Annotated in this window: 56 protein-coding genes, 1 tRNA gene, 1 other RNA gene and 2 pseudogenes (1 of these 60 cut by a window edge); 32 read left to right on the top strand and 28 right to left on the bottom strand. The window is 34.4% G+C overall.

Going from position 1 to position 57671, the window contains the following annotated elements:
- Positions 1-82 precede the first annotated feature (82 nt).
- Together J3U27_RS02825 and ssrA are read left to right on the top strand one after the other, a co-directional pair.
- Positions 83-1471 carry an MFS transporter gene (locus J3U27_RS02825; RefSeq protein WP_081303387.1) on the top strand — a complete coding sequence of 463 codons (1389 nt, stop codon included), beginning with the start codon at positions 83-85 and terminating at the stop codon, positions 1469-1471.
- Between the two features lie 274 nt (positions 1472-1745).
- Positions 1746-2110: a transfer-messenger RNA gene (ssrA, locus tag J3U27_RS02820) on the top strand.
- A gap of 476 nt (positions 2111-2586) precedes the next feature.
- On the opposite strand, the gene J3U27_RS02815 is transcribed toward ssrA, so the two are convergent.
- The 3 genes from J3U27_RS02815 to J3U27_RS02805 all read right to left on the bottom strand — a co-directional run bounded on the left by J3U27_RS02815 (position 2587) and on the right by J3U27_RS02805 (position 7011).
- Positions 2587-5280: an AAA domain-containing protein gene (locus J3U27_RS02815; RefSeq protein WP_267376792.1), complete on the bottom strand. Its 2694-nt coding sequence runs from the start codon at positions 5278-5280 to the stop codon at positions 2587-2589.
- A 49-nt stretch (positions 5281-5329) separates the two neighbouring features.
- On the bottom strand, positions 5330-6154 hold the full coding sequence (locus J3U27_RS02810; RefSeq protein WP_416380530.1) for a haloacid dehalogenase-like hydrolase: 825 nt from the start codon (positions 6152-6154) through the stop codon (positions 5330-5332).
- A gap of 119 nt (positions 6155-6273) precedes the next feature.
- On the bottom strand, positions 6274-7011 hold the full coding sequence (locus tag J3U27_RS02805; RefSeq protein WP_267376789.1) for a carbonic anhydrase: 738 nt from the start codon (positions 7009-7011) through the stop codon (positions 6274-6276).
- 323 nt (positions 7012-7334) lie between these two features.
- On the opposite strand from J3U27_RS02805, the gene J3U27_RS02800 reads away from it, so the two are divergent.
- The 3 genes from J3U27_RS02800 to J3U27_RS02790 are packed head-to-tail and all read left to right on the top strand — an operon-like array spanning position 7335 to position 8806.
- Entirely contained in the window at positions 7335-7613 is a 279-nt protein-coding gene (locus J3U27_RS02800) for a hypothetical protein (RefSeq protein WP_065735141.1), read from the top strand.
- A 6-nt stretch (positions 7614-7619) separates the two neighbouring features.
- The gene (locus tag J3U27_RS02795; protein ID WP_267330414.1) at positions 7620-8156 is read left to right on the top strand and encodes a hypothetical protein; all 537 of its coding nucleotides are present in this window, start codon (positions 7620-7622) and stop codon (positions 8154-8156) included.
- Positions 8157-8179: 23 nt separating this feature from the next.
- On the top strand, positions 8180-8806 hold the full coding sequence (locus J3U27_RS02790; RefSeq protein ID WP_267376787.1) for a hypothetical protein: 627 nt from the start codon (positions 8180-8182) through the stop codon (positions 8804-8806).
- Positions 8807-8956: 150 nt separating this feature from the next.
- Here the strand turns inward: J3U27_RS02790 and J3U27_RS02785 are convergent, their stop codons facing one another.
- From J3U27_RS02785 to J3U27_RS02760, 6 genes are all read right to left on the bottom strand, one after another.
- The gene (locus tag J3U27_RS02785; RefSeq protein WP_267337119.1) at positions 8957-9130 is read right to left on the bottom strand and encodes a hypothetical protein; all 174 of its coding nucleotides are present in this window, start codon (positions 9128-9130) and stop codon (positions 8957-8959) included.
- Between the two features lie 31 nt (positions 9131-9161).
- A complete protein-coding gene (locus J3U27_RS02780; protein WP_267330411.1) occupies positions 9162-9446 on the bottom strand; it encodes a hypothetical protein in 285 nt (94 codons plus the stop codon).
- Positions 9447-9610: 164 nt separating this feature from the next.
- A complete protein-coding gene (locus J3U27_RS02775) occupies positions 9611-9895 on the bottom strand; it encodes a hypothetical protein (protein ID WP_267338804.1) in 285 nt (94 codons plus the stop codon).
- A 226-nt stretch (positions 9896-10121) separates the two neighbouring features.
- Positions 10122-10559 carry a hypothetical protein gene (locus J3U27_RS02770; RefSeq protein ID WP_267330409.1) on the bottom strand — a complete coding sequence of 146 codons (438 nt, stop codon included), beginning with the start codon at positions 10557-10559 and terminating at the stop codon, positions 10122-10124.
- A gap of 15 nt (positions 10560-10574) precedes the next feature.
- Entirely contained in the window at positions 10575-10754 is a 180-nt protein-coding gene (locus tag J3U27_RS02765) for a hypothetical protein (protein WP_416379934.1), read from the bottom strand.
- 88 nt (positions 10755-10842) lie between these two features.
- Positions 10843-11136, bottom strand: coding sequence for a polymorphic toxin-type HINT domain-containing protein (locus J3U27_RS02760; protein ID WP_267330408.1), 294 nt, complete (start codon positions 11134-11136; stop codon positions 10843-10845).
- Between the two features lie 150 nt (positions 11137-11286).
- On the opposite strand from J3U27_RS02760, the gene J3U27_RS02755 reads away from it, so the two are divergent.
- The 9 genes from J3U27_RS02755 (at position 11287) to J3U27_RS02715 (ending at position 20397) form a co-directional block, all read left to right on the top strand.
- Positions 11287-12009 (top strand): hypothetical protein, encoded by a 723-nt coding sequence (locus tag J3U27_RS02755; protein ID WP_267357114.1) that lies wholly within the window; start codon positions 11287-11289, stop codon positions 12007-12009.
- A gap of 109 nt (positions 12010-12118) precedes the next feature.
- Positions 12119-13096 (top strand): hypothetical protein, encoded by a 978-nt coding sequence (locus J3U27_RS02750; protein ID WP_267337124.1) that lies wholly within the window; start codon positions 12119-12121, stop codon positions 13094-13096.
- A 278-nt stretch (positions 13097-13374) separates the two neighbouring features.
- Complete coding sequence (locus tag J3U27_RS02745; RefSeq protein ID WP_267376785.1) at positions 13375-14376, top strand: hypothetical protein; 1002 nt, start codon at positions 13375-13377, stop codon at positions 14374-14376.
- Positions 14377-14459: 83 nt separating this feature from the next.
- Entirely contained in the window at positions 14460-14990 is a 531-nt protein-coding gene (locus J3U27_RS02740; protein WP_267343160.1) for a hypothetical protein, read from the top strand.
- Between the two features lie 78 nt (positions 14991-15068).
- Positions 15069-15779 (top strand): hypothetical protein, encoded by a 711-nt coding sequence (locus J3U27_RS02735; protein WP_267343158.1) that lies wholly within the window; start codon positions 15069-15071, stop codon positions 15777-15779.
- 339 nt (positions 15780-16118) lie between these two features.
- Entirely contained in the window at positions 16119-17111 is a 993-nt protein-coding gene (locus tag J3U27_RS02730; RefSeq protein ID WP_267376783.1) for a hypothetical protein, read from the top strand.
- A gap of 166 nt (positions 17112-17277) precedes the next feature.
- The gene (locus tag J3U27_RS02725) at positions 17278-17835 is read left to right on the top strand and encodes a hypothetical protein (RefSeq protein ID WP_267338797.1); all 558 of its coding nucleotides are present in this window, start codon (positions 17278-17280) and stop codon (positions 17833-17835) included.
- Positions 17836-18193: 358 nt separating this feature from the next.
- Positions 18194-18604 (top strand): N-acetylmuramoyl-L-alanine amidase, encoded by a 411-nt coding sequence (locus tag J3U27_RS02720; protein WP_267362376.1) that lies wholly within the window; start codon positions 18194-18196, stop codon positions 18602-18604.
- A gap of 122 nt (positions 18605-18726) precedes the next feature.
- Positions 18727-20397, top strand: a complete 1671-nt coding sequence (locus J3U27_RS02715) for a toxin-antitoxin system YwqK family antitoxin (protein WP_267376781.1) — start codon at positions 18727-18729, stop codon at positions 20395-20397.
- A 289-nt stretch (positions 20398-20686) separates the two neighbouring features.
- Here J3U27_RS02715 and J3U27_RS02710 read toward each other — a convergent pair.
- Positions 20687-20762, bottom strand: a tRNA-Asn gene (locus J3U27_RS02710).
- Between the two features lie 142 nt (positions 20763-20904).
- On the opposite strand from J3U27_RS02710, the gene J3U27_RS02705 reads away from it, so the two are divergent.
- Positions 20905-21477, top strand: coding sequence for a TIGR00730 family Rossman fold protein (locus J3U27_RS02705; RefSeq protein ID WP_267338795.1), 573 nt, complete (start codon positions 20905-20907; stop codon positions 21475-21477).
- Between the two features lie 52 nt (positions 21478-21529).
- Here J3U27_RS02705 and fruA read toward each other — a convergent pair whose 3' ends face one another.
- The 12 genes from fruA to J3U27_RS02645 form a co-directional block, all read right to left on the bottom strand.
- Positions 21530-23272 (bottom strand): PTS fructose transporter subunit IIBC, encoded by a 1743-nt coding sequence (gene fruA / locus J3U27_RS02700; protein WP_267337132.1) that lies wholly within the window; start codon positions 23270-23272, stop codon positions 21530-21532.
- A gap of 8 nt (positions 23273-23280) precedes the next feature.
- Positions 23281-24216, bottom strand: coding sequence for a 1-phosphofructokinase (fruK, locus tag J3U27_RS02695; protein ID WP_065563702.1), 936 nt, complete (start codon positions 24214-24216; stop codon positions 23281-23283).
- A gap of 2 nt (positions 24217-24218) precedes the next feature.
- Entirely contained in the window at positions 24219-25409 is a 1191-nt protein-coding gene (gene fruB, locus J3U27_RS02690) for a fused PTS fructose transporter subunit IIA/HPr protein (protein WP_267376779.1), read from the bottom strand.
- Between the two features lie 189 nt (positions 25410-25598).
- On the bottom strand, positions 25599-26636 hold the full coding sequence (gene cra, locus J3U27_RS02685; RefSeq protein ID WP_220225632.1) for a catabolite repressor/activator: 1038 nt from the start codon (positions 26634-26636) through the stop codon (positions 25599-25601).
- A gap of 145 nt (positions 26637-26781) precedes the next feature.
- Positions 26782-27537, bottom strand: coding sequence for an ABC transporter ATP-binding protein (locus J3U27_RS02680; protein WP_267330397.1), 756 nt, complete (start codon positions 27535-27537; stop codon positions 26782-26784).
- The gene (locus J3U27_RS02675; RefSeq protein WP_267376777.1) at positions 27534-28505 is read right to left on the bottom strand and encodes an iron chelate uptake ABC transporter family permease subunit; all 972 of its coding nucleotides are present in this window, start codon (positions 28503-28505) and stop codon (positions 27534-27536) included. Before J3U27_RS02675 ends, J3U27_RS02680 begins: the two co-directional genes overlap by 4 nt.
- Positions 28495-29454, bottom strand: coding sequence for an ABC transporter permease (locus tag J3U27_RS02670; protein ID WP_267376775.1), 960 nt, complete (start codon positions 29452-29454; stop codon positions 28495-28497). Before J3U27_RS02670 ends, J3U27_RS02675 begins: the two co-directional genes overlap by 11 nt.
- A gap of 8 nt (positions 29455-29462) precedes the next feature.
- Positions 29463-30419 (bottom strand): siderophore ABC transporter substrate-binding protein, encoded by a 957-nt coding sequence (locus J3U27_RS02665; RefSeq protein ID WP_267342928.1) that lies wholly within the window; start codon positions 30417-30419, stop codon positions 29463-29465.
- Positions 30420-30619: 200 nt separating this feature from the next.
- Positions 30620-32053, bottom strand: coding sequence for a nitrogen regulation protein NR(I) (glnG, locus tag J3U27_RS02660; protein WP_267376774.1), 1434 nt, complete (start codon positions 32051-32053; stop codon positions 30620-30622).
- An 11-nt stretch (positions 32054-32064) separates the two neighbouring features.
- Complete coding sequence (gene glnL, locus J3U27_RS02655) at positions 32065-33114, bottom strand: nitrogen regulation protein NR(II) (RefSeq protein WP_267332421.1); 1050 nt, start codon at positions 33112-33114, stop codon at positions 32065-32067.
- Positions 33115-33188: 74 nt separating this feature from the next.
- On the bottom strand, positions 33189-34598 hold the full coding sequence (gene glnA / locus J3U27_RS02650; protein WP_065563711.1) for a glutamate--ammonia ligase: 1410 nt from the start codon (positions 34596-34598) through the stop codon (positions 33189-33191).
- Positions 34599-34867: 269 nt separating this feature from the next.
- Entirely contained in the window at positions 34868-35371 is a 504-nt protein-coding gene (locus J3U27_RS02645) for a DUF4952 domain-containing protein (RefSeq protein WP_065563712.1), read from the bottom strand.
- 130 nt (positions 35372-35501) lie between these two features.
- Between J3U27_RS02645 and J3U27_RS02640 the strand changes: the two genes are divergently transcribed.
- The 3 genes from J3U27_RS02640 to gpsA are packed head-to-tail and all read left to right on the top strand — an operon-like array spanning position 35502 to position 37483.
- Positions 35502-35942, top strand: coding sequence for a rhodanese-like domain-containing protein (locus J3U27_RS02640; RefSeq protein ID WP_065735119.1), 441 nt, complete (start codon positions 35502-35504; stop codon positions 35940-35942).
- Between the two features lie 25 nt (positions 35943-35967).
- Positions 35968-36438, top strand: a complete 471-nt coding sequence (secB, locus tag J3U27_RS02635) for a protein-export chaperone SecB (RefSeq protein WP_065563714.1) — start codon at positions 35968-35970, stop codon at positions 36436-36438.
- A 25-nt stretch (positions 36439-36463) separates the two neighbouring features.
- On the top strand, positions 36464-37483 hold the full coding sequence (gene gpsA, locus J3U27_RS02630) for an NAD(P)H-dependent glycerol-3-phosphate dehydrogenase (protein ID WP_065735117.1): 1020 nt from the start codon (positions 36464-36466) through the stop codon (positions 37481-37483).
- A gap of 310 nt (positions 37484-37793) precedes the next feature.
- Here gpsA and J3U27_RS02625 read toward each other — a convergent pair whose 3' ends face one another.
- The gene (locus J3U27_RS02625) at positions 37794-38768 is read right to left on the bottom strand and encodes a hypothetical protein (protein WP_267376771.1); all 975 of its coding nucleotides are present in this window, start codon (positions 38766-38768) and stop codon (positions 37794-37796) included.
- Between the two features lie 183 nt (positions 38769-38951).
- Here J3U27_RS02625 and aas point away from each other — a divergent pair, with 183 nt between their 5' ends.
- The 13 genes and pseudogenes from aas to J3U27_RS02565 all read left to right on the top strand — a co-directional run bounded on the left by aas (position 38952) and on the right by J3U27_RS02565 (position 49592).
- Positions 38952-41099 (top strand): bifunctional acyl-ACP--phospholipid O-acyltransferase/long-chain-fatty-acid--ACP ligase, encoded by a 2148-nt coding sequence (gene aas / locus J3U27_RS02620; protein WP_267376768.1) that lies wholly within the window; start codon positions 38952-38954, stop codon positions 41097-41099.
- 15 nt (positions 41100-41114) lie between these two features.
- A complete protein-coding gene (gene lplT / locus J3U27_RS02615) occupies positions 41115-42302 on the top strand; it encodes a lysophospholipid transporter LplT (RefSeq protein WP_220225625.1) in 1188 nt (395 codons plus the stop codon).
- A complete protein-coding gene (gene murQ / locus J3U27_RS02610; RefSeq protein ID WP_267330392.1) occupies positions 42289-43200 on the top strand; it encodes an N-acetylmuramic acid 6-phosphate etherase in 912 nt (303 codons plus the stop codon). The genes lplT and murQ overlap by 14 nt, the downstream gene beginning before the upstream one ends.
- 186 nt (positions 43201-43386) lie before the next feature.
- Positions 43387-43759: pseudogene (locus tag J3U27_RS11595) on the top strand (PTS sugar transporter subunit IIA); the annotation flags it as partial.
- A gap of 59 nt (positions 43760-43818) precedes the next feature.
- Positions 43819-44361: pseudogene (locus J3U27_RS11590) on the top strand (PTS system mannose/fructose/N-acetylgalactosamine-transporter subunit IIB); the annotation flags it as partial.
- Between the two features lie 21 nt (positions 44362-44382).
- Positions 44383-45183 (top strand): PTS mannose/fructose/sorbose transporter subunit IIC, encoded by an 801-nt coding sequence (locus tag J3U27_RS02600; RefSeq protein ID WP_065735105.1) that lies wholly within the window; start codon positions 44383-44385, stop codon positions 45181-45183.
- A gap of 16 nt (positions 45184-45199) precedes the next feature.
- Positions 45200-46111, top strand: a complete 912-nt coding sequence (locus J3U27_RS02595) for a PTS system mannose/fructose/sorbose family transporter subunit IID (RefSeq protein WP_267376767.1) — start codon at positions 45200-45202, stop codon at positions 46109-46111.
- Between the two features lie 150 nt (positions 46112-46261).
- A complete protein-coding gene (locus J3U27_RS02590; RefSeq protein WP_267376765.1) occupies positions 46262-46630 on the top strand; it encodes a DUF956 family protein in 369 nt (122 codons plus the stop codon).
- A gap of 262 nt (positions 46631-46892) precedes the next feature.
- Positions 46893-47141, top strand: a complete 249-nt coding sequence (rpsP, locus tag J3U27_RS02585; protein ID WP_065563724.1) for a 30S ribosomal protein S16 — start codon at positions 46893-46895, stop codon at positions 47139-47141.
- An 18-nt stretch (positions 47142-47159) separates the two neighbouring features.
- Positions 47160-47687, top strand: coding sequence for a ribosome maturation factor RimM (gene rimM / locus J3U27_RS02580; protein ID WP_267376763.1), 528 nt, complete (start codon positions 47160-47162; stop codon positions 47685-47687).
- Positions 47688-47703: 16 nt separating this feature from the next.
- On the top strand, positions 47704-48456 hold the full coding sequence (gene trmD, locus J3U27_RS02575; RefSeq protein ID WP_065563726.1) for a tRNA (guanosine(37)-N1)-methyltransferase TrmD: 753 nt from the start codon (positions 47704-47706) through the stop codon (positions 48454-48456).
- Positions 48457-48487: 31 nt separating this feature from the next.
- Positions 48488-48838, top strand: coding sequence for a 50S ribosomal protein L19 (rplS, locus tag J3U27_RS02570; protein WP_065563727.1), 351 nt, complete (start codon positions 48488-48490; stop codon positions 48836-48838).
- A 151-nt stretch (positions 48839-48989) separates the two neighbouring features.
- Entirely contained in the window at positions 48990-49592 is a 603-nt protein-coding gene (locus J3U27_RS02565; RefSeq protein ID WP_065735090.1) for a MarC family protein, read from the top strand.
- A 93-nt stretch (positions 49593-49685) separates the two neighbouring features.
- Here J3U27_RS02565 and J3U27_RS02560 read toward each other — a convergent pair whose 3' ends face one another.
- The 4 genes from J3U27_RS02560 to lysA are packed head-to-tail and all read right to left on the bottom strand — an operon-like array spanning position 49686 to position 55109.
- The gene (locus J3U27_RS02560; RefSeq protein WP_267376761.1) at positions 49686-51071 is read right to left on the bottom strand and encodes an amino acid permease; all 1386 of its coding nucleotides are present in this window, start codon (positions 51069-51071) and stop codon (positions 49686-49688) included.
- Positions 51072-51125: 54 nt separating this feature from the next.
- Positions 51126-52232, bottom strand: a complete 1107-nt coding sequence (locus tag J3U27_RS02555) for an alanine/ornithine racemase family PLP-dependent enzyme (RefSeq protein WP_065735086.1) — start codon at positions 52230-52232, stop codon at positions 51126-51128.
- Between the two features lie 19 nt (positions 52233-52251).
- A complete protein-coding gene (locus J3U27_RS02550) occupies positions 52252-53658 on the bottom strand; it encodes an APC family permease (RefSeq protein WP_065563731.1) in 1407 nt (468 codons plus the stop codon).
- 53 nt (positions 53659-53711) lie between these two features.
- The gene (lysA, locus tag J3U27_RS02545; protein ID WP_065563732.1) at positions 53712-55109 is read right to left on the bottom strand and encodes a diaminopimelate decarboxylase; all 1398 of its coding nucleotides are present in this window, start codon (positions 55107-55109) and stop codon (positions 53712-53714) included.
- 254 nt (positions 55110-55363) lie between these two features.
- Here lysA and J3U27_RS02540 point away from each other — a divergent pair, with 254 nt between their 5' ends.
- A complete protein-coding gene (locus J3U27_RS02540) occupies positions 55364-56788 on the top strand; it encodes a sigma-54 interaction domain-containing protein (RefSeq protein WP_416380529.1) in 1425 nt (474 codons plus the stop codon).
- On the opposite strand, the gene J3U27_RS02535 is transcribed toward J3U27_RS02540, so the two are convergent.
- A protein-coding gene (locus tag J3U27_RS02535; protein WP_267376757.1) for an NAD(P)/FAD-dependent oxidoreductase crosses the window boundary here: on the bottom strand, positions 56785-57671 show its 3' portion. Its footprint extends 295 nt past the window's final position; 887 of the gene's 1182 nt are visible here — the last part of the coding sequence; its start codon lies beyond the right edge, outside the window; it ends in the stop codon at positions 56785-56787. The genes J3U27_RS02540 and J3U27_RS02535 overlap by 4 nt on opposite strands.

Genomic DNA, 57671 nt, shown 5'->3' with positions numbered 1-57671 from the left:
ACTATTTATGATCAAAGCCTTAATTTAGATAGGCGATTATCTTCAGTAATTTAAATATGGAAAATTCATTGGAGATATCATAATGAATACAACAGTAATTGATAACAATGGTCATATGGCTGACCATGACATCTCATTTAAAGAAAAACTCGCTTATGGACTAGGTGATTTTGCAACAGGCTTTTCGGGTGTTACCGTTGGAACCTTTGCGCTTTACTATTATACCGATATTGTGGGAGTTTCAGCTACTTTACTAGGAGCTGTACTACTATTTTCACGTGTTTTTGATGCTGTGATTAATGTCGTTATGGGTTTTATTGTTGATAGAACAAAAAGCAAACATGGCAAAGCTAGAGCATGGATTTTATGGTCGACAATTCCATTTGGTTTATCTTTGATAATGGTATTTAGTGCACCAGAAAATTGGAGTGAATTTGCATTATTAATTTTTGCTGCCATTACGCTCAATATACATTGGATTATTTACACTTCAAGCAATATCCCTTATGGCACGCTAGCAGCATTAATGACCCAAAACTCTTACCAACGCAGTCGATTAAATACTTATCGTATGCTTTGCTATTTTGCAAGCATGTTAATCATTCCGTATATTACACTACCTTTAGTCGAATTTTTTGGTGGAGGTGAACGCGGTTGGCAGTTTACCATGATAATTTATGCCGCAATTTTAATTTTTACCTTTTTCTATACTTTTTTTAATACTAAAGAGCGGATTAAACCAATTAACCAATTTAAGTACAATGCACCATCACTTGGTGTTTCATTAAAAACTCTTTTAGCAAATAAGTATTGGGTCACAATGTTCTTCACCATGTTAGTAAGTTTTAGTATTTTAGGACTAATCAATGGTGTAGGTGTTTACTATGCAAAATATCTTTTGGCCGATAGCCAACTTATCGGTTTAATCAATATGGCTTTTGCACTACCGTTAGTTGTAGTATTAATGTGCTCAGCTTATATTTTAAAAATAATGAGCCGTTTAACATTTATAATTGTTGGTATGGCAACCATTATATTAGGTAGTATTATCATGGCAATTGCACCTCATGATACCTATATTGCAATAATTGGAACTATCTTACGAGGAGCAGGTTTTGCACCTATTATGGGAAATGCATATTCTATGCTAGCCAATACCATCGATTATGGCGAATGGAAATTTGGCATTAGAAATGATGGCCTAGTCTATAGTGGAGGAAGCTTTAGCGCGATATTAGGCAGTGGTATTGCTTCCGGAGGAATTGGTTGGATATTAGGAATGGCAGGATATATTGCGACAGATATTGCTAATCAACCTGAAAGTGTATTAACTACTTTACAAGTATTATTTATTTATGCACCCTTAGTATTAAGCGCAATCACCATTATATTATTACGGTTTTATACCTTAGAAAAAATTTATCCTGATATCATCAAAGAACTAGCTCAAAGAACACATAATGTCTATTAACCAGCTAAACGGAGGGATTGATAAATCTGTTATTATTCCCTCTACTTCATCGATTGGCTAAATATTTAAAAACAATCCTAAATCAAAATAATATACAGTTTTCACTATTTGATATTAACTATTCAATTCAGAGAAAACAAAAAAAGCATACCATTAATATCGCTATTTTAAAACCTGCAAGACCAATGGAAAGATAGATAAATCCAGAAATAGGTTAACTTGTATTACTACTTGAATTCACCTATAATGCCCTAATATTACTTATACCACAATTGGGGCTGATTCTGGATTCGACGGGATTTGCGAAACCCAAGGTGCATGCCGAGGTGCGGTAGGCCTCGTAAATAAACCGCAAAAAAATAGTCGCAAACGACGAAAACTACGCACTAGCAGCTTAATAACCTGCATAGAGCCTTCTCTCCCTAGCCTCCGCTCGTAGGACGGGGATAAAGAGGAGTCAAACCCAAACGAGATCGTGTGGAAGCCTTGCTTGGGGCGGAAGCATTAAACTTAATCAAGCTAGTCTATCGGTAGCGTGTTTGTCCGCAGCAGGTAGGCGAAATTTAAAGACAAACTACGCATGTAGTACCAAGGATGTAGAGATTTCGGACGCGGGTTCAACTCCCGCCAGCTCCACCACTTATTGTTATATAACATTTCATTAACCTAACTTAATCAATTTAAAATAATAATTATTTTCATGCCCCTTCCAGACTAATCCAAGAGAATCTAACTTAAATTGGCATACATAATAGTGATTATACTTTATCAACGTTCCGACCCTAGAAAAGGAATAATTCTTTAATTAGGAATTTATCCTCAAATATTACCCATCGATGTATGTAATATTTTTCATGAATTTCTGTCTTTATTAGCAAAACGCATTGAGCCATAAAACTAAATAGCTCAATAAATATGGCATACATTCTTAGAAGTTGAAAAAATAATCGAAATGAATTTTAGAAAAATAACATTATTATTGTAGTTAATTTATGGATACTTTGAAATAAAACTTCATACACAAATTCTGATTTAATTTTCAAATACATCGAGTTTTGAATGTGCGGGCTTATATATTTATCTAAAATCGATTAATTATTGAGTTCTGTAATACTTTAAATCTGCTCTCTTTCTGCAATAATACTTTCACTCAAAAACCGCTTTATTTTTTCTTCTATATGACTTTCAATTGTTTTAAGTCTTAATAAAAAAACACCAGCTTTGTCAAGAATGGCATTCTTTAGAAGATCTCGTTCCCTCTGCCCCGGCTTATTATGATCATCTCCATCAACTTCAATCACAGCTATAGGGTATTTACTAGTTTTAAAGTATAAAACAAAATCACAACTGGCTTTATTATACATATATTCAAGTTCACGCTCTGTAAAGTTATTGTTAGTTCTTGAAACGAGCTGCTCTAAAAGAACTTGTTGATGAAATATCATGGATTGATAATCGTTTTCTTTCAGTATTTCACGAAGTAATTGTGCAATAATTTGTTCTGATTTATGTTCTGAGTCACTTGCTTTTAAGCGTGAGTTAAGTGCCTCTAACGATTTATCATAATCTTGATAAAGCAAATCAAAAGCCGAGATAACCGGGCTTTGGTAAATATGATTGTTATCCGCATAGTATTTAATATAACGAATTAATGCGGCAATACTTTGGTTATTTTTAGTGAACACTTCATTACCAGTGACAAGAATAAACTTATTTTTAGCGCGGGAAACAGCTACGTTAATTAAATGTGGGTCATCAACAAAATCGAGATTTTCTTGGCTGCTTGCTTTTTTATCCAATACAGTAGAAAAGATGATGTTATCGCATTCTCTACCTTGAAACTTATGCGTTGTAGCTTTAATAATATCTGTTGGTAGATGCTCTTGCGATAAATCAATTTGGTTATTGTATGGCGCAATAAACCCCGTGTTTTCCTCAGTAAAATCTTGCCAACCTATTTCGTTGATTGAGTCTAATTCTCTCAAATTGGTTAAATTTCTTGTGTGATTCCCAGATGCGGTAATCACTAACGTTAGCGCTTGTTCTCCATTATCTTGTGTCATGGGAATAAGCTGATTATCGTAAAATTGTTTATTACAAAACTGGATGATCTTGGGGTGACAACGATAGTGTTCTTTCAGTAAGGTAATAGGAATTTTGTCTTTAAATAATCCAATAAAAGAGTCAAGTAGACTGTATTTTTCACAATCATAATATTCATGAGGAGGTGTTATATCAAGTTTGACAGATACATGAGGTAGCTGCTTACGATCACCAACAATAATCACATTCTTTGAACAACCTAAACCAAGAATGCCGGGAATAATATCTTGTTGTGAAGCTTCATCAATAATTAAGTAGTCAATTAAGGCACCCTTACCTAAAGAGTTAATAATGGAATGAGTACTGCTGCCTATAATCGGAAAACGTTTAGTAAATTCAACAAAACGTTGTTGGTAGTCTTTGTCGGTAAAAATCGTTTTACGATCGATGGTTTGTGAAAGATGTGTCTTCAAATATTGCATTGAACAATGTGTTAAATCAGCCAATAAGGACTTAAATTGGTTCTCCTTAAGCCATTGTTGATAGCGTTTAAGTAAGCTGTTTTTTTCATCTAATTGTTGTTCGTAATAAGCTAACTGCAATACATAAAAAAGATCTTTGCGTTTTTGCCAGTTGCTTATAAACATTGTGCGTATTATCTTAAAATTAAGGAAAAGTTGAATTCGGTCTTTGAATGAAATACGTCGTTGACCTAAGAGGTGTAAATAAGCTAATAAATCAGTGATTTTTTTCTTTGATAACTTATATTTATCAAGTGTTTGTAAGTCATTTGTTGAGTTTTCTCTTTGCCACTGCAGTAAATAACGCTTTTCAATTGTCAACTCATCAATTTGCGCTTGCAAGGACGCAACTCGGTTCTGGGCCTGTAGATGTTCAATTAAGGTATCAGTAAGGTGGCTAATAGTTTGCAAGGTTATTGTTTGCTCTTGTTTTTCGTAATTAACCACCCGATCTGCGGCAAAGAATTCTTTTCTATTATCACTACTGCCTAACTTGGCAACCAAATAATCAAGTTGATCTTTAGCAAGTTTTTCATACACGTTTTCTACTGCAGAATTGTTATTGGATACAATAGCGACAGTGTGATTATTTAAAAGAATATTAGCTATAATATTTAAAATAGTTTGGGTTTTACCCGTACCAGGAGGTCCTTCAATAATACTGATTTGTGAAGAGAAAGCTTGTTTTACTGCTGTCAACTGACTTTCATTAATACCAAAAGGATAAATAAAATACTGTGGAAGCTGTCGCTTTTGGTTTTTTACACAGCAATAAGCATCAAGTACAGTATCAGGATGTGATGTGATTTTATCAAGTTGTCGTAAAACATTCTCAGCAATATTTTTGTCGTTTTCATTGGATTTTTCAATACGGGCTTGAGCAACTTGTTTAAAATATTGAAAAATTTTTTCATTTTTGAGATTGGTTTCAGATACTATTTGAATACTAGCATTTAGCATAACGTAAGGTTTGGTATTATCAGGAAAATAGACGACAGTATATTTTCGCCCATAGCTCTCAGCCCTTTCAATCACTTCTATTTTGGGTTTATCCTTAACAATGAGAAGATTTCCCTTTATTTGTTCTACGGGAATCACTTTGCATTGTGATAGGGGCTGAGTGTATTTTTTCCCAGAACGAAAATGACTAGTGAGTTTGAGTTCTTGATTTTTATTATCATAGTAAAGAGACCAATCAACAATTTGCTTTGTTTTATTCTCACCATTCATATAGATATAAATCATTACCCAAAATCCTTTTAATTTCCAATATATTCCATGTTAAATAAATTGTTTAACCTTTTTGCTGACGTTTAAACAGTTGCAACAAACCTCTAACTGTAACTTCTAGCTGGCTGTCTTTCTCATAATTAGCAGGAACAACATAATTTGCTCTTTCCTCAGCAATTAGTTTTTCAACTTTTTGTTGAGTAGATTGGCTCTTCCATTTTTTTTCATCAAATACCGCTAAGGAAAACCCGCCTTGATATCTAACCATTTTCATTGCTGGAATATCGGTATCACCATCACCAAAATATATCATCCGTTGAAAAGGAATATCTCGCTCTTCTGGTTCAATGAATTGATTAACGGCAGCATTATTCCATGAATTTTTAATCCCTTTGTTTATACGGAATAAAAATTGCGTTTTGGTTGTATAGTTTATTGCTTGGGCCGGCCAAATAGCTTGCTTTCCATTTGGAGAGTAATGGTATTTACAGGCATAAATTTGAGTAAATTGATTGCCGATTTCAGTACCACGTATCATGGCATCTAAACCACTTGAAATGATGTAATGGTGTAGTTCTATCTCATTAGCCTCTGCATATTTATTAATACGCTCAAACCAAGTACTAACACCAGAAAAGAGAGGAATAGAGCGTCCATGTTTTATCAAATTATCTTCACTTAATTCATCCGAACCAAGTTGGTTAGCTTTTTCTGCCAAGAGTCCAAGATAAGATAATATTTCATCACCATCATCTTGTTGGGCACGTTGTTTTACTTCATTCCAAAAGCTTTGTTTGTCTGTAATACCTAAGGCTGGCATTAGCCCATGTTGGGCGCAATCACCTTCAGCTAATGTTCCATCAAAATCATAAATTAATGCACACTTGATCATTTACATATCCTTATAAAATACTTTAAATTCAATAAGCACACTATATTATTCCTATAATGTAACTTTTTATCATTATCAATGATTAACCCAAAAACTCCACACACCAATATTCTTATTTAATCAACAATAACCCTCCCATGTAATGGCTGAATTGGGCGATTATTATCATGGTGCATGATCGAGTGGAATTTTTCGATTTGTTCTGCTGAAGCTTGGGATTGTTGTTGTAACACGATCCATCTTACCCCTTCTGTACATGGAGGTGTTGTTAACGATCCGCTAAAACGGTAATAATTCAATTCCTTTGGGAATAACGCCTTAATATCAACGGCGTTTGCTAAAATGGCGCTTTTTCCTGATTCTGTCGGCATTTGTTGCCATGCTTTTGCTAATTCTAAATTAGCCTCACCTTTATTAAACATTAATGCGATTACGGCCAATTCATTATCTTTGTTTTTATAAACAAAGTGTGCTGCCATTGGGAAATATTTGCCTTTAATGGTGTTTTCACGCGGTGTATGGAAATGAAATTGTTGTAATGTGAATATTTCATCGTCTATTTCTAATTGGTTATTTCCGGAAACATCGATCTCAATAGTATGGCCGTTGTTAATAATATTTTGCTGACCGGCTTCAAAAGTAAGTTTAAGCTTGCTATGTTCTGTTTTTAATACATGATCAATATTGATTGGCGATTGATTTTTACCATTTTCACAAGTTGAATATTCCGGTGAAAGTTTTCCCCAGTTTTCTGGTTTTTCCTGTCCTTCATACCCCCAATGTGGGTGATGTTCTGCTGCGGCGCAAGATAAGCTTGCTAGCATAAACATTGCGATAATTGCGTTACGTTTCATGTTTGCCTTCAATGAGAATTAAATTTCAGTGTATAAATTTTATACCTCATTTATAAAGATGTCTCAATAAAATATATTTTTTTGCCTCGAAATCTAAATAAAAAGCCTTGAACATACTTCTTGTATTATTCCCGCTAATTTTCAATAAATTAAGTGTGATTGATAGTGCAGATATTCTTATTTTATTTCATCAAAATGAGCAAGTCTTATCAAAATATCAAAATTGTAGATGAAAATAATACTGGAAAAATGTATGGCTAAACCCAAAAGGTAAATAGTTTTAGCTTGATGCATGTATTTATGAAGTAAAGATTCAATTAAAAATGAAATACCGAGTTAATAATCACCCTAGCTCTCCTATTAAGGATGAAACCACCGATCATTTTATTGTAATAGTGAGAATGAGGAATGATTCAGCTAGAAAATATTTATTATTTTATGATAATGCTATTGGAAATAAAAACGTAGGTGCCTTCAATGAAAATAAATTGTATTTTATATGCAAAAAATATAAAGTTGAAGGTGTAGCTAATAAAAGAAATACTTATTTTTCACCAACCGGATATAAAAAAATATATAGTATCCCAAATAAGAAAATCTAAAAGAAAATGAAAATAATAGCTCTCTGTTTACTTGTTCCCTTTATCGCTAATTGCAGCAAAGGAAATGTGTCTAACGCCATTAAAAAAAATATAGAATCAGAAGAAGTAAACTTCATTCTTAGTAATTCCCTCACCCTAATAAATGGTGAAAAAATCTCATTATCAAATATATATGCTATACCTAACAATATAGATTCTATACAAGTGGATAATGTGCAATTTGAAGCAACATTATCTGATTATTGTGGGAAAGGAAACTATATATATGATGAAGAAAAAATGGATGGTTTTTTACCTAAAAAACTCAAATTTATCCTTTATTATCAATATAAAAAAAATAATACAGAACCCACTGCATTTAACTTTAAACAAGATAATGCAAATCTTTACTTAACCGTTACTAACCATGAAATAATTACAAAATATTGTAGTAAAACAAATATACGAACACGAAATAACGCATTTTTATTAAAGGTTTATTCAAACGGAGCTAGATATAATTTACTGGCGATTAATGATATAAAAAGTATCGATGAAATATGATACTTAATAAGATGGATAACGTGATGAAAAATAAAATAAGTTACTTTTTTATTATAGTATTACTATGTAGTTGTAGTAATAAACAATCAAGTAACGAAAATTCGGAAGTTGGTTTCATTAATGAAAAAAAGAATATAAATGAAACAGCTAATACAAAGTCACCCATTATTAAAGATAATTTCGGAAATACTTATATTTTAGATATTTTCAATGTTTTTTCACAGAAATTAATTTTGCAATCCGAAGTTTTTTTTATAGATTATCTAAATACCTATGATCAAGTATTTGAAATTTCTTTGATAAATAAATTGGATTATGTCATTGTCGAAATACAAAACAGAATTGGTGTTAGCGCCTATGAGCTATTTATTCGAGAAAGAAATAATAAGTTGGAAATTTTCAAACAAACTGGTTGGGATCGTATATCTTATAAATTTGAAATAGCAAAAGATGATTATGATAATACAAATGCAAATTTGATCTGCTTAAGTCAAGAGATAAAACCAATAAATGGCATCATAAAAATCCCTGATGATTTAAATTTTACCATTGAAAATACAAAAGACTGCTTTGCCTGCCCACAACAATATACTACTGAAGAGTGTTTACAAAAAAAACAGTCGGGTGAAAAATTTAATTGGAAAGAATAAGAGGAAAGAGATATCACATATTTCTAATCCATGTAATGAATTAAATGAGAAACACATCATCAAAACAACCACAAAAATGTTTACTGGATAATGTTGTTCTTATTCATTGCTATGCTTTTAAGTCTGAAAATATTTTACTTAAAAGCTGAACTAGCAAAAAATAATAGTCACGTTTTTCTTTTTGGCATAGTCTAATACTTTTTGGAAAACTCCTTTCATATTTTGAACTTGAAGGAAAATTTCTTCTGAAAGTTCTGCTCCGTTTAGTTTTGCGTTGGAATATTTTGCAGTATTATCAATATAATTTTTCACGGTTTTCTCCATTACTTTCCCTAACGGTGGAATTTTCGGTTTATTACTTCTTTATTGGGTAATAATCTAGTCCTTTTATATTATTATTTTTTAAAAGTTGATATAGCTTTTGCGATACAAAGACTTCTTTATAATTTGCATGACCGGAACCAAAATTTTCTTGAGATACAAAAAAATCAAAATTTCCAGGATGATTTTCAAAAGACGGAAAAAATCCTTTATTGTTTAAATGAAACCTAGTAATTTCCCACTCTGGGATATGTGTTTTCTCATCTATATTATTATCATTTATATTTAATTTAGATGAGGATATTCCTTGTGGTAACAATTGAACTACTGTAACTAGAGGTTTTTGATTACCATACCCAATTACACTTTTGCTTTGTATATTTAGTGGTTTAAATATATTTTCATAAATTGAAGGTGTAGTAAAAAATGTATCTTCAAGCCAATATATTGTTCCTATACCTTTTTTATTCCATTTAGGTTCGCTTAATAATGAGATACTTCCAATTTGCTTTCCTCTAATAATTCCAAAATTTTCACTTTTTTTGTTATTTCAAATACGTTATTTAAATAAGGAAAAACATTAAAAGGAAATTTTTCCAATTCATCATTTCCATCTAAGTCTTCTGGTTGAGGATATCCCAATATTTTACTAGATTTAATTGATAAATAATCGGCATTAATTCTTTCGTTTTCTGAAAATTCTGTTTTGGCAACAGTAACATAGTTTTTATAATTGCTTCCGAATATGGATTGAAGTTGCTCGTTCATTTCGTCATTTTCATAGAATGTAAAAGCATCACATCCCACATCGACATAAATATTTATATTTTTTAATTTACGAACTTCTTTTAAGGAAAAATTTTAAAAAAATCGATATTTTATTTTCATATTGATTAAATCCATGTATCAATTTCATCCTGTAATTTTTTGTCTAATACTGCCATAATTTTTATCTCTTTTTTATTTTAGCGGAGGTTTGTAGGTATATTTGTTACTACTTCTTGTATTCTAAATAAAACTCTTGATAAATTTTATCTTCTTGTCCAAAACAATGACCTTCTGATTTTGTAAAAGCAATAGAAAAAGATTCAAAAGCTTCATCATATTTTTTTTCCTCATATTCAATTTTACCTTTCATTAAAAAAAATTCACCTGGATGTTGTTTTTGGATATCATCTAGTTTTTTTAACGTCATTAACCATTTTTTAGCTTCTGAAAAATTAATATTATATTTTATGAAAAATGTAATCATTGTTTTTGCTATTCTATAACTTTCTTCCCATTGACTTTTAGGTTCAGGTAATAGATCCCACTTTTCATATTGAAATTTGATAAATTCTGAATAGTGTTTCTTTTGTATGCTATCTCTTGCTTTTAAAACTAATGTATTAATTTTACTTTGTAGTTCTTCCGGTAATTCTATACTTGCCATATTTTATCTCTGTTTTTATTTTAGCGGAGGTTTATACGTTTCGTTTAGCTTTCCACCCCTGCTGCGGTTAATTTTATAATATTCTAATTCATAATTATTACTATCAAGCATCCATTCGCGTACTTCTTTGCTTTTGGGGCCAAATTTTCGTCCTTCTCTGTTCCACCAACTTACGGCATCTTCTATATGAGACATATCCGCATCTTTTATATTTCTCCACTTATTAGAATGTTTATCCCAAAATTCTTTAATTCGCTGATTTCCTGCCTTTCTAATCCTTGCATCATCCTTTCAAATACCTCCCTGCCGATTTTGCTGTTTTTACCGGGTAAGCGAGTTTGCCGACAAAGTAGGTATGCCAATCTTCAACTTCAAAATTATAGACTTTTTTCTTAGTATAAAGAAAATTTTGTCCTTTTACACAATACCATTTTTTATTTTTGGTTTGTATGTGGTATTGTTTGGTAAGGTCGGCGGCGTCTTTCCAGCCTTCTTTGGTGTAAAAAGGGGGGGCGGCGGTGGTTTCAATGGTTTCGTGCTGCGACCAAACCAGATCGCCCTCGCGAATTTGTTCCATTTTTCTAATGCCTTACTGCGTGTGAATAGGCGTTCCGACAACTTTGGCAGAGTTTTCCGGTTTAAACTCTGGTGTTCAAAATCATTATGATCATGAACATTGGGGATTTAATATAGATTTTATACATACTACTATTTAATTAGGAAAATAATGAAGACGATAGCTATACTTTTACTCATTAGCTTTTTGACTTCTTGTGCTTATACGCATAAAGAGGAAAAAACAAGCATAAACTCTAGCAAAGTCATTGTGTTAGACCATGATCCTGTTTTAATTCAGTTAGGCAGTAAAAAATTAGCATTAAAAGGATTAAACCCTGAAGACTTTTCACTGGTACAAAAAGGTAAGACGCTTTTTATCATTAAAAAGCTGTATCTGGGTATAGATGATCTCCAAATAGAATTTATAGATAACAAGGATCAAGATTTCCTATTAACTGGTGAAATAGAATATGCGGTTTCTCAAAACTTAATTGATGATATTGATAGGGGAAATGTATTTTTACCATTTTCTTTTAAAGAAGATATACTGCTACATAACAATAAAGGTAAATTTATTTTATCAACAGCGATTAAAACTACACCACAGCTAGAAGCCATTTGCCATGAAAGATATTTTGATGAGATCCGAAAAGAGTCTTATTTGGTTCAAAAACAGTTCTATCAGAATGAAATAATCGATAACCCAGAAAAATATAAGGATTGTTGCCCTGAGTATATTGAATATGCAAAAAAGTTTTTATCTAAAAAAGAGCGTGATTTTCACTCATTACAAAGCCTGTTTGTTGAATTTACCTATAAAAAAATAAAGTTAAACATGGGTGATGGTTATCATATCGTCTTTAATAATATTAGTGATTTTGTTCCTGAATAAAAATGAGTGATTATGCGGATTGTATTAGTTTAACTAAATAGAAATAAAATACATACCGTATATAATATTCATTTATCTATTTATAACTTTCGAGAAATCCCTAATATCTATGCATAAAATAATTATTTTACTTACATTGACTCTATGGTTGGGTTGTTCGTATGGGCAACCGATAATAACTTATACACCTGCCACTCCCGACACAGCAAAAGATTTGTCAGGTGCACTTATATCACCACCATTAGGGCAGCGGGCAATACTCCATAAAGCAAAAAACGAAGATTCAATTGCAGAGTTGTACAATAATTTTGTTCATAGATATGGAAGTAGGGATAGCTTTTGTTCCTTACTTGGTTGTGAGGAAACCGTAAATTATAATCCTAAACTTTTTAAAATAGAATATTCAGATTCTGATGAGGTTTTTAGCAGATATAATTTATATAAAGAAGAAGCGATACCTTTTATTATTTCATTCAAATACCTCAAAAAAGGCGATAAAATCTTAAAATTAGCAATACAAAAATCAGAATCTAACAGTTATCTAAATCTATCTATATATCTGTTATCCTTAAAAAATGGAGTACAGGTTGATTCTAGAAGAATTTATTATAATCGCTCAGGAGAAATGGGTTTTACAGATGGTAAAATTTTTTATATAGATGAAAACCTGATCATTTCCACCCGAGACTATTCCTTTACTGAGGACGGAATAACACAAACACCGTTTTATCAATATCAACTAAATGACGAAGGCAAATTTATTCGTTACTATCCTAAAAATGGTAACTATAAAGATAATCAAGAGCAAGGTTTAGTTAAAAACCATACTCGCGAAGGTTTATGGATTGAGAAGAAAGTAAACCATTTAATTGGTACTTCATATTTTGAAGCCGAATATAAAAATGGGTTAATACAGGGTGAAGGCAAGTTTTATAAATTAGAATATAAGTTAAAAGACGGCTCTATTCCCTATTATGTTCCCTATTCTTCTGCTAAAAAAGGCAAACTTTTGTACACAGAAACCTATAAAGACGGTGAGCTTGTCGAACGCAAATTTGTGGATAAACAAATTGATGAATTGAATTAAAGGTTGTGTAGTAAACAAACGATTATTATGCTTATCACTCTCATAATTATGAACGGTGGTAAGTAAACCGATATAAATGAGTAAATTAAAAAGAATAATCATTCAAAACTAATCATTATAATGGCGTTAGTTTTTTTGAAATTTAATAACAAGAGTCCGATAACAAAAGATATGTAACTAGAGTGTTTTTTATGATGATATCCCTAAATAATAAATTGATTATCACTACTCTATTAAGCCTTTTTTTATTCAGCTGTAATCCCGATAAACAAGGAAATATGAAATGGATAGCCAAATACGATTTTAATCAATTATACCAATTAACCGACCAAGCAACTGTCTTAGATCCGATGTCTGCTTTTCGTTTTGAAGATTTTATAGCCCCCAATGAAAACACCATTATTTTGATTGGAAATAAAGATCTTAATGCCTTTGATTCAAGCCAAAGAGGGTATCAAGCAGTAATACATGTATCGAAAGATCGGGGCAAAAGTTATCAAGAGTTATCGCTTCCCGAACAAGAGATGAGATGGATTTATCCCAGCAATGATTATTCATTAATAAAAGCTCAAAGTAGATTACCAGACAACAGTAAAAAAAATTCCATGTATCTTTTAGATAACAACAGTTTAAAAATCGTTAAAATAGATGAATATGATTCTGAAGCTGATATCTCTTATTATAATTTTAATGGAAAATATGCCGTGTATTCCCATAACAAGGCATTAAAACTGGTTAATTTATTGAATCGAGAGGAACAGTATCCTTTACCCTACGAATTAAACAACCGTTCTTTTTGGGTTACTGCTGATGATACATTACTTATTCTAGATGCCAAACAAGTCATTCGCTACGACCCGAAAAATAATACAAAAACCGTCATACAGCAATTACATAATAATTATGATGTGCTGACTTATAAGGATGGTGAATATTTTTTTACTAAATTCAATGAAAATAAGTCTAAAGGTGGAGGTTCTTATTATAATAATAAAGAAGAGCTTTTATATACTTTCGAAAAAGGGGATAGAAGCCGATATTATCGCTATAAAAATTTTGTATGCGACTATAAACTTATTTCATCCCTTTATCCTATTTTCCGATATTCTTATGACTATGGACAAACTTGGTTTGAACAAAAGTTTACAGGCTTTTTTTCAGCCTCTTATCCAATTGGATTTTATAAAGATAAATTCATCATTTTTCATGCATCATTCCATGATAAACCAGATCCTGAAGATCGAGGGGGACGAATTTTAATCGGTGAGTTTGAAAAATAAAAAAATCTTATGGGAACAAGTAAAAGAGATTTACCTTTTTATCCGAAAAATATATCTAAATACATGCAGAAATCGAAAATAAAATGAAAATAATAGCTCTCTGTTTACTTGTTCCTTTTATCGCTAATTGCAGCAAAGGAAATGTGTCTAACGCCATTAAAACAAATATAGAATCAAAAGATGAAAACTTCATTCTTAGTCATTCCCTTACCTTAATAGATGGTGAAAAAATCTCATTATCAAATATATATACCATACCTAACAATATAGATTCTATACAAGTGGATAATGTGCAATTTGAAGCAACATTGTCTGATTATTGTGGGAAAGGAAACTATATATATGATGAAGAAAAAATGGATGGTTTTTTATCTAAAAAAATCGAATTTATCCTTTATTATCAATATAAAAAGACTAATACAGAACCCACTGCATTTAACTTTAAACAAGATAATACAAATCTTTACTTAACCGTTACTAACCATGAAATAATTACAAAATATTGTAGTAAAACAAATATACGAACACGAAATACCGCATTTTTATTAAAGGTTTATTCAAACGGAGCTAGATATAATTTACTGGCTATTAATGATGTAAAACCTATTGAATAAATATTAAAACAAAAGAATAATGAGGTGAAAAATTTATTTGGCAAGTATAACCGATAATTGAAAAAGAAGACTAAACCAATGAAATATATTTTAACAATATTAAGCTTTTTAGTTATAGGATGTGTAAATAGTAACATTCAAGGTATTTATTCATTATCTAATAACAGAGTTTGTCACGAACCATTGAAAATAGAATTAACAAATAGTGAAACTAATAATCTAAAAAAGTTTTCAATAAACTTTATAGAAAAAAAAAGCAACGCACAAGAATTCAGTCATATGAAAAAAATTTATGACCCAATGATTGAAAAAAATGATAAAAGATTTATAAAGACAGAAACATACTTAAAAGTGAACAATAAAACCTATATAAATAATTTGAACGATAACGAATCCATGAAAATTTATGACTATTATGGTTATTGGAAACCCTTGAATAAGGATATTATTAAAGTTTCATATTATGAAGATAGTGAGGTTAAAATTCAGGATAACAAAAATAATACAATTACTTTACAAGGAATACCCTATATAAATAAGGCCCAAACGCATTTTACTACCTTTTACATAGATTATGAACAATCAAAATCCATTATAGATTTATATGAGATTGAAAATAATCATATCAAGCATATTTCTTGTTTCGAAACAGAAAAATGGATTATTTGGGATTTGGCTTGGAATGACAATATTTTATACATAAAAGTAACTGATACTATTTGGAACGAAAAAGGTTTTTATAGCACTGATTATAAATATAAAAAATTAATTATTGAAAAAATCAACTAACTTCTTGATAAAAATTAGAACGCAAATTTGTGGATAAACAAATTGATGAATTGAATTAAAGGTTGTGTAGTAAACAAACGATTATTATGCTTATCACTCTCATAATTATGAACAGTGGTAAGTAAACCGATATAAATGAGTAAATTAAAAAGAATAATCATTCAAAACTAATCTTTATAATGGCTGTTGGTTTTATTTGAAATTTAATAACAAGAGTCCGATAACAAAAGATATGTAACTAGAGTGTTTTTTATGATGATATCCCTAAATAATAAATTGATTATCACTACTCTATTAAGCCTTTTTTTATTCAGCTGTAACCCCGATAAACAAGGAAATATGAAATGGATAGCCAAATACGATTTTAATCAATTATACCAATTAACCGACCAAGCAACTGTCTTAGACCCGATGTCTGCTTTTCGTTTTGAAGATTTTATAGCCCCCAATGAAAACACCATTATTTTGATTGGAAATAAAGATCTTAATGCCTTTGATTCAAGCCAAAGAGGGTATCAAGCAGTAATACATGTATCGAAAGATCGGGGCAAAAGTTATCAAGAATTATTGCTACCCGAACAAGAGATGAAATGGATTGATACCAGTAATGATTATTCATTAGTAGAAGCTCAAAATAGATTACCCGATAACAGTAAAAAAATTTCCCAATATCTTTTAGATCATAAGAGTCTAAAAGTGGTTAAAATAGATGAGTATTTATCTGCCGATGATATCGATTATAAAAAATTCAACGGTAAATATGTCATATATTCCAATCGAGGCAATTTAAAACTGATTAATTTATTGAATCGAGAAGAAGAATACCCCTTGCCTGACGACTTAAACAATCAGCCATTTTATTTAACCGCACATGGTAACATTCTAACTTTACAAAAAAATCAGATCATTAGTTATGACCCTAAAACCCAAAACCAGCAAATCATCAAAAGTTTCAAAAATAACTATGATGTCTTACTATATCAAGATGACACTTTTATTTTGGGTAAAGCTAACCTGTTAAAAACGTCTGCAACTTTTTATAATGAAGAGGAAAAAGAGTTATATACACTTGATTCAAAAAATGTGAACTTTTACCGATATAAAAATTTTGTATGCGACTATAAACTTTTATCATCTATTAACCCGTCAATTCGATATTCATATGACTATGGACAAACTTGGAATAAGTATGAGTTAAAAGGTATGTTTGCTACTTCTAGACCTGTCGGATTTTATAAAGATAAATTTATCATTTTACGTGCATCATTCCATGATAAACCAGATCCTGAAGATCGAGGGGGACGAATTTTAATCGGTGAGTTTGAAAAATAGGACAATGTTAAACACGCTTAGTATAATATAATTATTTTTGATTTAATTTATCTATTAATCATATATTTTATTGGTATCATGAGCAATTAATGAAATGTAAAAGTCCCCAATGGTTTAGAAGAAAGAAAGAAGTTTACAGAAATATTAAAAGGTATAATGAAATATAATGAGTGTATTAATAAAAAATAAAGGAATCTTTTTTATTCTAATAATGATATTAACTTTTTCTTGTCAAGGACAAGTTAAAAATGTTTATAGTAAACAAAAGATTCAAGATGAGAGCGAAGCTGATATTATTAAAAATAATATTTTTCATATTCAATTTGATAATGCAGGGGAACTCCATAAAAATTTAGTATCGGATCAACAGTATGATCATTTTATAATTCAAATAGAACAAGGAAATATAAAATTTAAAGAAAACTATAAATTATTAATTAGTAACTATGGTGATAGAAATGATCTAACATTTACTTTGACAAAAGTAAGTAAAAAAGAATATACCTTAGAAATTATACAAGAAACCAGACATTTAACGGTTGATAAATTCATCTTTGAAAAGGATAAAAACAACTTATTAGAATTAATATCCATGGAACAAATCCAATCAGGAAATACTATTCAAATCTGTAAATATAGTATGTCAAGAAAGAAAGGAAATGAAATTAATTTAATCATAAATTCAATTGATGATCCTAAATGTTTCAACGTCAAAAATAAATAATATTAAAAGTTAGATACATAAACAAAAAATAAGTCTACAACCCAAAATGGAAAAAGGAGCAACCTCGCCGGACAATAAACAATCACAACCCAATCAACCCGAAAACAAGGTATTACAACCTCAAACCGATTCCTATTCAGCCAACCCCAATCAAATTGTCTATGATTTGTTACATTAATCTGATTTTCATATTAATGTAGCGGATGCCTATTTTGCAAAAAAATAAATGCCGCGAATAAACCTAATGAATATACCTATTTAAAATTAAATCAAGCCTCTTGGGGTGACAAAATTTATCTGGTTGCCAAATGTTACGGTACTCCCCGAAAAGGTAAATTAGTGCTCAGTCTTAGGGAAATTGAAAATACCGATACTACCCAAAACCTGTATTCAAATAACCCGGTTCCTTTTTAGTCAATGGAGAAGAAAAAACAGAAATAGAATACACAGTAGAGGGCTCCATTACCTATACCAAGGAAATAGTAAAAACGTTGTTAAAGTTGCCAATAATAAAGAAGCGATCTATTTTCGCTGTGATATAGCTAATAACAACAAAGCGGATTATTTTATTTCTATTCATGCAGATGGCTTAACCAATTTTACTTCCGGCGCGCATGTTATCTATTATGAAGGAGATAAAAAAGGGCTAGAATTAGCTAATGATATTTTTAGTTGTTATACTGTTGTCAGTATAGGAAAGAAACACCCTGATGCTAGAAATAATGTAGGAGTTCTTGGGGGAAAAATCAAACGAAAGATAAAGTTTTAATAGAGCTTGGTTATATTACACACCCTAAAGATGCAAAAGTATTTAGGACAATATGGACTTAATAGCAGAGCAACTTGCTCAAGGGTTAGAAATCAACATTGATAAACATTTTTAAGAATAAAATGAAAAAATTACTAATAGTGTCTATTTTTTTTGTTGGCATTTTGGCATGTGTTCAACGCATTGAAGAAAAAAAGATTTCCGAAGCTCCCCCTTCAAATTCAGTACGAATTAAAGAATCCAATACACCGGAGGGTTTTCTACGGTATGAATATTATATCAATGGCAATAAAGCAGCGGATTATATAAAAACTTACTATGCTAAAGGCGGTCAATTAGAATCTGTGTATTATATGTCATCATATAAACCAGACGGCATTTCTGCTCAAGGATTTTACCCAAATGGAAAACTAAAATTCATCCGCTATGTAAGAGATGAAGTTAAAAAAGGAGATGTATTATATGTTATTTATTATCCTAATGGACAAATAAATCTTATAGAAACAATAGTTACTGACTCTTTAGAATTACCCAAACTCACTACTATTTACTTTGAAAATGGCGTTAAGCAATATGAAGGGTTTATGGATATGTATAATGCTACCACAATACCTGTAGGATTATGGAAAACATACGATGAAAAAGGCGATTTAATCGAAACCACCTATTATCATCCTGATGAATTAGGCAAAGACTATAAAATCGTAACTCAATATAAGAATGGAAAAGTTGTTTCAAAGAAAATTTACAATTTTGATGATTTATATGAGACTGAGTTAAAAGAGCTTTTCACCATACCGAATAATACTTATTCAGTAAATATTTATAGTGAGTTGCCCTATACGAACGAGCTTTCTTTTGGTAAAGAAGAACTGATATCAACACATTTTCCTAAGAAATGGACAACCCAATTTTGGCAAGAAAAAGTTGAAAGGAATAACAGTAGGATACAACGTAATTATGATTCAGTAATTTTTTATTTGAGTAAATATTCAAATGATTATTTATATCCAGAATTATATTTAAACCCTCAATTAACAATTCTTAAAGACAGATTTTATGAATCTGAAATGAGTAATCTTTACTATGATAAACTACAACATTTTTTTGATAAAAATATTAAAAAAGATAATTATCTTTCACCAGTAAGCAAAATAAATATTAATGATAAAAATCTAAATCTATTTCTATTAACATCTTCTCATACAACACTTAAAGACAAGCCAGTTTATAATAGTGAATACGAGCCTTATAATTATTCTAGAATGGATTTAATCACAACAGATAGTACTAACACTATCGATAAATTAAATGTTTATTATTCTTTATCATGGGTAATTAATGGTTATAGAAAATTATTTTTTATAGATAAGAACAATATTATTCATATTAAATATTTTGAAGAAGATGAAGAGGATACGCATTTTATCCGTTATGAAAAATTCCAAATTTCGCCTGAAGGCAAATTTATTCGATATTACGACCAAAACGGATTTTTCCAAAATGAAGAAGAGCAAGGATTAGTCGAAAACCATACCCGTGAAGGTTTGTGGGTTGAGAAGAAGCCAAATGGTTATTATACTTACCTTTATACTTACCTTGAAGCAAATTACCAAAAAGGGTTACCGATTGGAATTTGGAAGTTTTATAAATTAGATTACCAAGAGATGCCAGAAGGATCTGTTGAGCTATCTTCTGCTAAAAAAGGCAAACTTTTGTACACAGAAACCTATAAAGACGGTGAGCTTATCGAACGAAAATTTGTGGATAATGAAATTGATGAAATGAAGTAATGATAGTATTTTAAACTGCTTTTTATTTTGCCTATCACCCTCATAATTATGAACGGTGATAAGTAAACAATAAATTAAAAAATATAAATAATTACTTAATCATCCTATAATGGAAAACTAAAGCCTTCATACAGAAAATATAAAATCTTCTAAAGATCAACCCAAACGAGTAGATTCTTATTCAGCCAATCCTAACCAAATTGTTTCTGATGTGTTACATCAATTTGATTTTGACATTATTGATTTATAAACAAATAGAGATGTATAGATATGAGATGAAGTGGAAAGTTGGCTCCTCCAACTGGACTTGAACCAGTGACATACGGATTAACAGTCCGCCGTTCTACCGACTGAACTATGGAGGAACACTTGACGGACAGAATATTAACTATCTATGACGATTATGTCAATCTATAAAACACTAATTAAGTTTAACTGCTCAGCTTGTAAGCAAATCGCGTGAATACTATGCTAAAATAGTACAGATTAACAAGTAGAGTAAAATTTATGAAAAAGAATATTTGTGTTTTTTGTGGTGCTAGTGAAGGGAATCGTCCAGAGTATCGTACAGCGGCTATGCAATTAGGCAAGGTTATTGCCAATCAAAATAGACGATTAATCTATGGCGGAGGCAATAAAGGATTAATGGGCATAATTGCTAATTCCGTTTTAGATCATGGTGGTGAGGTTATTGGCATCATTCCAGAAAAATTAGTCAAAGCCGAAACTGCACACCTTGGTATTACTCGATTAGAAGTTGTTGAAAATATGCATCAACGTAAAGCAAGACTAACTGAACTTGCCGATGGATTTATTGCAATGCCAGGGGGAACGGGCACGTTAGAAGAGCTTTTTGAAGTTTGGACAGGGATGCAAATTGGTTATCATGAAAAACCCGTCGCACTATTTAATAGCCAATTTTGGCAACCTTTACTGAACTTTTTAAAGCACGCAGTACTAGAGGGATTTATTCGAGAAAGTTTTTATCAAACATTAATTATCTCAGATACTGCTGATTCAATGTTAGAAAAAATGGACAGTTTTATACCAAAAGACTTACAACGCTGGGTAAAAAAATAATTTAATATAAAAAAAACGCCATCAATTGATGGCGTTTTTAGTTGCATAATTATTATGCGATAGCTGTTGTTTGTGATTCAGGTTTCTTAATCAATGCGTAAGCAACACCTGCAATTACAGAGCCTGCAACGATTGATAATATATATCCACCAACAGGTTTAACTACGCCAGGGATTGCTAATGCAAATAAACCACCATGTGGCGTCATTAACGTTGAACCAAATGCTAATGCCATACCACCAGTGATTGCACCACCAACAATACAACAAGGGATAACACGTAACGGATCACGCGCTGCAAAAGGAATTGCCCCTTCAGAGATAAAGCATAGACCTAAAACTAAAGATGCTTTACCACTTTCTTGTTCTGCTTTAGCAAATTTTTTACGAGCGATTAAAGTAGCTAATCCCATCGCTAATGGAGGAACCATTCCCCCCGCCATAACTGCAGCCATAGGTGCATAAACTTGTGAAGAAATCATACCAGTACCAAAAGCATAAGCAACTTTATTAATTGGTCCACCCATATCAGTACACATCATACCGCCTAATAATGCACCTAACATAACAGCATTAGCACCATTCATGGTATTTAGCCATACAGTAATAATTTTCATTAACCATGCGATTGGCGTACCAACAACAAATTGCATAACAAGACCAGTAATTAAAGTTGCAAGTAAAGGCACAATTAATATTGGTTTCAATGCTTCCATACTTTTTGGTAATGGTAAGTATTTTGTAATAGCTAATGCGACATAACCTGCAAAATAACCAATGATAATACCACCTAAGAATCCTGCACCAGTTGAAACTGCAAGTAAACCACCAACTAGGCCAGGAGCAAGCCCTGGTCTATCAGCAATTGAGTAAGCAATATAACCAGCAAGCAATGGAACCATTAACGAGAAGGCTAAACCACCAATTTGAGCTAAATGAGGTTCACCAACAAGCTCATTTACAAGAGTTTGTTTAACAACTTGTACGCCATTTTCAAGTACAGTAACTGTTTTTAATACTTCTTGGAACTGACCAAAAGCAAAAGAAAGCGCAATGATCAAACCACCTGCAACCACCATTGGCAACATGTAAGACACACCTGTTAGTAGATGTTGATAAAAGCCTTTCTTTTCATTGCTTGATGTTGCAACAGAAGTAGAACCAGACGGTTGATAAATTGTTGCTTCTTCAAATGCTTTATCTAATTCCTGAGCGGTCTTTTTAAGAGCTGGACCAGTTTTGGTACGATAAAGTTTTTTACCAGCAAATTTGCTTAAATCAACATCAATATCACATGCAGCTATAACTACATCAGCAGAAGCAATCTCTTCTGGTGTTAATTCATTTCCAACACCAACAGAACCACGAGTTTCTACTTTACACCACCAACCACGTTTTTTCGCTTCTTCTTCAATCGCTTCAGCTGCCATAAATGTATGAGCAACACCTGTTGGACAAGCAGTTACCGCAACAATACGTTTTTGTCCACTGTTTGCCACAGAAGTGCTAGTATCACCAGTCGATTGTTCATAAACAGTTGCTTTACTTTGTGCATCATTTAAGATTTTTTTAGGATCAGCAAAAACATCATTTATATCATTAACAACATAAACTTTTTTGCCAATAACTGATTTGTCACTAATATTACCACTACCAACCGAAATGATAGTATCGGCTGATGTTGCATTATCAACAATTTTAAAATTTAAAGAATTAGCAGCTAACGCTAATTCCGCTTTAGCTAATCGCCCATTAACTGGGCCTGAATTGCTACCTTCAACAATGTATATATTCATGAATACTCCTATCCAGCGATTATTTCAATTTTTTCCGACATGTTGGTAACCGCTTGACGGTCTGACACACCAACACCAGCTTGTTCAACAGATAAAGCGGCAACACTTGATGCAAATACTAGGGTGTCTTTGATTGATTTATTATTTAATAAACCATACATTAACCCACCGACCATTGAATCACCAGCACCAACAGTGCTAACCACTTTACATTTAGGTGGTTTGGCTAACCATGCTTCACGTTTAGTTACCCACAAAGCACCTTTGCTGCCAAGTGAAATTACTACGTTTTCTACCCCACCATCGATAAGTTCCATGGCTGCTGTTTTAATTTCTGATAATGTAGATAGTTTTCTGCCTACCCACATTTCCAGTTCTTTATCATTTGGTTTAATTAACCAAGGGTTGGCCTTAAGCCCTGCTACTAAAGCATCACGGCTACTATCAAAGACCACTTTAGGACAAATTGCTTTAACTTGTTTCATCCATTCTGTGAATTTTTCCAGTGATACTCCAGCAGGTAAACTACCACTAATGGCAACCATATCTATCTCTTTCAACCATTCTAAAGAATTGGAAACGAAAGTTTGCCAATCTTGATCGTTAATCGTGAAACCTGAAAAATTTAGGTCAGTGACTTCACTATTTTCTTCAGTGAGTTTAACGTTAATTCGGGTTCGACCATCAACGGTCTGGAATTTATCATCAACATTTAGAGATTTAAAAAGTAAATTAAAACCATCACGATTCTCTTTACCTAAAAAACCACCCACGGTTAATTTAATACCAAGATCAGATAATACTTTGGCAACATTGATACCTTTACCCGCAGCAAGCAAAGCGTTAGTTTGAACTAAGTTAACATCACCAAGCTCAACTTTTGGACAAAAACCTAATAAATCATAAGCAGGATTTAAAGTGATCGTTGCAACACGATAAGTCATGATTAAGCACCCTCTCCTAAACCACTTTCAATTGCTTTACCGATTGCATCTAATACTTGTTCTGCATCATTACCAACAGCAGTAAATTGTAAACGGCTACCTTTTTTCGCACCTAGCGCAACAATTTTCATTAAACTAGTTGCACTAACTGGCTCGTTTTTACCATCTAGATTAGCTACCGTCACTTTGCTATTGAACTCTTTAACTAATTTGACAAGAACTGATGATGGACGAGTGTGTAAGCCATTTTCATTTGGAATAACAAATACTCGGCTTAATTCTTCACCATTAGCACCACTGTTTGATGAATCATTAACATTTTCTGGTGTTTCAGATGATACAGAATGATCCCCTGAAAGGAGTAGATTATTAAAATCATCACTTTTTGCAGAAATTAATAATGCTAATTTTTGGTTATAAACTAATGATGCAATGTTATTTACGATAGCTGTAACTGAATCATCAACAGCTGAAATAGTAATAAGAAGCTTAACTGGTTTGCCATCTTGATTAAGATCATTCACAGTACGGCTAATAGCAATCGCATTTTTTAAATTGCCTTCGCGACTGTCACTTAACCATACCCCATTACCTAAATAACTTGGTTTATTATCAAGTACGTTCGTAATAAAGCTGACATTAACCGCATCGTGTTGTTTTAAACGTGAAGCATTTAAAGCTTGTAATGTAGTTAAGCTATCAGCTTGTATATCCAATAATAATGAGGATTCATCTATTACAAATTGACTATCTTCTACGCTTTCTTTGCCAGTTAAAATAGCTAAAGCTTCATCGGCAGTTTGGATTTTTTTGATTCGCTCTTCAACGCCATCAGCACCAAGGACATGAGTTAATTGACGAAGTAATTCTAAATGCTCATCAGAACTCGCAGCGATACCAATAGCTAGATAAGCTTTTTCGCCATCATCACCCCACTCTACGCCTTGAGGAAAACAAAAAACTTGAACCCCAGTTTTTTTAACTAAGTGGCGAGTTTTAGGTGTGCCATGAGGTATAGCAATACCAATACCTAAATAAGTTGCAGCTTGACTTTCACGTTCAAGCATACCATCAACGTAGCCTTCTTCAACATAACCAGCGCTAGTTAATGCGGCTGCAATCTTTTTAATTGCCTCACTTTTGTTGGTTGCTTGTTCATTTAAATGGATATCTTCTTTAACTAAATGAAACATATAATAAATACCTCTGGGTTATAATATTGGATGTACTAAAAACAACTCAGCAATCCCATAATCGTTATTGAATCATGATTGAATCGTTTCAGCGATAATGAATATAAACGTCCTAATTATCAAATAAATTATATCTATTAATTCCTAAAATGTGATCTAGATCAGCTTTTTGAGTAAATCTTTTTAGCTCTATGACGATTTAATTTGACTTTTTAGCAATTTTTCTCGACTCAGGCTACCTCGATAAATTAAACGTCGCGGTATGACTGTTGTTCCTGGTTGATAGTTCTTTTTATGCAAACTATTTAATAATAATTCAATGGTTACTTCTGATACTGATTTATGATCTTGAGATAACGCAATCAATTTACACGGTAAAAAATCGAGTAACTCATTATCACCAAAGGTGGCAATTGTTAGATTATCCGGTAAACGACCAAACTTTTTCAGAATTGCATCAATGGTGCCTTGTAATAAAGAAAAAGAAGTGGAAAAAATGCCGTTTGGTAAATCATTATTTGCCAACCATTGACTAAAAGTAACCTCTGCATCGCGACGACTATAATTATTTGCACACAAAAAATCAACTTTATTGCTATGATTTAGAGCAACTTCCTTAAAACCCTCCATTCGTAGCTGGCTAACAGACAAGTTAGGTAATGCACCAATATAAGCGACTGTTCCATCAACAAATTGATTAAAAGCTTGAGCTAGCATTTTAGAATCTTCTTTGTCAGATCCAACAACATTCCTAAATTCAGATGTTGAGAGTGTTCTGTCTAATGCAAACAAAGGAGTATCACTATTTTGCCAACCGTTGTAAAACGCATAATCAGAATCATTAACAAACGATGAAGAAATGACTAAAGCATCTACACGGCGTTGTTTTAAATGTTTTACACACTCTTTTTCAATTTCCGGATTATCTTCAGAACAAGAAAGCAATAATTGATAGCCTTCTTTTCTTAACAACTGCTCTAAGTAACTTGCAATTCGGGTATAACTTATATTTTCAAAGTCTGGAATGATGATACCAATAGTACGTGTTTTCCCCGCTCTTAGACCTGCTGCTACAGCATTGGGTTGGTAATTATATTCTTTCACTACTGCCATCACTTTAGCAATGGTTTTATCACTAACTCGGTAGTGTTTAGCCTTACCATTTATTACATAGCTGGCTGTCGTTCTTGAAACGCCAGCTAACAGTGCAATTTGTTCTAATTTCATGAATATATCTCAATAAAAAAATTCATCAGTTATTTAAACTGAACACAAATTAAATGTAAACAGAACTTATCATTTAAACTTAACGAATTATAAGAAAAAAAGGATTTAGTGTGAATCTAAACCCTTTTAGTTAAAAAATCTTTTATTAATAATAAATAGCAATGTTTTGGTTATGGATCGTTTCTATTTTTACTGGCGTATCAAATATATCTTCTAAAATAGTTGAATTCATAATTTCTTTTGGACTACCTTGATAGACAAGTTGGCCATCTTTCATGGCTAAAATATAATCAGAATAAACTGAGGCAAAATTGATATCATGGATAACAATAACAATCGTTTTACCGAGTTCATCGGCCGCTCGGCGTAACTGTTTCATCATCGAAACTGCGTGTTTCATATCAAGATTGTTTAGCGGTTCATCAAGCAAAACATACTCAGTATCTTGACAAAGCACCATAGCAACATAAGCACGTTGTCGTTGCCCGCCAGAAAGTTCATCTAAAAACCGATCTTTATACTCAGTTAAATTTAAAAATTCCAGTGATCGATGGATATGTGCTAAGTCATCTTTATTTAATCGCCCTTTTGAATAAGGATAACGTCCAAATCCTACTAATTCAAAAACAGTTAATCTGCTAGTAAAACGGTTTTCTTGCCTCAATACCGATAAGTAGGTGGCAAGTTTGTCACTTGGCGTATTAACCACGTCCATACTTTGTATTTTTACTTGTCCTTCATCAGCCAGTAATAAACGACTAATAATTGATAATAATGTCGATTTACCTGCACCATTAGGACCTATGATAGCTGTCACTCCACCTTGTGATATGGTCGCATTCACATTTTTTAATACAGATATGGTTTGATATTTTTTACTAATATTATCAATTTCTATCACATTGGAACCTTTTTCAATAATAAGAAGATAAACAGCGAACCACCAATAAACTCAATTACAATAGATAATGCACCAACCATGTTTAAAACATGCTCTAAAAACATTTGCCCACCAACAAGGAAAATAATTCCTAATAAAAATGCGGTTGGCAATAAAAAGCGATGTTGGCTGGAACCACTAATACTGTACGCTAAATTTGCAATAAGTAAGCCTAAAAACGTAAATGGACCAACTAATGCGGTCGATATTGACACTAATACCGAAACTAATAATAAAATAATGGTGACACTTTTTTGATAATCGATACCAAGATTAATCGCATTATCACGACCTAATGCTAGTACATCAAACCGAAAACGCATTCGCCATAAAAATAGACCAATTATGCTGGAAATAACTAATGAAAAGACAATTAGTACGGGTTCAGTTCGAGTAAATGTTGCAAAAATTCGACTTTGTAATACAGCAAATTCAGTTGGTGTCATTAGGCGTTGTAATAAATTGGAAAAACTACGGAACAGCGTTCCTAGAATAATCCCAATTAATAAAACTAAATGAAGATTTTGTTTAAGTTTGTTAAATAATCCTCGATACAAAAATAGAGAAAATAAAATTAACAGTAATGACTCGAAGATAAATTTACCGACAATACCAATATAAGGGATACCTTGAGCATCAATAAAAAATATTACTACTGTTTGAATCAACACAAACAGTGATTCAAACCCCATTATTGAAGGTGTTAAAATTCGATTATTCGTAACAGTTTGGAAAAGTAATGTTGACGTTGCCGCCGAAAAAGCAACTAAAATCATCGTTAATACAATCCAAGTCCGGTGTGTCAAAATGTAGCTGATATTGCCTTTTAAATTAAATGTCATGAAAAAAACAACACAAAGCACGGCAATACCAAGTAATAACCATACTGTTTTTCGGCTAGAAATATGGCGTTTTTGATTAACTAGCATGACGTTTTTTACTCAACAATACTAAAAAAATAATAGCCCCTACTACACCAAGAATGGCACTGGCTGGTATTTCAAATGGATAACGGATAACGCGTCCAATAATATCACATAGCAAGACAAGCCCACTGCCTAATAAACAGATCCAAGGAATCGTTTTTCTAACATTATCACCAAATAATAAACTGACAATATTGGGAACAATCAGTCCTAAAAATGGCAATACACCAACCACCACAACGACTATTCCGCCTATCAAAGCGATAACAACAAGGCCAGTTAACATGACTCGATTATAATTAAGCCCAACATTAACCGAAAAGTCTCTACCTAAACCAGCAACCGTGAACCGATCTGCACTCCAACAAGCGAGTAGAGTAATACCTCCGACTAACCATAATAACTCATAACGGCCTTGCAATATTCCGGAAAAATCTCCTGACTCCCAACCTCCAAGTGATTGTAATAGGTCAAAATACATCGCAAAAAAAGTACAAATGGCACTAATTACCGCACCTAGCATAATCCCAATAAGAGGGACCATCAGGGCAGATTTAAAAACAATTTTGCGAGAAATGAACATAAATAACATTGTGCCCGCCATAGCAAATAAGCTGGCAACCACCATTTTCATCATCACACTTGCACCAGGTGCAAGCACTATCATCACTAATAAACCAAGGCTAGCCGACTGAGTTGTACCTACTAACGAAGGTTCCACAAATCGATTTTGGGTAAGGAGTTGCATAATTAAACCAGCAACGCTCATGGCGCTGCCAGCTAATAATAATGCCACTGTTCTAGGTACTCGACTAACAAAAAAGATCTGTCGCATATTACTGTCAGACCATAAATCAGCTAACGTAACGTGCCCAGCACCAATAAAAAGGCTTAATGCAGCCATTGCGAATAAAAAAACAATGCCTGCAATAAAGTAAACCGTTTTAGACATGATTTATATTAATTTGCTGATGATTTTTGTAAAACATCACTTATTTGATCCATCAAACGACTATAAGTTTGAATACCACCAGAGATATACATAGAAGTAGAATCTAAATAAACAATATGGTTTTGTTGCCATGCATCGGTTTTTTGAATTAATTCGTTATTTAAAACCTGTTGTGCAGACTGTGCTTCTTTATTACCAATTGCGTTATCTCTATCAAGCACAAATATCCATTGTGGATTAACACTTGATACAAATTCAGAAGTTACTGCATTACCATGACGTCCTGCTTCTTGGAATGTTGTTGCAGGTTCAAAACCTAATACATCAAAAATAAAACCAAAACGCGATTTAGGGCCATATGCAGACATTTTGCCGCCATTAACCATAATCACTAAAGCCGTTCCAGCAGTGCTAGTTTTTGGTTTTAAGCTATCAATTTTCTGATTAAAATCAGCAATTAGTTTTTTAGCTTCTGCTTGTTTACCAAAAATATTACCTAACTGCTCAGTACGCTGCGTCAAACTAGCCACAAAATTATTAGGATCAATATCAAGCGAAATTGTCGGTGCAATATCACTTAATTTTTTATATACATCAGTGGCACGACCACCTGCAATAATCACATCAGGTTGTAATGAACTTAATACTTCATAATTTGGTTCAAATAATGTACCGACATTGGTATAAGTTTTATCAGCATATTTAGATAAGAACTCGGGGAAATGCACATCAGATTGAGGAACCGCAGTAACGGGAATATTTAATGCATCAATAATATCAAGTGTTGCTACATTAAACACTACCACTTTTTTCGGATTTTCAGGAACGTCTGTTTTACCTTGAGCATGTTCAACAACGATTGAAGCTTTATTAGCGGCAGGTACTTCTTTTTTATCATCACAACCAACTAAAGCAAATAAAGCGGTTAGTAATACTAAAAATTTAAATTTGATAGATGAAAACATTGTAACTCCTAATTATTAGCTTAGTTCAAAAGCGCGTAAATGATAAATAGAATGATTATCATTTAGACTGAATTGTAACTAAAAATAAATAAGTGTTCAATGAACTTTGATAAACAAAAAAATCAATAATTAATAAGCTTATAAAAACATCAGCCAATAATATTAAATTAAAGGCTGATTATTGATCAATTCTACGTCAATTAATAATTGGAATCTTCGGATAATTCTTTAAGCTTTCTGGTTAACGTATTTCGTCCCCAACCTAAAAGGTTGGCAGCATCTTGTTTGTGACCACGAGTAAAATTAAGTGCGCATTTCAATAAAATCCGTTCAACTTCACTAACGGTTTGTGTCAATATCCCTGTTTGGCCCGCTAATAATGCTTGCTTAGCCCACTGTTCGAGCATCGTTTTCCAATCTGTTAACGGCTGAGGATGGGTATTAATGTCATAATTAACAGATGTAGCAGGCACCGATAACTGTAAAAGTTCTGGAGGTAAATCTTGAACAAAAATTTCATTATTTGACGACATTACAGTCACCCAACGACAAACATTTTCCAATTGCCTAACATTGCCCGGCCAATTAAACATACATAATAAATTAAGCGCTTCAGGACTCAGCACTTTACTTTCGACGCCTAACTCTTTGGCAGTAGTACGTAAAAAATGTTCAGCCAGTTTTGGAATATCTTGTGCTCTATCTCGTAATGGCGGTAATAAAATACGAATAACATTTAAGCGATGGAATAAATCTTCTCTAAACTTACCTTCCCTTACTCTCGCTTGAAGATCTTGATGGGTTGCGGCAATAATACGAACATCAACTTTAACCGGTGAATAACCACCGATTCGATAAAATTGACCATCGGCAAGCACTCTTAATAATCGCGTCTGCACATCTAACGGCATATCGCCAATTTCATCTAAAAATAGCGTACCACCGTTGGCTTGCTCAAAACGACCATGCCTTATTTGGGCAGCACCAGTGAATGCGCCTTTTTCATGACCAAACAATTCAGATTCAATCAAATCTTTTGGAATGGCAGCCATATTCAGTGCAATAAAAGGTGACTGAGAACGTGGACTATGGGTATGCAATGCTTTAGCTACTAGCTCCTTACCCGTTCCTGATTCGCCGTTAATCAGCACACTAATAGATGATTTTGAAAGTCGCCCAATAATACGAAACACTTCCTGCATTGATGGAGCTTCACCGATAATACCAGTAGAAGCTTTACTGCTAGAAGGACTGCTCGGTTTATTGCTTTGAGTTTGTAAAATAGCTCGTTCCACCAGTTGAATAACTTCATCAACATCAAAAGGCTTAGGAATATAATCATAAGCACCTTTTTGGTAAGCATTAACAGCGGCATCAAGATCGGAATGCGCCGTCATAATAATCACAGGCAAATTGGGCATTTGCTCTTTAATATAATTAAGTAAAGATAAGCCATCAATCCCAGGCATTTTTATGTCAGATAATATAACGGCTGGTTTTTGTGGGTGATTCACTAAAGCATCAATCACTTCTTGACCACTTGAAAAACTGATGCAATTAAAATGAGCATTAGTAAGTGCTTTTTCTAACACCCATCTAATCGAACTATCATCATCAACAATCCAAACATTCATTTCAATTAACCTCATTGTTTGATGGGCAGATAGATAGAAAACTCTGTGTGGCCTGGCCAACTATTAAACTCAATTTTTCCATGGTGCTGATCGATAATATTATGAGCAATCGACAAACCGATACCATTACCACCTTCATAACCACTTACCATCGGATAAAAAAGAGTATCTTGAATATGAACTGGAACACCAGGTCCATTATCTTCAATATCGATGCGCGCACAAAGTCGGTAACGCTGACCATGTAAAGTAACCTGAAATGCCGTTCGCGTTCTTATTGTGATAGAGCCTGTTTTCGAACCAATCGCTTGTATCGCATTACGAATGATATTTAAAACTACCTGTTCAATCTGTTCAGAGTCATGTACTAATTCAGGCAGACTAGGATCATAATCACGTATAATCGTTACGTTTGACGGCTTTTCTAAACTTAAAAGCGCATAAATTCGCTCAATAGCTTGGTGAATATTCTGCTGTTTTTGTTGTAAACGTTGTTGTGGACCTAATAACCTATCAACAAGATTCCTTAATCTATCTGCTTGTTCAATAATAATTTGTGTATAGTCTTGCAACTCATTTTTAGGCAGTTCACGTGATAATAGTTGCGCTGCACCTCTAAGCCCACCTAATGGGTTTTTAATTTCATGGGCAAGTCCTCGGACTAGCTCACGTGCTGCATTTTGTTGAGCTTGTTGTAATTGTTCTTGGCTTAGTTTTTTATGGCTATTAAGTGGTGCCATTTCGATCAAAATATGACCATTAGCAAGCAGTTGTGCCGTCAATGATAAAATATGTAGTTCATTATTTATCACTAAATTTACTTCACTATCGGTAAAACCTTGGTTTTGATCTAAGGCATTTTGCATTAAATCAAGGTCTAACGAAAAATACCCTAACAAATCAGGAAGACAACTTTCTAATATTTTTTTAGAACTTTGGGCTAGTAATTGTTGTGCCGCAGTATTGGCATAAAGAATATTGAGCTTTTTATCAAGTAATAAAATATTGGTTATCATAGAGTCGAGAACAAGATTCGCATCAGATTCATTATCAAATGTCATCGTAAGCACTCCGTTCTCATTAGATACCACCGCCAAACAGCGGTGGTTAAAACTTCAAATAATAAAATAATGACTTATAGGCTATAGTACAATTCAAATTCAACCGGATGCGGAGTCATACGTACACGATCAACATCTTGGCGTTTTAAATCGATATAAGCATCGATAGTGTCATTAGTAAACACATTACCACGGGTTAAGAATTCACGATCCGCATCTAAAGCATTTAACGCTTCTTCAAGTGAACCTGCAACTTGTGGAATTAATTTAGACTCTTCTGGTGGTAAGTCATATAAGTTTTTATCCATCGCATCGCCCGGATGAATCTTATTGATAATACCATCTAAACCAGCCATTAACTGTGCAGCAAATGATAAGTATGGGTTACCAGCTGGATCTGGGAAACGAACTTCGATACGACGAGCCTTAGGACTAGTAACAACAGGGATACGAATTGATGCAGAACGGTTACGAGCAGAATATGCAAGCATAACAGGTGCTTCATAACCCGGTACTAAACGTTTATAAGAGTTAGTTGCTGGATTAGCAAAAGCATTAATTGCTTTAGCGTGTTTGATAATACCACCGATATAGAATAAAGCCATTTCAGAAAGGCCAGCATATTTATCACCAGCAAAAAGGTTCACACCATCTTTAGCAAGTGATTGATGGCAGTGCATACCAGAACCATTATCACCAAACATTGGTTTTGGCATAAATGTCGCGGTTTTACCATAAGCATGTGCAACATTTTGTACAACATATTTATAGATTTGCACTTCGTCAGCTTTTTTAGTTAATGTATTGAAACGGCAAGCAATCTCATTTTGACCAGCAGTTGCAACTTCATGGTGATGAGCTTCAACAACTAAACCTAGTTGCTCCATAATTAAACACATTTCAGAACGGATATCTTGTGATGAATCAACAGGAGGAAGCGGGAAGTAACCACCTTTAACACCTGGACGGTGACCTTTGTTACCTTCTTCGTATTTAGTACCTGAGTTCCAAGCAGCTTCAATATCATCAATATGAACAAAACTACCTGACATCGGCGTTCCAAAACGCACATCATCAAATAGGAAGAATTCTGGTTCTGGTCCAAAAATAACAGTATCAGCAATGCCTGATGATTTTAAAAACTCTTCAGCGCGTTTAGCAATTGAGCGCGGGTCACGATCATAGCCTTGTAATGTTGCTGGCTCTAAAACGTCACAACGAATATTCAATGTCACATCTTCAAAAAATGGGTCAATCACGGCACTTGATGCATCTGGCATTAACACCATATCTGATTCGTTAATCCCCTTCCAACCTGCAATTGAAGAGCCATCAAACATCTTACCATCTTCAAAAAAATCTGCGTCAATTTGACTAACTGGAATGGTAACGTGTTGTTCTTTACCTTTAGTATCAGTAAAACGTAAATCAACAAATTTAACATCGTTTTCTTTTATTAGTGTAAAAACTTTTTGTGTAGACATGTAGCTTCTCCATTGAGGACATATAAAATAAATGTTCAGTTCAAAGGCATATTTGCCTATTTATTAAATTATATGCAAATTTGATGCCAATTTTTTAACCACTATTTTTGAACGGTTTTTATTGGTTAGATAATAGCAAAAATTAACATTAATGCACCAAAATAATGCACATGGCACCAAAATAATGCACCAAAATGTAACATACTGCTACTTGCGTTACATTTTGGTGCCATTAATGAAAAGTGAATTTGCTAACTCTTTTGAATGATCTACGATTCTTTTCGATAACCTTTTATTATTAAATAAAAGGTTGTTTTATCCCAATCCTTTTTTAGGGTTTCTTCCGAAATAAATGTAGCCTCATATAATACATTATCTTTTGGATTGACAATTGCTACTGGTTTTAGTTGTTCCCAATAACAACATACGAATTTCAAATCGCCCATTCCCATAGTCTTAATTAAATATTCATGAGCTTGCTTAGCATATTTACCTTCAACTTTATAAATAACCTCAATAGGCCATGTTTGCCCATAGTCGGTTGTCCTACACTTTTCATATTGAAAAAAATCAGGGGCATTTGGATCAATTTCATGGAAAAAGTCTCGACAAGTTAGATTCGGATCAAACCCTAATGAACTAGATTGACTATCTTCCTTTAGTTCCTCTAGGCTTAGTATTTCGTCAGTATTAAGATTATTTGATTCTGCTAATGCTGACGAAATTAAAGTAACGAAAATGAATGGCAACAAAATAAATCTTTTAAATAACATAGTTTCAATCCTTAAAACTTTTAAATCTTATTAGCTTAAAATAAGATTTCTCCCTTTAGGTCTATATTTCAGTAGACAATATCGTTATAATCTTAACCTATTTTTAATAATAATAGGTAATCATAAAAGTATGGACTTTGTTACACTCGAAATTATACCTTTTATCCAAAATCACCTTTTACTTTCATTAGGTTGGATTGTGTTATTCGTTGCAATCATTGTAATGACCGTGAAAAGTAAATTATCAAAAGTGAAAATAATTAATAACGCGCAAGCAATTAGTATGATCAACAAAGAAAACGCAGTTATTGTCGATATTCGCTCAGCAGATAGTTTCAAAAAAGGGCATATTACTGAATCTCACAACATTTTACCCGTTGACATTAAAAATGCTAGCGCAAAAACCATTGAAAAATTTAAAGAAGATATTATCATCGTGGTTGATGATAATGGTTTAACATCAGCAAGCATTGGTGAAGTATTAGTCAAACAGGGCTTTTTGCATGTATTTACATTAAAAGATGGTATTGCTGGATGGAACGGCGAAAACTTACCATTAGTTAGAAAATAATATAATATTAAAATAAGGTTTTATCATGACAGAACAAAACAATACACCTGAAACACAATTTGCTATTCAACGCATTTATACCAAAGATGTTTCATTTGAAACAAACAACGTTCCAGAAATTTTCACAAAACAATGGCAACCAGAAATGAATTTAGAACTAAATTCATCATCACAAGCGTTGAGTGAAGGTGTGCATGAAGTTTCTTTACGTGTCACAGTAACCGTAAAACAACAAGAAGAAGTTGTATATATTTGTGAAGTGACTCAGTCAGGTATTTTCTCGCTTATCGGATTTGACGATGCTCAAATTCAACATTGTGTAGGTGCTTATTGTCCTAATATTTTATTCCCTTATGCGCGTGAAGTTATTTCAAGCTTAGTAAATAAAGGAACTTTCCCACAACTTAATTTAGAACCTGTAAATTTTGAAGCTTTATTCATTAGCTATTTGCAACAGCAAGAAGCTAAAACCGAATCGACTGAAACTTTACAGTAATTACTAGTTAATAAAGTCTATGTTTATGAATAAAAATGCAGCAGTGACAGTGATTGGCGCAGGTTCTTATGGGACCTCGCTGGCAATATTACTGGCACGAAATGGCCACTCAACTTTATTATGGGGACATAACCCAGATAAGATGGCTATTTTGCAACATGATAGACAAAATAGACAATTTTTACCGGATATTTCTTTTCCTGACCAACTTCAAGTTGAAGCGGATCTTAAAACTGCCGTTTCAGCTTCACCAATTTTATTAATTGTTGTTCCAAGCCACGCATTTGGTAGCATTCTTAAACAAATCAAACCATTTTTAAGAAAAGATAGCAAAATTGTTTGGGCAACCAAAGGACTTGAAGTCGATACCGGTCGACTATTACAAGATGTTGCCAGAGAAGTATTGGGTGATAAAATCCCATTAGCGGTTATTTCAGGCCCTACTTTCGCTAAAGAAGTTGCATCAGGCTTACCAACAGCAGTAACCGTTGCCTCAACCGATGATCAATTTTTAACTGAACTCCAAAATTTATTTCACTGTAGTAAATCATTTCGTGTTTATAGCAGTAAAGACTTTATTGGCGTTCAACTTGGTGGCGCGGTAAAAAATGTTATTGCAATTGGTGCTGGTTTGTCCGATGGGCTGGGTTTTGGTGCAAATGCGAGAACAGCTTTAATAACCCGCGGACTTGCCGAAATGATGCGATTAGGCGAAGCTCTTGGGGCCGATCCTGCCACGTTTATGGGGATGGCTGGTTTAGGCGATTTGGTACTTACTTGTACAGATAATCAGTCCCGAAATCGTCGATTTGGTATTTTATTAGGTCAAAACAAATCCATTCAAGAAGCACAAGATATTATTGCTCAAGTGGTTGAGGGTTGCCGAAATACTAAAGAAGTTTGGGCATTAGCTCAAAAATATCATGTTGATATGCCTATCACAGAACAAATCTATAAAGTGCTTTACGAACATAAAGATCCAAAACTTGCAGCCATGTCATTATTGGGTCGCTCACAAAAACAAGAATTAAAAAGCGAGTCTTAGATCTTTAAAAACCCCTCTCCTCAACTTTTTTTATAATTAACCTATTATGAAGTTTAATAAAAACAGAATTAACACTAATTTAAGATCTCAAAAACCCCGTTCCTCAACTTTTTTTAATGATTAACCTGTTACTAAGTTTAATAAAAACACGACTAACACCAATTTAAGATCTCAAAAACCCCGTTCCTCAACTTTTTTTAATGATTAACCTGCTACTAAGTTCAATAAAAACAAGGCTAACACTAATTTAAGATCTCAAAAACCCCGCTCCTCAACTTTTTTTGATATGTCGTGGTTTTTGGTAGGCGTTTTAAACACTCATTCCTAGGCCCTTTTCCTTGGCTTTCTGGTAAATATCATAACCAACATAGACATCTAATACTGCCGTTCCCACACTTTTAAATAACGTGATTTGTTGATCGTTTTGGCGACATTTTTGTGGATCAATAACTAAATCACCTAATTCATAAAAATCTTGTTTTGTAACTAAATGTTGATTAATTGGATCGATAATATCACCCGCCTCAGAAAATACACCATCTTTGGTATCAAGTACGCGAATATCAGCATTTTTAACAATATTACTTGGTATTTCGTGCATTTCTGGCGTGTAAGCACCTACTCCATTGATATGTGTTCCTGGTTTAACCAAATCGCCATTGAATGTCACAACTTTTGATGTGGTGACAGAGGTAATGATATCTGCTTGGCGAATATCTTCATCCAAATCGTTCGAAAAATAGAGGTTAGTGGAAAAATGAGCGAATCGTTTTTTCATCTCTTCAGTAAATTGCTTGCCTTTATTGACATCAAGCCCAAAGATCGCCACATCAGTCAATTGACGGACGGTTAACATCGCTTCTAACTGTGAAGCAGCTTGTCCACCAGTACCAATTAATACAGCACGTTTAGCATCTTTTCTGGCTAATAAATCGGTAGCTGCACCTTGTACCGCGCCTGTGCGTAATTGGGTCACAAATGTGCCATCTAACATCGCACAAATTTCGCCTGTTAACGGATCGATCATAAACACTTGCGCGGGAACAGATGGCTTACCAAGTTTCGGGTTATCAGGAAAAACCGAGACAATTTTCAAGCCAACCACATCATTTTCTTTTATATGAGCAGGCATAATCAAACATTGCCCTTTTTGCATGTCAAAGTTGATGCGTAATGGAACTTCACTATTACCTTGAGTATAGATTTTCAGTGCTTGTTTATCCGCTGCAACGGCATCTTTCATAGTATAGAATTGTTGAATATCTTGGGCAGTTAAAATTAACATTTCGATTCCTTATTTAATATTTATTTTCATATTATTTATTATCCATTATTTAATCTTACCAACAAAAAATTAAAAACTCTTGTTTAATATCAATATAAATTGATAATTTTCGCTTTCTTGTATATTTAATTTATTTTCATTATTATTACAAAGTACAATTTTGTACGGAAATTGAGAAATCAGATGTTATTTAAAATATTAAAGTTTTTTCTAAAAATTTTATTTCATGTAAAGATTCAAGGGAATCTCAATAATTTAAAACAAGACAGATTACTTATCACACCTAATCATGTTTCCTTCCTAGACGGCATTTTAATCGGCGTATTTTTACCAGTTAAACCAGTATTTGCTATCTACGCAGGCTACATTGATCATTGGCTAGTCCGTTTAGCCAAACGTTACGTTGATTTTGTGCCAATGGATCCATTAAGTCCAATGGCGATTAAAAGGTTAGTTCGTGAAATTGAAAAAGGACGACCAATTGTTATTTTCCCGGAAGGTCGAATTACCATAACCGGCTCATTAATGAAGATTTATGACGGTGCAGCATTTGTTGCTGCTCGTTCTCAAGCAACGATTGTACCTGTCTGGATTGAAGGTGCAGAATTTACGTTAACTAGCCGTTTAAAAGGCTTATTTAAACGTCATCTATTTCCTAAAATTACAATTCATGTATTGGAACCAACATCAATCCCAATGCCTGATGCACCAAAAGCAAGTGAACGACGATATATTGCTGGTGAAAAATTACATCAAATTATGATGAATGCCAGAATGGCAAGTCGACCAAAATTGACACTTTTTGAAGCGTTGCTCGAAGCCCAAGTTCGCTATGGGGTAAAATCGCGAATGGTTCAAGATCCTACCACTCACGAAGCCTCTTATCGAAACTTGCTTAAGCAAATTATCGGTGTTAGTTGCATTATTTCTAAGATTACCAAACAAAAAGAAAGAGTTGGTTTATTGCTCCCTAATGCAACGATTACTGTTGCAACTATTTTTGGTCTATCAGTCAAAAATCGTATTCCAGCCATGCTTAATTATACAGCAGGAACTAAAGGGTTAACCTGTGCAATTACTGCGGCTGAAATAAAAACGATCATTACTTCACGCAAATTTATTCAAAAAGGTAAGCTTGATTATCTATTAGAAGAAATTAAGGACGTAAATTGGTATTTCCTTGAGGACTTGCGTAGTAGTTTGACTTTTGTTGATAAACTTTATGTTGCACTTCATCAATACATTCCACGTTTAGTGAAACGTCAACAATCAAGTGATGACGAAGCTTTAGTGTTATTTACATCAGGCTCAGAAGGCAATCCTAAAGGTGTAGTGCACAGCCATGGTAGTTTATTGGCAAATGTTGAACAGATTCGTACCGTTATCGATCCGACACCGGCTGACCGTTTTATGTCCGCATTGCCATTATTCCATGCTTTTGGTATTACTGCCGGCTTATTTTTACCGTTGTTTTCTGGAAGTCGTACCTTTTTATATCCGAACCCATTACATTATCGTATGGTGCCAGAAATCATTTATGACCAAAACTGTACCGTGTTATTTGGCACACCAACATTTTTAGCCAATTATGCTCGCTACGCTCATCCTTATGATTTTATGCGATTACGTTATGTGGTTGCCGGCGCTGAAAAACTTTCCGAAGCGGTGCGAGAACAGTGGAAAGATAAATATGGCATTCGAATCTTAGAAGGTTATGGCGTAACCGAATGTGCACCAGTTGTTGCCCTTAATGTGCCAATGGCATTTAAAGCCGGAACTGTTGGTCGTCTATTGCCAGGAATGCAATCAAGATTGATACCTATCCCAGGGATTACCAATGGCGGGGAATTACAGCTTAAAGGACCTAACGTAATGAAAGGTTATTTACGAGTTGAAAAACCCGGCGTACTTGAAGAGCCTGTTGCCATTGATGAAAATGGTAATGCAGAAAAAGGCTGGTATGATACTGGCGATATCGTAGATATTGATAAAGATGAGTTTTTAACAATTAAAGGAAGATTAAAACGCTTTGCTAAAATTGCGGGTGAAATGGTTTCACTGGAAAGTGTTGAAGCGCTAGCTAGAAAAGTCGATCCTGATGCCATGCATGGCGCTACAGTAAAAGCTGACGCAGCTAAAGGTGAAGCGCTTGTGCTATTTACTACTTCAACTACATTAACTCGAGAACAGCTTAATCAGGCAGCACAAGATTTAGGTATTCCTGCATTAGCCATTCCTAGAGATATTCGTGTGGTTAAAGAATTACCATTGCTTGGTACTGGCAAAATCGATTTTATTACGCTACGCAAAATGGCTGATGAAAATGAATAATAGCAAGGATTCACTATGAATAAACAGCCTTTATTAACCGTTGGCATGGCTGCAACCATGCTAGCCCAGTTTTTTTCAGCCTTTGCTGATAATGCTATTTTCTTTGCAATATTAGCTTTTATTAAACAACTCAATTATCCAGAGTGGAGCCAATCGGCATTACAAATCGGTTTTGTCATCCCTTTCATCCTTCTTTCGCCATTTGTTGGTCAATTTGCTGACAGCATGTCTAAAGGCAGAGCGATGATGATCTCAAATGGTATTAAATTATTAGGTGCTGCTGTTATTTGCCTAAATATCAATCCATTTTTAGGTTATTTTCTAGTCGGTGTGGGAGCAGCCGGTTATTCACCAGCAAAATATGGTATTTTAGGTGAGCTAACCTCAGGCGATAATTTAGTGAAAGCAAATGGTTTAATTGAAGCATCAACAATTGCAGCTATTTTACTAGGCTCACTTGCTGGAGGCCATATTGCTGACTTAAACATCACATTGGCATTACTTACTTGTGTAATAATGTATGGCCTAGCTGTTATAGCCAATATTTTTATTCCTAAACTTCCTGTCGCTCGAAAAGACATTGAGTGGAAGTTTATGAGTATGATAAAGGATTTTGCTAAAACCTTTAAAATCATTTTCAATAATAAACAAGCACTTTATACTTTACTTGGCACTAGCCTATTTTGGGGAGCGGGTATTACCTTGCGCTTTTTATTAATTAGCTGGGTGCCAATTGTGTTAGGTATTACTGACAACTCAACCCCAACAAATCTAAATGCTGTTGTGGCAATAGGTATTGTTGTTGGTGCTGGCCTTGCTAGTGCTATGGTTTCAATATCCAATACATTACGGTGTATTCCAGCAGGAATATTAATGGGGTTTGCCGTCATTGCATTTACCTTGCAAAGCAATATGACGAGTTCTTATATTCTATTAGTGATTATTGGTGCTTTAGGTGGTTATTTTTTAGTCCCACTAAATGCATTAATTCAAAAAATGGGGAAAGAGCTTATTGGTGCTGGTAGTGTAATTTCGATACAAAACTTAAGCGAATATAGTGCAATGATGATTATGCTCAGCGCTTATACGTTAGCTATTGCTTGTGGATTATCTGTTATTACAATCGGTGTAGGTTTTGGTATGCTATTTGCCATTCTTATCGGGTTTGTATGGTTAGGTTTAAAATCACATGTCAAACATTAATTTATCGGCAATGATCACCGAAAATCGCAATAGTGCGAGCGAGAACATCGACTGCGCATCCACCCTTGAAATACTTCAAATTATCAATAATGAAGATAAAAAAGTGGCAATCGCAGTCGAAAAACAATTAGCTAATATAGCCAATGCGGTAGATGCAATCAGCCAGGCTTTCTTAAATCATGGCCGTTTAATTTACCTTGGTGCCGGCACTTCTGGACGATTAGGTATTTTAGATGCGAGCGAGTGCCCACCTACTTACGGAACGCCTCCAGAACAAGTCGTTGGATTAATTGCTGGCGGGCACCCTGCCATATTTAAAGCGGTTGAAAATGCAGAAGATTCACCTGAGCTAGCAGTTAATGATCTAAAAAATATCAATTTTAGCAAAAAAGATATTTTAGTAGGTATCGCAGCAAGTGGACGCACACCTTATGTTATCGGCGGTATGCAATATGCTCAATCACTGGGTTCAACAGTAATTAGCTTATGTTGCAACCCCAATGCACCGATGATTAACTTGGCCAATATTGCCATTACCCCAATTGTTGGCGCAGAAGTAGTTAGCGGTTCATCAAGAATGAAAGCCGGTACAGCACAAAAATTAGTACTTAATATGTTAACCACAGCCAGCATGATTAAAATTGGTAAGGTTTACGGTAATTTAATGGTTGATGTTGAGGCCACTAATGCTAAACTCGTAGAACGTCAAATATCAATTGTCATGCAAGCAACCGATTGTAGTCGGGAGACGGCTATTTCAACACTAAGTCAATGTAACAAAAATTGTAAAACAGCTATTTTAATGATTCTTGCAGGGTTAACAGCTCAGCAAGCAAAAACAGCATTACAACAAAATAATGGTTTTATCCGTAAAGCATTAGAACAAAGCAATAAATAATCTTTCTTAGCATTACACAAATATTACTGTTCTGATAAAGAAAGATTATTTTAAAATTTAGCGATATATTTTATCAAACCTTGATGAAGATCGAATTTATAAATCATATTGTTAACTAAAATAAGTAAATAGATTTATTTTATTAACTTTATATTAGCAATAATATAAAAAACTGGGAGGTACGTTATGGTTGGAATAATCTTGGCAACTCATGGTGAGTTTGCTGAAGGTATTTTACAATCAGGGACGATGATATTTGGAGAGCAAGAAAACGTTAAAGCCGTTACTTTGCATCCAAGTGATAGTCCTGAAAGCTTAAAGGAACGGATGCTGGCAGCAATTGCTACTTTCGATGATCAAAATGAAGTGCTTTTTTTAGTCGACTTATGGGGTGGAACACCATTTAACCAAGCCAATACACTCTGTGGTGAACATCCAAATTGGGCTATCGTTGCAGGTTTAAATCTTCCAATGTTGATTGAGGCATACTCATCACGTTTATCGATGGAGACCGCCAAAGAAGTGGCTGCCGCCATTATTGAATCAGCCCAAGATGGTATTAGAACAACGGTTGAAGTGGCAGCTAAAACAACGCCAAACAATCAACAAACAAGCACTATCCCTGAAGGTACTGTTTTAGGCGATGGTAAATTGAAAATTGTATTAGCGCGTGTTGATTCACGCTTGTTACATGGACAAGTGGCAACCTCTTGGACTAAAGCGACTAACCCTAATCGTATTATTGTGGTTTCAGACTCAGTTGCCAAAGATGAATTAAGGAAAAAACTGATTGAAGAAGCCGCACCTCCTGGTGTTAAAGCCAATGTTGTGCCAATTAAAAAAATTATTGAAGTTGCGCATGATCCCCGTTTTGGTAACACCAAAGCCTTATTACTTTTCGAAAACCCTGAAGATGTACTTCGCGCTATAGATGGCGGTGTTGATATTCAAACATTAAATGTTGGTTCAATGGCGCATTCTGTCGGCAAGGTAATGGTCAACAAAGTGCTATCAATGAGCGCTGAAGATGTTGATACATTCGAGAAATTAAAAGCGAAAAATGTGAAATTCGATATTCGCAAAGTACCTAATGATTCTGAGGATAATATGGATGAATTATTAAAGAAAGCGAAACAAGAATTAGCTGAACAAAAGAATTAGTTTAATTAAGGGGTTATTATTATGACTTTATCAATTATTGCTATCATTTTAGTGATAGTTATTGCGTTCTTAGCTGGAATGGAAGGTATTTTAGACCAATTCCAATTCCATCAACCATTAGTTGCTTGTTCACTAATTGGTTTAGTAACAGGAAATCTAGAAGCTGGCGTAATGTTAGGTGGTTCATTACAGATGATAGCATTAGGCTGGGCAAATATTGGCGCAGCGGTTGCACCTGATGCCGCGCTTGCTGCTGTTGCTTCATCTATTATTTTAGTTCTTGGTGGACAAGGTGAGGCTGGAGTATCGACAGCTATCGCTATTGCCATCCCACTAGCAGTTGCTGGCTTATTTTTAACGATGATTGTGCGAACTATTGCCGTCCCATTAGTGCATTTAATGGATGCTGCAGCAGAGCAAGGTAATATCCGTAGAATCGAATGGTTACAAATATTAGGGGTTTGTTTACAAGGTTTACGTATTGCAATACCAGCAGCAGCGCTGTTATTTATTCCTGCTGAAGTGGTAAAAGACGCATTAAATTCAATGCCTAAATGGCTATCCGAAGGTATGGGTATTGGTGGAGGCTTGGTAGTGGCTGTTGGTTACGCGATGGTAATTAATATGATGGCAAGTCGTGAAGTTTGGCCATTTTTCATTATTGGTTTTGTTGTTGCCGCGATATCACAATTAACCTTGATTGCAATTGGTGCTCTAGGTATTGCTCTAGCACTAATTTATCTAAATCTTTCTGAACGTGGCAATTCATCAAATGCTGGTAGTAAAGGCGATCCACTTGATGATATTTTAAATGATTACTAAGAACTTGGAGAAGAACATGACAGATCGAATTCATTTATCGAAAAAAGACCGTTTATCGGTAGCTTGGCGTTCAACTTTCCTTCAAGGTTCTTGGAACTACGAACGTATGCAAAATGGTGGCTTGGTTTATTCAATGATTCCTGCTATCAAAAAATTATATACCACAAAAGAAGATCGTTCGGCAGCACTTAAACGCCATTTAGAATTTTTCAATACACATCCTTATTTAGCATCGCCTGTACTTGGTGTGACTTTAGCCCTAGAAGAAGAACGTGCTAATGGTGCGCCTGTAGATGATGTCACTATTCAAGGGGTAAAAGTGGGAATGATGGGACCTTTAGCTGGGGTTGGTGATCCAGTTTTCTGGTTTACACTTCGTCCTATGCTTGGTGGACTAGGTGCCTCACTTGCCTTAAGTGGTAATATTCTAGGTCCAATTCTATTCTTCCTACTTTGGAACATTATTCGCATGTGCTTCATGTGGTTTACCCAAGAATTAGGTTACCGTACTGGTTCTAAAATTACCGATAACTTAAGTGGTGGTGTACTCCAAAAAATCACTAAAGGTGCGTCTATCTTGGGGATGTTTGTACTGGCGGCTTTAGTACAAAGGTGGGTATCAATAAAATTCCAACCAGTCGTATCCACAGTAAAATTAGATAATGGTGCATTTATTGACTGGAATTCCCTACCTGCTGGTGCCGAAGGTATACAAAAAGCATTGATGCAAATGCAAGATGGGCTCGCACTTAGTCAAGACAAAGTAACGACTTTACAAAATAACTTAGATCAGCTAATTCCTGGACTTGTGCCATTACTATTAACGTTCTTCTGTATGTGGTTACTTCGTAAAAAAGTATCACCTATTATAATTATTCTTGCACTATTCTTAGTCGGTGTTACTGGTCATGTTATTGGTCTTTTATAAAGCCAACAATGTTGACTAAAAAAGTTGAGGAGCGCACTTTTTAAGCAAAATTGCTGTTTTTCCTCAAACATAAATCACCCTTTTCTCCATAAATAATGAGAAAAGGGTGCCTTAGCAACTCAGATTAAAATAATGGATATAAGTAGCTAAATGGTTCAATCATTAAATACCAAAGTAGATTTAACAGTAAAAGCGACTGCTTTTTCAGGTTTTTCAGAATATGGCCAGATTATGATTGGTGATAAGGCGTTCGAATTCTATCATCAACGCGATCCTCGGAAATATATTCAAATTCCTTGGGAAGAGGTCGATTATGTTATCGCATCGGTATTTTTTAAAGGTAAGTGGATATCTCGTTACTCCATACAAACCAAAAAAGACGGCACGTTCGCTTTCGCGTCCAAAGAGCCCAAAAAAGTATTAAGAGCAATGCGTGTCTATGTTGATAGCAAAAAAATGGTCAAAGCGTTAGGATTTTTTGACGTGTTAAAACGAGCTTTGTTCCGGAAAAAGTCTTAAAGATCAACCATCACTTTTAAAATATATCATTATATAGCAAGCAAGCTCACCATTATCAATGAAGCTAATTATTTATAATATAACTAGTTAAAAAGATGAATTTATGTTCATTTATAACTAAGCTTGTCGATAACTGATGCTACCTAACTTTTTCACACACAATCAGCCATTGCACTTTTTGCTAGAAAGAGTATAATTTTGGGGCTTTGATTTTGTCCGTGTTGGGCAAAAGAAAGATTATTTTTTAATTTAAGAGGATGTTATGGTAACTATTCGTTTAGCTCGTGGTGGCTCTAAAAAGCGCCCTTTTTATCAAGTAGTTGTCACTGATAGCCGTAACCCACGTGATGGTCGTTTTATTGAGCGCGTTGGCTTTTTTAATCCAATTGCACAAGGTAAAGCAGAAGAATTACGTTTAGATCTTGATCGCGTAAATTATTGGGTTGGTTTAGGTGCTACTATTTCTGATCGTGTTAATACATTGATCAAACAAGCACAAAAAGCTGCTTAATTAAGTAATAGTGTAAAGATGAATACTGAGAATCTAATCGTTGTTGGTAAACTTGGTTCAAGCTACGGCATTCGTGGATGGCTCAGGATTTTTTCGTTTACAGAATTTCCAGATAGTATTTTTGATTACAAACCTTGGTATATCCAGCGTGCTGGAAAATGGCAGGAAGTAATCGTTGAGAGCTTTAAGCCTCATAATCAAGATATGATTGTCAAACTCAAAAGCGTTGATGATCGAGATCAAGCCAATGCGTTAACTAATGCTGAAGTATTCGTTGATGCAGAAGAATTGCCTGAGCTTAATCAAGGCGATTTCTATTGGAAAGATTTGATTGGCTGTAGAGTGAAAACAATTAACGGTTATGATTTAGGTCAAGTAACTGATTTAATGGAAACCGGTTCTAATGATGTGTTGGTTGTTAAAGCAAATCTAAAAGATGCATTTGGAGCAACAGAACGTTTAATTCCTTTTGTTGAAGAACAATTTATTAAACAAGTTGATTTAACAACAAAAATGATTGTGGTCGATTGGGATCCCGCATTTTAATCGGTATGGTAAGAATATGTGGATTGGCGTAATTAGCCTTTTTCCCGAAATGTTCCAAGCTATTACCTGTTATGGTGTAACTGGTCGAGCAGTAAAAAACGGACTGTTAACAGTAGAATATTGGAACCCGCGCGATTTTGCGCATGATAAGCATAAGACTGTCGATGATAGGCCTTATGGTGGTGGTCCCGGCATGTTAATGATGGTACAACCACTTAGAGATGCGATTCATGCGGCGAAAGCAGTAGCAGGTGAAAATACAAAAGTAATCTATCTTTCCCCACAAGGGCGCAAATTAAACCAACAAGGTGTTTGCGAGTTGTCACAATATCAAAAATTGATTTTGATTTGTGGTCGATATGAAGGTATAGATGAACGCGTTATCCAAACCGAAATTGATGAAGAATGGTCAATTGGGGATTACGTGTTAAGTGGCGGTGAGTTACCGGCGATGACAATGATTGATGCATTAGCAAGGTTTATTCCAGGTGTATTGAATCATGAATCATCAGCAGAAGAAGACTCTTTTGCAAACGGTTTACTTGATTGTCCACACTATACCAGACCTGAGGTGTTAGATGGAATGGCGGTGCCTGATGTGTTAATGTCTGGTCACCATGAAGCGATTCGTCGCTGGCGATTGAAACAATCACTAGGACGAACTTGGTTGAGAAGAGAAGATCTTCTTGAAAATCTAGCTCTGACTGATGAAGAGCAACGTTTACTCACTGAATTCCAATGTGAATATCGTGATAAACCGAGCCATTAATATTTCAGTATAACTAGTAAGAGACAAAATTATGAAAAATGCAATTATTCAGCAATTAGAACAAGAACAAATGAAAAAAGACATCCCGTCTTTTCGTCCGGGTGATACGGTAGAAGTTAAAGTATGGGTTGTTGAAGGTAACAAAAAACGTCTTCAAGCATATGAAGGTGTGGTTATTGCAATTCGCAATCGTGGTTTACATTCTGCATTTACAGTACGTAAAATTTCGAATGGCGAAGGTGTTGAACGAGTATTCCAAACTCACTCACCAACTGTTGATTCAATTACTGTGAAACGTCGTGGTCAAGTACGTCAAGCTAAACTTTACTACTTACGCGAACTTCGTGGTAAAGCGGCTCGTATTAAAGAGCGCCTTAACTAATTCAAATTGGTTAATATTTAATAAACTATTAAAATTATATCCAATTAAATATGGTCACCTTTATGGTGACCGTTTTTATGTGTATAGTTGATTCCCGCCAACAATTGTTGACAGATTTCAAGCAATATCTAAAGCTATAAAGGGTAATACTATGGATAACTATCTTGTTGAAATTCTCGCCACCACAACCAAGTTATTCGCGTTAATGACACCACCAGCAGTGCTAAGTGCATTCTTAAGTGGTACTAAACAATATGATGAACAACAACGCCGAAAGACTGCACTTAAAACATCGTGTGCCGTTTTTATTATTGGTATTGTGTTATTCTTTTTTGGTAATGCCATGTTTAGTGTGTTTGGTTTTACACTCGATGCTTTTAGAATTGGGTCGGGAGCATTACTATTTATTACCGCTGTTTCATTGATGAATGATTCACCTGAAAAAAATAAAATTCATACTGATGATGATGATATTAGTGTGGTTCCTCTTGCAATACCTTTATGTATGGGACCAGCCTCCATTGGTACGATTATTGTTATGGGGACAAGTTCGGTAGGTATGCAAAACCTGATTGGCGCCCTTTCGCTATTGATTGCCTCAAGCGGTATTTATGCCATGTTACTATGCGCAAAAAGCATTGCTAACGTTTTAAAAAATACTGGTATTGCAATTTTGTCAAAACTTACTGGGTTATTAATATCAGCTATTGCCGCTCAAGTTGTATTTACTGGCGTCTCTGCATTTTTAAAATAAGTTTTATAATTCAGATAATTAAAAGTTCAATTCTAACAGTAAGTAATCACCTATAATTGATAGTTAAGGTGATTACATAAACTGATAATAAAGTTAATCGGATTTACGTTTTTTGAAAAAGTAATATGAAGCTAAAATTACGAAAATTAAGATTACCTCAGATAATAGAATAAAATGCCCTGATTCACCAAACCATACCCCACCAATAATAATAATGTTAACAGTAATAGAAATCATCGCTAACCAAGGAAATAGCGGAGATTTAAATTTGATCATATCTTCAGAGTATTTGCCTTCATTCACTCCCTTACGAAATTGATATTGGCACCAAGCAATAATAATCCAAGCAAAACAACCAACTTGTCCAGTACTTGCTACCAGATAGAGATATAATTTTTCAGCAGCAATATATTTAGAAAACAGCGAAACTAACGCAATAATTGCGATAAATAATATTCCTTTAGTTGGCACGCCTCGTTTATTGACTTCTGAAAAGTATTTTGGTGCTAAATCATCTTGAGCCATCGACCATAGCATTCTCGAGCTGGCATAAACAGCCGAATTAGCGGCCGATATTGCAGCACAAAAGATAACAAAGAGCATCACATATGAAGCAAAGGTAATCCCGGCTTTATTGAATACCCAAACAAATGGGCTAATTTCATTATGGGTTGCTCCATAAGGGTAAACTAGTGCTAACACCGCAATCGCTAACACATAAAACAAGATAATACGAAAAGCCACACCAGTGATAATTTTTGGCAATACGCTTTGAGGTGATTGCGCTTCACCCGCTGCACTACCAATTAATTCGACGCCCTGAAATGAATAAGTAACAATTGTCATACAAACAAAAATTGATAGAAATCCACTAGGAAACCAACCTTGTTCGGTTTTAAGTGTTGGTAATACATGTGTTTGATTATATTGATGATAGAGTAAATAAATGCCAACAGCTATAAATGCAATAATGGCCAATACTTTTATCGTTGAAAACCAGTATTCACTTTCGCCAAAAGCTCTAACAGACGTTAAATGGACACAAGTAATAACGGTTAAAATAATTAGACTAAGAATATAGATGGGAATAGAGGAAAAAACTTGGTGAGCGATCATCGAAGCTGCAGTTAAGTCAGCAGCCATAGACAGTACCCAGCTTAACCAATATAACCAGCCAATGGTATAACTCCAAATAGGATGTGGAATAAACATTAGTGCATAATGCTGAAAAGAACCCGCATGTGGGAATGCACAAGAAAGTTCACCTAAGCAAAGCATGGTCGACAGCATAATACTACCCGCAAGTAGATATGCGATAATCGTGCCTAACGGTCCAACCGTGCTAAGTGGTGCTGCAATACCAATAAATAATCCAGTTCCTATTGAGCCACCTAACGAAATCATCAATAAATGACGATTTTTTAAGTTTTTCTTTAAGGTACTGGGATAAGGACTTTCTTGAGATTCTGATGTTGCCATGTAAACCGCCTAGTAATCAATAATAGCTGCTGGTTGCCCAGCAGCTGATAGATATTAATAAACAAACCGTTTTTCTACACCATTGGTTTGGCAAGCCATAAGTAGGGCTGTATAATCAAGCTCAAACCCAATCATATCGCCAACACGTAATGTTTCAGAAACATCTTCAATATCAACAATAGTATGATCGCTGGTTTGACCTAAGACCGTAATGTTGTCATTAATCGGTATACAGCTTTCTGCTGGCACATCTTGACGGCCAAAAGCGAGAAGCGCGCGTTTACGAGTACCATGATCAACAAAAGTTTTGCTGTTCAAAAAGGCATCAACACCTAATTCTCCAACAGGAACGGTTGGTTTACTATTAAGCTCGATGATTTGTGCATACAATTTATACATGTCACTACAAGCTTTTTCTACAGGTTTGTTTGAGTGATGAAACTCATCAAGATATTTCATATCCACATACTCAATACCAAACTCATGTAAACCACCAATTCGAATGTGATTAAGCCCTTCTGGCCAGATCCCTTTATCAAGCAGATGGTAACTTGTACAATTACCAGCTGATAGATACTTGATCTTGATATTACAAGCTTCTTCTACTTTACGCGCTATGTGTAAAAAATCCACACCATTTTTAACAGTTGGTAGAACAGTACCATAGCAGTTGAAGTTGGTCCCAAGCCCATAAAGCTCAACACCTGGTAAAGATAAGATTAGTTTGACTGTTTCGATGATATCATCGACATGTTCAAACCAAATACCTTCACGTAAATCGCCCATATCAACCATTAAAAGTACTTGATGGACTTTTTGTTGTTTTACCGCTTCATCAGAAAGTGCTTGAATAACTTGTTTTTCACTGTTTAAGCTAATATCTGCGTATTTCACTACTTCACTGATCTCACTTAAACAAGGACTGCGTAATAAACAAGTTTTACAATTTAAAGCATCTTTAAGTTTCTTCAAATTGTAGGTTCTTGATTCAGCAATCACATCAATACCACCATCAAGCACCGCTTTGGCGGTTTCAACACAGCCATCAAAGACTTTATTTACCGCCATCACTTCAATGCCGTGTTTAGCAAGAAGTTCTTTTTCAACACGGGCATTGTCTTTTAATTTACCTAAATCAATTTCCAATATAGGTTTGTACATAAATTTACTCCTCTATATCTTATTGCAAGCGGTTACGTCTTTGTGCGCGATGGTATATCCATTCAGCTAACACAATTGCAAGCACTGCACCACCAACAATTTTAGCGATGTACTCAACATATCCACCCATATCAATTTGTGCTGGTGGAATAAAGACTAAGATCACCGCAAATAGCGTAGATAAGAAACCTAAACCAGGTAAAATAATTGGTAAAACTTTACCAGGAATCTTGAAGCTACGTGGTACATCTGGTTGAGTAATACGTAAGCGATAGTACGCAATAAACATCACTAAATAAGGAATAAAGTAACAAATGGTTGTTAATGCAGTTAACATCCAATATGCAGCAGCAATACTTGGTGATACGAATGTTGAGAAACAAAGTACCGTTACAATTATTGCTTGGATAACTAAAGCAAATGCTGGTGTTTGATATACAGGATGTAATCGACCAATACGTTCACCAAGTAAGTTATCTTCTTTTGATGCTTCTTGTAACATATAGATAGGACCAACTAACCATGAGTTAATTTGACCTAATGCACCAAAGAACAAACAAATTGCCATTACTGGTAATAACCAAGGCATGTGTAGCTCTTTAGCAGCAGCTTCCATCGCTTGCATTACTCCGGCAACAATATCAGTATCAGCAGCAGGTAATAAGGTATTAATTGCCCAAGTACCAATCATATAGATACCAACGATAACAACTGCAGATACCGCCATCGCTTTAGGGAAGTCACGTTGTGGATCACGAGTACGACCAGCGATCATTGGTGCAACTTCTAGCCCAGCAAAAGCAAACATCATGCTTGATAAAAATACAATAGTATCCCAGCTACTTAAATCCGGAATCCAATCACTAACATGGCTATAATCAGTTGCCATTGGATGACCAGTCATTAACCATACAATAGCTAATAACACGATAATAGCAGCAGGAATAAATACACCTAACCATGCACTAACACTGTTAATGATTTTAGTCCATTTCATGCCTTTGATATTCATTAACGTTAAGATCCAGAATACTGCCATGGAGCCAACACCAATAAATACTTGATTCTGAGCAAGTTCAGGGCTAAACATATAACCAATTGCAGTAAAACCAAACTGCAACATTAATGGGAAGAAAAGCACACATGAAAACAGGAAGCAAACAACCACTATCCAACCGACACGTTTACCAAATGCTTCTTTTACCCATACAAAGATCCCACCATCTTTTGGCCAGCCTGTTGAAAGCTCACCACAAACCATGGCTAATGGAAAAAACAAACAAAATGCAGCAAGTAGCCAAAGCACCATTGCTGACGCTCCGTAAGGAGCAACATTAGGAATTTGACGTAAACTCAATATTGCAATGACATTCATAAACACAATGTCTTTAATACCAAGTAAACTTGAATCTTTAGAATCACTCATAATAACCTCACATAATAACAACTGGGGCAGTTATTGCCCCAGCCAGTTCATGATTAATACACGTCGTATCCAACCATATCCTCGTAAGTGTCTTCACGGCGAATCAATCGATCTTTGCCTTCTTTATCAATCATAACAACAGCAGTACGTGGGCGGTTGTTATAAACTGTTTGGCTTTCGATGGTATAAGCACCGGCATCAAGGAAAGCAATGATATCGCCAATTTGTGTGTCTTTAGGTAATAAGAATTCTTCACCTTTAACACCCACATGGAAATAGTCACCACCGTCACATAATGGACCCGCTAATTTAATGTACTCATCATGTTGCTCAGTGATTCTTGATGCATCATAAACATAGAAGAACCAATCAAAGTGTTGACTGTCAGATAATACGCTGTAACCCGCATCAACAAATTTCCATTCAACATGTTCTTCGATGTTACCGTCTAAATCGTAGTTAGTTTTACGTTTTTCACAAGCAACTTCAGTTAATAGCACACCAGCTGAACCGGTTACTTTACGACCTGGTTCGATACAAATTTCAACGTCAGTACGCCATTTATGTACTTCACTGATTACCGCATCGGCGAAATCTTGTGCAGTAATACCAGCATACATATTGTCTTCTAATGGATTACCATTTTCTTCGTCATATTTATATGGAACAGGAATACCACCACCAACGTTGATTAAATCAAATTTAATGCCAAGAACTTCTTCTAAACGGCGTGATTCATCAACTAATACTTTAGTCGCTTTTGCAAAAGGTTCTGCTTCTGGTACTTGATCCCCTACGTGCATATGTAAACCACGTAAATGAACATAAGGCATTTCAAGAATACGACGGCAAGTCTCTTCAGCTTGTTCTAAGTCGATACCAGATTTAGCGTGATAAGCGGTTACTAATTCTGCGTGAGTTGCTGACGGTACATTTGGTTCAACACGCACACAAACATTTGCAACTTTTTTCAAACGTCGAGAAATCTCATCAATAATATCAAGCTCATATAGGCTATCTACGTTGATGATGTAAAGATCGTTTTGGATAGCAAATTCTAAATCAACCGGTTTTTTAACCACACCGTTGAAAACAATTTGGCTACCTGGAAAACCGATTTCTAAACATTTACGAACTTCAAACATTGAGTTAGCTTCTGCATAGATACCCGCATCTTTAATCGCTTTAAGCACACCCATTACTGAACATGTTTTTGACGCATAGAAAATCTTAGTATTTGGATGGGCTTTAAACGAATCTTTGATCTCCTGAATATTACGGTCAATTTCTTTTTCAGAAAATACGTAAAAAGGTGTTGGATATTTCTTTGCTAATTCTTCCAAATTCACACCATCAAAACAAAGTTTACCGCCTTGAGCACTGAAACGACGATCTTTAGTTATAAGATCTGTGCGTATTTTGTTATAATTTGACATAATTGTGTCGGACATATGACCTCCAGTTAATTAGTACATAAAAAAGGTAAGTAAAAAGATTACTCACTTACAATGCAATCAACGTGCCAACTTAAAAAAACACAAACAATCAATTGTTTAACAGAATAATTACAAATTTAATATTAGTCATTTAGTAAAAAATATGTTTTTATGACAAAAATTTGTCACTTTTTTTAGTAATAATTGAAAGATATTTAAATTAACGCTCGCTATACTTAGTAAGAATCCAACTTTCAAAAGGTTTTAGTATCATGATAATTGATCCTGAATTATTACAAGCATTGGAAATATTTAAACATTTTTTTGATCTAATACATCAGCCTATGGCTATTATTGACAAAGAAGGTAAATATATTTACTACAATCAGGAAAGTGCAGAACTTGATGGCTACCCAATGGAACAAGCCATAGGTAAACCAATGCTTAAAGTTTACCCTAATTTGAAAAAAGAAGATAGTACTATGCTACAAGCTTTACAGGGTAAAGAATATCAAGATACCTATCAAACCTATTATAATCATGTGGGCAAATTAGTTGATTATCAACATACAACGGTTCCTCTTTATAATCACAAAAAAGAAATTATTGGCGCGGTTGAAATTGGTCGTAATTTATCTAATGTTAGGCAACTGCAAGATCAGGTATTCAGTCTTAATAGAAAATTATATCAAAATAAAGAACAGCCATTACCAGAAATCGTTTTTGCTTCAAAAAAAATGCAGCAGGTGATAGACCAAACTAATATTTTAGGTAGTAATGATGTGCCAGTATTGATTGTTGGCGAAACCGGCACAGGGAAAGAGCTATTTGCTAGATTAATTCACCAAACTAGCCAACGCCGTGATAAAGCGTTTATTTCACTTAACTGTAGCGCTTTGCCTACAACATTGATTGAAAGTACTTTATTCGGGACTGTCAAAGGAGCGTTTACTGGAGCTGAAAATCGCCAAGGTTATCTTGAACTTGCTAATGGTGGTACGTTATTTCTTGATGAACTTAACGCGATGCCACTTGAAATGCAAAGCAAACTGTTACGATTCTTACAAGAAAAAACCTATTGGCCACTAGGCGGGAATAAAGAGCAACATGCTGATGTTCGAATTGTTGCAGCTATGAATGAATCACCGGCTGATTTATTAAAAACCGGCAAAATGCGTAGTGATCTATTTTATCGATTAAATGTCGGATTAATTAAACTGCCAGCACTACGCGAAAGACAAGAAGATATTCCTGTATTGGCAAGATACTTTATTGATAAACATAAAACTGATGTAAGTGTTTTGATTACTGGTATTAGTGAACATGCATTACAGCAACTTATGTCAGCGCCTTGGCCGGGTAATGTGCGAATGCTAGAAAACGCTATTGTCCGAAGTATGGTTTTACAAAATGAGCCAGGAGAATTGCAGCAGATTATTCTGGATGAAGAATTATTTGACCTTCATAGCCCTTATCCACAAGATGAAGCCAAGCTTGAAAAAACGACTACCAGCGAAATAACTGGTAATCTTACCGAACAAGTCGAAAATTATGAAAAGCAACTTATTATTGATGCATTAAATCAGGCCAATGGGAAAATTATTACAGCGGCAAAATTACTCGATGTTTCGCGAACCACATTACAATATAAAGTTAAGAAATATGATATACATATGGGGGTAATTGATAATTAATCAAAGGATTGCGCGCAAGCAAATGCACTGCTCCAAGCCCATTGGAAATTATAACCACCTAGCCAACCAGCTACATCAACAACTTCACCAATAAAATAGAGATTGAGGTGATTTTTCGCCTCCATCGTCTTTGACGATAAAGCATCACAGCTCACACCACCCAAAGTTACCTCAGCTGTACGATAGCCTTCCGTTCCATTCGGTGTAACCATCCACCTAGTTAATGTTTGGTAAAGCACTTGCTGCTGAGTAGGCGTTAATTGCTTAACGGTTAAATCGACTATCAAATTTAATTGCATCAAAGCTTCAATTAACCGCTTCGGTAATATTTGCGCCAAACAATTTTTAATGCTTTGATTGCGATTATTTTCTAACAAGCGTTGAAAATCACCTTCAAAGCTTACGTCTGGTAACAAATTAATGGTAATGGCTTCACCTGCTTGCCAATAACTAGAGATTTGTAAAATCGCTGGTCCAGATAATCCTCGATGAGTAAACAGCAAATTCTCTTTAAAAGATATTCGTTCATTAGATACTTCAACCGGCACGGCAATGCCCGACAAAGTGGATAATACTTCTAGCAAAGGTTTATGTAAGGTAAATGGCACCAACCCTGCTTTTACGGGCACAACAGGAATCGAAAATTTTTCGGCAATTTTATATCCGATAGCGGTCATACCTAGTGCTGGCATAGATTGCCCACCAGTTGCTACAATTAATTTATCAGTATGAACAAAACCTTGTGAAGTCGATAATTTAAATCCTTGCTGCTCAGCCTCAACATCTTCAAGCTGAGTGTTTAACATGAATTTAACTTGCCCCTTTTGGCACTCTTGGGCAAGCATATCAACAATATCTTGCGCTGAATTATCACAAAATAACT

This window comes from Gilliamella sp. B2911 (assembly GCF_026536965.1).
GTDB classification, from domain to species: Bacteria; Pseudomonadota; Gammaproteobacteria; order Enterobacterales; family Orbaceae; genus Gilliamella; species Gilliamella apicola_E.
The sequence above is the reverse complement of the archived record's forward strand: the minus strand, read 5'-3'. Positions and strand labels throughout refer to the sequence as shown.

Excerpts from the sequence above, each read along its gene's own strand:
- J3U27_RS02825 (WP_081303387.1), top strand. The coding sequence starts at position 83 with ATGAATACAACAGTAATTGATAACAATGGTCATATGGCTGACCATGAC.
- J3U27_RS02815 (WP_267376792.1), bottom strand. The coding sequence starts at position 5,280 with ATGATTTATATCTATATGAATGGTGAGAATAAAACAAAGCAAATTGTT.
- J3U27_RS02805 (WP_267376789.1), bottom strand. The coding sequence starts at position 7,011 with ATGAAACGTAACGCAATTATCGCAATGTTTATGCTAGCAAGCTTATCT.
- J3U27_RS02800 (WP_065735141.1), top strand. The coding sequence starts at position 7,335 with ATGAAATACCGAGTTAATAATCACCCTAGCTCTCCTATTAAGGATGAA.
- J3U27_RS02795 (WP_267330414.1), top strand. The coding sequence starts at position 7,620 with ATGAAAATAATAGCTCTCTGTTTACTTGTTCCCTTTATCGCTAATTGC.
- J3U27_RS02790 (WP_267376787.1), top strand. The coding sequence starts at position 8,180 with ATGAAAAATAAAATAAGTTACTTTTTTATTATAGTATTACTATGTAGT.
- J3U27_RS02785 (WP_267337119.1), bottom strand. The coding sequence starts at position 9,130 with ATGGAGAAAACCGTGAAAAATTATATTGATAATACTGCAAAATATTCC.
- J3U27_RS02775 (WP_267338804.1), bottom strand. The coding sequence starts at position 9,895 with ATGAACGAGCAACTTCAATCCATATTCGGAAGCAATTATAAAAACTAT.
- J3U27_RS02770 (WP_267330409.1), bottom strand. The coding sequence starts at position 10,559 with ATGGCAAGTATAGAATTACCGGAAGAACTACAAAGTAAAATTAATACA.
- J3U27_RS02765 (WP_416379934.1), bottom strand. The coding sequence starts at position 10,754 with ATGTCTCATATAGAAGATGCCGTAAGTTGGTGGAACAGAGAAGGACGA.
- J3U27_RS02760 (WP_267330408.1), bottom strand. The coding sequence starts at position 11,136 with ATGGAACAAATTCGCGAGGGCGATCTGGTTTGGTCGCAGCACGAAACC.
- J3U27_RS02755 (WP_267357114.1), top strand. The coding sequence starts at position 11,287 with ATGAAGACGATAGCTATACTTTTACTCATTAGCTTTTTGACTTCTTGT.
- J3U27_RS02750 (WP_267337124.1), top strand. The coding sequence starts at position 12,119 with ATGCATAAAATAATTATTTTACTTACATTGACTCTATGGTTGGGTTGT.
- J3U27_RS02745 (WP_267376785.1), top strand. The coding sequence starts at position 13,375 with ATGAAATGGATAGCCAAATACGATTTTAATCAATTATACCAATTAACC.
- J3U27_RS02740 (WP_267343160.1), top strand. The coding sequence starts at position 14,460 with ATGAAAATAATAGCTCTCTGTTTACTTGTTCCTTTTATCGCTAATTGC.
- J3U27_RS02735 (WP_267343158.1), top strand. The coding sequence starts at position 15,069 with ATGAAATATATTTTAACAATATTAAGCTTTTTAGTTATAGGATGTGTA.
- J3U27_RS02730 (WP_267376783.1), top strand. The coding sequence starts at position 16,119 with ATGAAATGGATAGCCAAATACGATTTTAATCAATTATACCAATTAACC.
- J3U27_RS02725 (WP_267338797.1), top strand. The coding sequence starts at position 17,278 with ATGAGTGTATTAATAAAAAATAAAGGAATCTTTTTTATTCTAATAATG.
- J3U27_RS02715 (WP_267376781.1), top strand. The coding sequence starts at position 18,727 with ATGAAAAAATTACTAATAGTGTCTATTTTTTTTGTTGGCATTTTGGCA.
- J3U27_RS02705 (WP_267338795.1), top strand. The coding sequence starts at position 20,905 with ATGAAAAAGAATATTTGTGTTTTTTGTGGTGCTAGTGAAGGGAATCGT.
- fruA (WP_267337132.1), bottom strand. The coding sequence starts at position 23,272 with ATGAATATATACATTGTTGAAGGTAGCAATTCAGGCCCAGTTAATGGG.
- fruK (WP_065563702.1), bottom strand. The coding sequence starts at position 24,216 with ATGACTTATCGTGTTGCAACGATCACTTTAAATCCTGCTTATGATTTA.
- fruB (WP_267376779.1), bottom strand. The coding sequence starts at position 25,409 with ATGTTTCATTTAGTTAAAGAAGATATCCATTTAAATGAACAAGCAACC.
- cra (WP_220225632.1), bottom strand. The coding sequence starts at position 26,636 with ATGAAATTAGAACAAATTGCACTGTTAGCTGGCGTTTCAAGAACGACA.
- J3U27_RS02675 (WP_267376777.1), bottom strand. The coding sequence starts at position 28,505 with ATGCTAGTTAATCAAAAACGCCATATTTCTAGCCGAAAAACAGTATGG.
- J3U27_RS02670 (WP_267376775.1), bottom strand. The coding sequence starts at position 29,454 with ATGTCTAAAACGGTTTACTTTATTGCAGGCATTGTTTTTTTATTCGCA.
- J3U27_RS02665 (WP_267342928.1), bottom strand. The coding sequence starts at position 30,419 with ATGTTTTCATCTATCAAATTTAAATTTTTAGTATTACTAACCGCTTTA.
- glnG (WP_267376774.1), bottom strand. The coding sequence starts at position 32,053 with ATGAATGTTTGGATTGTTGATGATGATAGTTCGATTAGATGGGTGTTA.
- glnL (WP_267332421.1), bottom strand. The coding sequence starts at position 33,114 with ATGACATTTGATAATGAATCTGATGCGAATCTTGTTCTCGACTCTATG.
- glnA (WP_065563711.1), bottom strand. The coding sequence starts at position 34,598 with ATGTCTACACAAAAAGTTTTTACACTAATAAAAGAAAACGATGTTAAA.
- J3U27_RS02645 (WP_065563712.1), bottom strand. The coding sequence starts at position 35,371 with ATGTTATTTAAAAGATTTATTTTGTTGCCATTCATTTTCGTTACTTTA.
- J3U27_RS02640 (WP_065735119.1), top strand. The coding sequence starts at position 35,502 with ATGGACTTTGTTACACTCGAAATTATACCTTTTATCCAAAATCACCTT.
- secB (WP_065563714.1), top strand. The coding sequence starts at position 35,968 with ATGACAGAACAAAACAATACACCTGAAACACAATTTGCTATTCAACGC.
- gpsA (WP_065735117.1), top strand. The coding sequence starts at position 36,464 with ATGAATAAAAATGCAGCAGTGACAGTGATTGGCGCAGGTTCTTATGGG.
- J3U27_RS02625 (WP_267376771.1), bottom strand. The coding sequence starts at position 38,768 with ATGTTAATTTTAACTGCCCAAGATATTCAACAATTCTATACTATGAAA.
- aas (WP_267376768.1), top strand. The coding sequence starts at position 38,952 with ATGTTATTTAAAATATTAAAGTTTTTTCTAAAAATTTTATTTCATGTA.
- lplT (WP_220225625.1), top strand. The coding sequence starts at position 41,115 with ATGAATAAACAGCCTTTATTAACCGTTGGCATGGCTGCAACCATGCTA.
- murQ (WP_267330392.1), top strand. The coding sequence starts at position 42,289 with ATGTCAAACATTAATTTATCGGCAATGATCACCGAAAATCGCAATAGT.
- J3U27_RS02600 (WP_065735105.1), top strand. The coding sequence starts at position 44,383 with ATGACTTTATCAATTATTGCTATCATTTTAGTGATAGTTATTGCGTTC.
- J3U27_RS02595 (WP_267376767.1), top strand. The coding sequence starts at position 45,200 with ATGACAGATCGAATTCATTTATCGAAAAAAGACCGTTTATCGGTAGCT.
- J3U27_RS02590 (WP_267376765.1), top strand. The coding sequence starts at position 46,262 with ATGGTTCAATCATTAAATACCAAAGTAGATTTAACAGTAAAAGCGACT.
- rpsP (WP_065563724.1), top strand. The coding sequence starts at position 46,893 with ATGGTAACTATTCGTTTAGCTCGTGGTGGCTCTAAAAAGCGCCCTTTT.
- rimM (WP_267376763.1), top strand. The coding sequence starts at position 47,160 with ATGAATACTGAGAATCTAATCGTTGTTGGTAAACTTGGTTCAAGCTAC.
- trmD (WP_065563726.1), top strand. The coding sequence starts at position 47,704 with ATGTGGATTGGCGTAATTAGCCTTTTTCCCGAAATGTTCCAAGCTATT.
- rplS (WP_065563727.1), top strand. The coding sequence starts at position 48,488 with ATGAAAAATGCAATTATTCAGCAATTAGAACAAGAACAAATGAAAAAA.
- J3U27_RS02565 (WP_065735090.1), top strand. The coding sequence starts at position 48,990 with ATGGATAACTATCTTGTTGAAATTCTCGCCACCACAACCAAGTTATTC.
- J3U27_RS02560 (WP_267376761.1), bottom strand. The coding sequence starts at position 51,071 with ATGGCAACATCAGAATCTCAAGAAAGTCCTTATCCCAGTACCTTAAAG.
- J3U27_RS02555 (WP_065735086.1), bottom strand. The coding sequence starts at position 52,232 with ATGTACAAACCTATATTGGAAATTGATTTAGGTAAATTAAAAGACAAT.
- J3U27_RS02550 (WP_065563731.1), bottom strand. The coding sequence starts at position 53,658 with ATGAGTGATTCTAAAGATTCAAGTTTACTTGGTATTAAAGACATTGTG.
- lysA (WP_065563732.1), bottom strand. The coding sequence starts at position 55,109 with ATGTCCGACACAATTATGTCAAATTATAACAAAATACGCACAGATCTT.